Origin of the sequence: Streptomyces sp. TRM70350, from assembly GCF_019219825.1 — a bacterium.
In the GTDB taxonomy this organism is placed as follows: domain Bacteria; phylum Actinomycetota; class Actinomycetes; order Streptomycetales; family Streptomycetaceae; genus Streptomyces.
Window position 1 is genome coordinate 1 of sequence record NZ_JAHUXH010000016.1, and the last position, 56628, is coordinate 56628.

A 56628-nucleotide genomic window follows, 5' to 3' on the forward strand; every position below is an offset into this window, starting at 1 on the left:
ATGATCCGGACGGACCGCAAGTGAAAGCCCGAGGTTAGGGCCACAATCAGTTGCCGGCGCGAGCTGAGGCCTCCTGCTCCCCGCTGCGGTGGCAGTGGCAGTCGCATCGAAGGACCAAGAGCGGGTGCTATCCAGTCAGCGGCGCCCCGGCGTCTGACCTCGCGGTTGCCGTGGCACAACTGGTGCTCTGCGTAGAGGCACTCCGGCGAGGCATCCCCCTGCTGGGTCACCGCTGGGCCTCGGTGATCTGCCTCGGCTGACAGGCAACCTTGAAGATCGCCCACACGGTTTTACCGACAACGTGTCCCGTGGCACCGATGTCGTCAGCCAACGCCCGGACGAGCAGCAGGCCTCGTCCTGAGCAGTCGTCGCCCTCTGCGTTGCGGGAGGCGAGCTCCCACGGGGGAAGGCTCCGATCTCCGCTGTCTCGGACCGCCAGAAAGATCACTGCATCGTCGAGGGAGAGGGTCACGCAGTACTCCCTGCCGGGCGGTACTCCGTGGAGCAAGGCGTTCGTGGCGAGCTCCGAAACGCAGAGCCGTATGAACGTCCAGCCGGTCTGTGCATCCCCAGCTCGTGAGGGTCTCAAGGGCGAAGTCGCGCGCACGGAGGTGCGTGATCGGGGGAAACGACGTTGCCGTGACAGGGCCACAGTGGACTACCGCCTTGTTCTGATGGGTCCGACAAACCCTGGACCTCAACGCTATTCGCGAAAAGTAGTAATGCTGACCTCTGGGGGCCTCTCTGCCAGGGAGTTACGGTGTAGACCTGCAAGGCCGGGAGGGTCGTCGGTCGTACAGGAGGACGCCGTGAGCACGAGTAGCGGGGTCAGTACGTCGTTGCCGTACCTGACACCGCGTGAGCATGGGCAGGGCGATGTCTGGGCCAGTGAGGCGGCAGCCCAGGGGCGACGCGGAACCCAGCGGATTGTCCATGCCGGAGAGGTGCCGGCGCCGATCGACGTGGCGGCTGCTCGGCATTTCGGAGGGGGAATCAGTCGTCGTACGGCGGCGGCTGATTCTTCTGGATGACCAGCCGCACGAGCTGACCGACACCTATTACCCCACAAGCATCGCCCGAGGCGCCGGGCTTGCTGAAACGGCCAAGATCCCTGGTGGAGCCGTCACGCTGCTCGCTCGACTGGGGCATGTCGGTGTTCTCGTCCGTGAGGACGTGACGGCCGGGATGCCCGACGTGGCGGAGCAGAAGACTCTGCGGACCGCCCCGGAAGAGCCGGTGCTGCGACTGACGAGGCTCACGCTGGACCACGATGACCGGCCGATCCAGGTCGACCGTATGGTGATATCCGCCCTATGCAGACACTGCGCTACCAGATCAGGATCGGATAACCGTGCCCAAGGCCGAAAAGGACGCCTCTGGCCGCCGCTCGCTGCACGAGAGGATCGCGGCCGATCTCCGTGACGACATCATGAGCGGAGAACTGCCACCGGGAGCCAACCTGCCCTCCACCGCGCAGCTCACGGCCCGCTTCGACGCCTCGAACGCCACGGTGAAGGCCTGCAGAAGGCCTTGCAGGTCCTGAAGGACGAACGGCTGGTGGTCGGTCGTGCGGGCGCGGCGGTCACGGTCCGCGAGCATCGCATGCGTACCGTGCGTCCTGCTGCCCTCATGGCTCCGGCCGACCCCGGAGAGCCCTACCGGTGGCTCAGCGAAGCGGCCAAACATGGCACGTACGCCAGCAGCAAGATTGTTGATGTGGCGGAGAGCATCCCACCCGCTGACGTTCGCGCGGCCTTCGGGCTTCCAGAGAACGGCACGGCCCTGCTCCGGAGTCAGGTCCTCCTGGTCGATGACGAGCCTGCCGAACTCGTGAGGTCCAACTACCCGTTGGACATCGCTCGCGGCACAGCCCTGATGGACCGCCGCAGGATCAAGGGCGGGACTCCCGCCCTTCTGGCCGAACTCGGATACCCGACCCGCCTGTGCGTGGACCAGATCTCCGCCAGGATCCCCACTCAGGAGCAGTACCGGGTGCTACAGCTCACCAGCAGCATGCCGGTACTTCGAACTCTCCGCGTCGTCCAGAGCGACCAGGAGCGCCCCATCGAGGCAACGGTCATGGTGAAGGCGGGCTCTACGAATTGGAGTACGAGTTCGTGCCCGAGTGACTGCCTTGTGGCGACCTCAGTGCTCGTCGGTCGCCTACGGCCCCTCTCTTCCACGCGCGACGGCCGATAGACCGCCTGCCAGGTCGGGCCGAACACAGGTGGCACTTGCCGCCCGGCGCAAGGTGCAGCCCGAAGTAGCCACAAAAGGCGATCGCTGCCAGCACCTCGCGGTTCCCGGCCCGTCTGCGAGACCCCCGTCCTACCACTGTTTCCATCTTGAGGTGCAATCTCGTTCCGGCAACTTCTCGCCAATCAATCCACCTCTGCCTCGGCTTCGCGGTCGAGTAACTTCACCGCGCCGTGAGCCGATTCCGTCTGGATCTGACCAGCTCAGACGGCGAATGGGAAGTCTTGGTGCTGACCGGCCGTGAGGTGGGGGCCAACCGGGCGTAATGCAATCTAGTGCAACAAGCGGGGCATTAAGCCTTTCGGTCATCGTTACCGTGGCGCTTTACAACGAAAGCTTGGACCGTCGAAGATCTTGCTTGTCGAATCAGCAGAGAATCGGGAAAGGGGGATACACGTCATGAAAACCTTTGGTAGGTCATTCACTTTCGCCAGCGCCGCTGCGGCCCTGGCTGCTGGAGTCCTCGCTCCTGGCGCGTCGGCAAGTGCGGCAACGCCCCAGCCGCAGGAATGGGGCATGGTTGCCATCAAGGTCGATCCGTCCTCGAGGTCAGTCACTCCGGCGACGACCAAGGACGTGGGCGGTGGTACATGGACTTATGGCACCGAACTGGTGAGCGGTGGGAAGCGCTGCTATTCGTACTACTTCCATGGTTCGAAGTTGCACAAGGCGACCGCAAGAATAGCCAATGCCGAGAGAAACGCTGCCGAACCAGGCGGGAGAACGGCTAGGGCCAGCGCAACGGCTGGCGCGGCGTACACGTGCTACGCGTACTGGAGCAATCTCGAATAAAGCTCCTCGGTCGTTGGAGAGGTGGTCCGTGAAGTCACGCCCGGCTCGCGGGTTCCTGCTCTCGCTGCGAGCCTCGCAGCGCGGCGGACAAGGCGACTTTGCGGACACCCCAGACCACATCAGCAAGTCACTCAGCTCCTCACATCAGCCCAGCGATCCCATGAGCTGGCAGCGGCCGTGCCCCCGCGACGACAGGCGCCGTACACTCGGCGCAGGCGGGCCTCGGAAGCCGGATAAAGGAAAAGGACTCTCCCGAACGCCGTGTTTTCTTCACGCTCCTTCATCTTGGCACTCGTGGCCGCGCTGACAGCCGGTACGGCAATCGGAGTCCTCGCCCCTCTTCTTCAGACGCCTGACGTCTTGGCAGCCCATGTGGCGCATCTTGTCTTGGCTGCTGGCTGGTCCTGGGGAGCCTTGGCTTTCTGTGTGGGCCTCGCACGCAAATCCAGGATTGAGTCCGCCGTCCTGGCCCCGGCGTCCCTGATCGCAGGGGTGATCGTTTACTACGTGACGAAGCTGGAGCAAGGCCAGTTCCTGGCGGCGGACTTGGATGACCCTTCCAAGGCCACGCACGTCTACTGGGCCGGATTCTTGTCCAAGACGATTTTCTGGTGTGCGGCGGCATGTGTTCTGGGGTTGATTTTGGGATTGGCCGGGAACCTGGCGCGGAATCGGGGACTTCGCGGCCTCCCCTTTCGAGTGCTGATTCCACTGGTGGTTATCGTGGAGACATCGCAGCGGCTCCGCTTCGAAGCCCCACTACAAGGCGCAGTGGCCAGTACGACGTGGAGCGTGGCCCGCCTCGTAGCAGTGGCTGTCCTCATCGTTCTGATCGCGGATACGGTCATCAACTTGCGGCTTCGGCGCTCCGCCGGGCAGCCCGAAGGCCGCGCATGAGCCTCGCGTGGCCTCCAGCCGACTTGCGGCAGGAGACCCACTTGACCGCGGCCTCGGAACTACTCGCTCAGCTGTCCACCCCCACGGTCGAACGGTGTGCCCCCCGGTCGCCCGCCCCCTCCTTCGCCCACGTCTCCAGTCGGTCCGTGAACTCGGCTGCCCGTTCCGCCCAGTCGAGTTCCGCCAGCGCCGCGGCCCGGCCGCGTTCGGCGGTGGTCAGGCGCAGGTTCGTGTCGGTGCGCAGGCGTCGTACCGCGTCCGCGGCCGCCGCCGGGTTGCCGTAGGGGACGACGAGGCCGCAGCGGTGGTGTGTCACCAGGTCGGCCGCCAGGGGGTTCGGTGTGGTGACGACGGGGACGCCGTGGGCCATGTACTCGACGACCTTGGTGGGCCGTGAGTGGCGGTAGTTGGGCTGGTCGTGCAGGAGGGAGAGGCCGGCCAGGGCGCCGGAGAGGAGGGCGAGCGCGCGGTCGTTGGGGAGGTAGCCGTGCCAGTGCAGGACGCCGTCGCGGTCGGCCTCGGTGAGCGCGCCGCGTACCTCCGGGTCGGCCGCGCCGATCGCCTCGACCCGTACGTCCGGCCCGAGCAGCCGGGCCGTCTCGATGAGGTCGAGCGCCCCGCGCGCCCGGGACAGGTGGCCCAGATAGACGACCCGGTCCGTGCCGGGCGGCTCCGGTGACCCGGGCGGTACGGTCGGCAGGTTCGGTACGACGGGATGGGGTCGGCGGAAACGCGCCCGGTAGGCGTCCTCGGCGAGCAGCAGCCGCACATGCCGCTCCGCCAGCCGTTCCGCCGCCCGTACCGCCAGCCTCAGCGGCGGCCGCAGCGCCGTCGGCACCCAGCGTTTCATCGTCAGCGCCGCCGCCGTGTCCTCGTGCACGTCCCACACGGTCACCGGCGCCCGGCCCGCGCGCCGCCACCGGCGCAGGGTGCCGGGCAGGGCGAGCAGCAGCTCCGGGTCGTGCAGCAGGACCACGTCCGCCTCCGGTCCCCGCTCGGCGAGCAGGGCGCGCGCCGCGCGCAGCGCCGCCCGGCGGTCGCGGCCCGCGGCCCGGGGAAGGTCCACGCCCTCCACACCGGGGCGCGGTGTCACTCCGCGCGCGCTGAACGGAGCGGCGTACACGACCCGGTGGCCGCGCTCCGTCAGGGCGGCGATCTCCCGGTGCAGTATGCGCGCGTCCTCGGGATGGTGGACGACGGTGACCACGAGTATCCGCATCAGAGCAGCACCTTTCGGCTCCGTCCCCGAAGGGGGGCCGTCACAGCACCTCGACCCCGGGCCGGAAGATCCGCCCCCGGGTGTCGAACAGCAGGCGGGCCGCGTCGGCGAGGGCGGGCAGGTCGTAGGAGGAGTGGTCCTGGAGCAGGATCGTCAGGTCGTGGTCGCGGACCGCGTCCGTCGGGTCGTCGACGCGGGGGACCGGCACGTCGTCGACGCACCACTCGGAGACATGCGGGTCGTGGAAGGAGACCTCGGCCTCGCGCTGCCGCAGCAGCCGGGCCACCGGCACGGCCGGGGACTCCCGCTGGTCGGCGACATCGGGCTTGTAGGTGACTCCGAGCAGCAGCACCCGGGAGCCGTGCAGCGGCCGGCCCGCGGTGTTGAGCAGGTCCTGGGCGCGGCGTACGACGTACTCCGGCATCCGCCGGTTGATCTCCTGGGCCAGCTCGACGAACCGGAACTCGTAGCCGAGCGAGGAACGCACCTTGTACGACAGGTAGTTGGGGTCGATGGGTATGCAGTGGCCGCCGACTCCGGCGCCCGGCCGGAACGCCTGGAAGCCGAACGGCTTGGTGCTCGCGCAGCGGATCGCGTCCCACAGGTCGACGCCCAGCTCGTGGCTGATGACGGCGAGTTCGTTGACGAGGGCGATGTTGACGTGCCGGTAGGTGTTCTCCAGCAGCTTGGCCATCTCGGCCTCGCGGGTGCCCTTCGCCTGGACGACCGTGTCGACGAGCTTGCCGTAGAAGGCGACCGCCCGGGCGGCGCACGTGGGGGTGCAGCCGCCGACGACCTTGGGGGTGTCGCGCAGCCCGTGCCCGGTGTTGCCGGGGTCGATGCGCTCCGGTGAGAAGGCGAGGGCGAAGTCCTCCCCGGCCCGCAGCCCGGATTCCAGCTCCAGCAGAGGTCGTACCACCTCTTCGGTGGTGCCCGGATAGGTGGTGGACTCCAGGACGACGAGCTGTCCGCGCCGCAGCCGGCCCGCCACCGCGTGCACGGCGGCGGTGACCGCGCTCAGATCGGGCCCGCCGTCGCCGTTGAGCGGGGTCGGCACGCAGATCACCACGGTCTGCGCGCGGGCGAGGCAGTCGTCGTCGGTGGACGCCATGAAGCCGGCCGCCAGCATCCGGCGGACGTCCTCGTCGGACACGTCGTCGACGTGGGAGTGGCCGGAGTTGAGGCCGTCGACGACCCGTGGGTCCCGGTCGAGACCCACGACTCTCAGGCCGACCGTCGCCGCCTCCCGGACGAGCGGCAGCCCGACGTAGCCGAGCCCGATCACCGCCAGTTCGACGGTGTCGGATATCGCTGATCCCCCGAGTGGTTCAGTCTGCTGGACCTGCATAGGGCTTCACCCCTGCCTCGTCGCGGGACCTGCCGGGCCCGCATCTCAAGCGCAGCCGAGGGCGCGGTACGCCTCGCGGGTGGTCGCGGCGACACGCTTCCAGGTGCGGTCACGTGCCACGAACTCGCGGGCGGCCGCTCCCCATTCGGCCCGACCGTTTCTACTGTAAAGCAGAGATTCGATCGCATCTGCCCAAACTTGTGGCGATGAGGGCGGGATGAGAAGTCCGGTCACTCCCGGCTGGACAAGCTCCCGCAGCGCGGGTACGTCACTGGCGGCCACCGGCAGCCCGCTCGCCATCGCCTCGACCGGCTTCAGCGGCGTCACCAGGCGGCACACCCGCTCGTCGGTGCGCGGCACCGCGAACACGTCCAACACCGCGTGGAAGTCCCGCACTTGGGCGTACGGCACCCGGCCGGTGAACACGGCCGCCCCGTCGGCCAGTCCGAGCCCGCCGGCCAGCCGCAGCAGTGCCGCCCGCTCGGGGCCGTCCCCCACGATCAGCAGCCGCAACGGCACCCCGCGACGCCTCAGCTCGGCACCCGCATGGAGCAATGTGCCGATTCCCTCGTGTGGAGTAAGGCTGCTGACCGTGCCGACGACGAAATCGTCCGGCGCGATACCGAGCCGGGCCCGCAGCGGCGCCCCGTCCGGCAGCGGGGCGAGGAACTCCTCGCCCACCGCGTTCGGCACGATCAGCACCCGCTCCTCGGGCACCCCGCGCGCCACGATCTCCGCCTTCATCGCCGCGCCCAGCGTCAGCACCAGGTCCGCCTCGCGCATGCAGTGCGTCTCCAGCTCGCGCCGCGCCCGGTACGTCGGGTCGGCGCAGGTCCGCCCCGGGGCCTGGGTCAGCCAGGTGTCCTCCAGGAAGCCGCGCACCTCGTAGACCACCGGCAGCCCGTGGGCGGCGCGCAGGGCCAGCGCCACCCGCCCGTTGCCGTGGTCGGTGGCCGGGTGCAGCACGGCGGGCCGCAGCCGCTGAACCAGCAGGCCGGCCAGCTCGGCGTTGCGGGCCAGCACCGCCGCCTGCCCGTACGGCAGCCACCGCGGCAGCAGCCGGTGCTGCGGCACCCCGCCCACCGTCTGCACCGGGCGGGCGTCCAGCACCCCCTGCGCCACCGGGAACCCGATCCGGGTCACCACGTGCGGATCGAGCCCGGCGGCGCGTTGCGCCTCGGCGATCTGCTGGGTGCGCACGGTGTAGCCGGCGTGCTTGAACGGCAGTCCGTTGGTGACCAGATGCAGCACCCGGCCCGGCACCGGGCGGACCCGCCGGGCGGGCGGCGGGGGCACCCGTACCCCGGACGGAGCAGCGGTCGGCCCTGCCGTTGGGGCCCGGTCGGCGAGCCGCCGTTCCAGCGGCCTGACCCGGCGCCGCACGGGCGGCGGCAGCAGCCGTACCCCCAGCAGGGCCGCCCGGAGGGGGTCATGGCGCAGTTCGCCCCACGCCACGGATGCGGCCAGACTGAGCGCACGGGGGATATGACGCGACATGCCGTCACGTTAGGCGGCGAGAGCGGAGAAGGTACGACATGAACGGCCGTGTACTCCACGTCGTCGGCACCCGACCGAACTTCGTCAAGGCCGCCCCGGTCGTGGCCGCGCTGCGCACGGCGGGCTGCGACCAGGTCCTGGTGCACACCGGTCAGCACTACGACGAACGGATGTCGGACATCTTCTTCCGGCAACTGGGCCTGCCCGAGCCGGACACCGATCTGGGCGTCGGCTCCGGCAGCCACGCCCGGCAGACGGCGGACCTCCTCGTCGCCCTGGAGGGTGAGCTGTCCGCCCGCGACCCCGCCCTCGTGATGGTCTACGGGGACGTCAACTCGACGCTGGCGGCCGCCCTGGTCGCCGCCAAGCTGGGCATGCCGCTCGCCCATGTGGAGGCGGGCCTGCGCAGCTTCGACATGGCGATGCCGGAGGAGGTCAACCGGCGCCTGGTCGACCAGCTGGCCGAGCTGCTGTTCGCCACCAGCCCCGAGGCGGTCGGCCATCTCGCCCGGGAGGGGGCCGACCCCGCTCGGGTGCATCTGGTCGGCAACCCCATGATCGACACCCTGCTCACCCACCTGGACCACTTCGACCCGGCCGCCGCCCGCGCCGCGTACGGGCTGCCCGAGCGCTACGGCGTGGTCACCCTGCACCGCCCCGCCAACGTCGACGACCCCGAGGCGGCCGAGGCGGCCGCCCGCGCCCTCACCGAGGCGGCCCGGCTCCTCGACCTCGCCGTACCCCTGCACCCGCGCGGCCGGGCGGCGCTCGGCGCCGCGGGCCTGGACGGCGCGCCGGGCGTCCACATCCTCGACCCGCTGGGCTACGTCGAGTTCATGAGCCTGGTGCGCGGCGCCGCGGCCGTCATCACCGACTCGGGCGGCGTCCAGGAGGAGACCACCGTCCTGGGCGTTCCCTGCCTGACCCTGCGCACCACCACCGAACGCCCGGTCACCGTCACCCACGGCACCAACCGGCTCGTCGGGCACGCCGAACTCGTCCCCGCGCTGCGCAAGGTGCTGGACGGCGGACAGCCACCGCCCGACGAGGGCCCGCCGCTGTGGGACGGACGGGCCGGGGCCCGGATCGCCGCCGAGGTCACCCGCTGGCTGGACCACCATGTCTGAACTCACCCGCGCCTACTGGGACACCCGCCACCGCGTGCACGACGACCTCGCGTCCGGCGGCCACATCGGCCTGGACCGCGCGGGCAACGAGATCTTCTACGCGCTGCGGCTCGGCACCCTGCTCCCGCTGATCGGCGACCTGGCCGACGAGTCGGCCCCGCTGTTCGTGCTCGACGCGGGCTGCGGCAAGGGGCACTTCGCCCGCGCCCTGGCCCGCTGCGGCCACCGCGTCGACGCCTTCGACGCGAGCGAGGAGGCCGTCGCGCACGCCCGCGCCCGGGGCGGCCGCCCGCGCTACGACGTCGCCGCCCTCGACGAGTGGCGCAGCCCCTGGCTGTACGACGTCGTGCTCTGCGTCGACGTCCTCTTCCACGTCCTCGACGACGAGGAGTGGGCGACCGGCCTGCGGAACCTCGCCTCACTCGTGCGGATCACCGGACGGCTGATCCTCACCGACGAGGACATCGGCACCCGCCGGCCGCGCGGCGACTACATCCTGCACCGCCCCACCGCCGAGTACACCGCGCTGCTCGAACCCCTCGGCCTGCGGCACACCCTGTTCACCCCGTACGGCTTCCGCGAGAACGAGGTCGGCTTCCACGTCTTCACGAGGACCCGCTGATGCGCCTGACCGATCTGCTCCACCCCCACCTCGACGGCGTCACCACCGTCGTCGACGCCACCGACGGCGGGCTCGACCTGGAGCCCTATCTGCACCTCCCCGGCGACATCGCCCTGCACCACGGCGAACGGGACATCGGCGAGAACGAGTTGGTGCTCGTCTCGTACGGCCCCGATCCGGCGCTGCACGGCACCGAGACCGACTGTCTCGCCGTGCTGCACCGGATGCGCCCCGGCGGCCGCGGCCTGGTCCTCTTCGGCCACCCCGGGCCCGAACTTCCCTACCACCGGCTCATCGACGCCCTGGTGACCCACCACTGCCAGGTGCTGCGCGCCGCCCCGCTCGACTACGAGCACCTGCACGCGGGCGCGGTGTTCGTCCGCACCGACGAACTCCTGCCGCCCCACGACTGGTCCGGCCGCCCCGTCCCGGCGGAGGGCTTCGCCACCGCGCTGCGGATCGCCGACGAGTACGTCCTCGCCGACCTCGTCTCGCGGTCGCTGCGGGCCCGGCTGCTGGACCTGGAACGCGACGCCGAGGAGGCGGAACGCGCCCGGGGGCCCGTCCACGAGGACGGCCTCGCCGAGCGTCTCGCCGCCGCCGTACGGGAGAAGGACCGGCTGGCGGCCGCCCTGCACAGGGCCCGGGACCGGGTCGGTCTGCTGGAGGCACGCGTGGCCATGCTGGAGGGCTCCACCTCGCTGCGGGTGGGGCGGGCCCTGGTGTCGGCGGCCCGCTCGCCCCGGCACGCGGCACCACGGCTGCCCCGCGAGCTGTACGGGCTGTGGCGGGCGCGGGCGAAGCCGGGGTCCGCGTCGGCGAGCGCGGGGGCGGGAGTGCGGGAGCTGTACGGGCGGTGGCGCGGGCGGGTGACGTCGCGTTCCGCGTCGTCGCGTACGGCGCCGGAGTGGCGGGTGACGTCGCGTTCCACGTCGTCGCGTACGCCATCGCGGCGCACCGCGCCGGAGACGGCCGTGCGGGAGGCCGTGCCGGACGGGCGGATGCACCTCGCCCACCGCGCGTTCGCCTCCCTGCCCCGCGACCGGCTGGTGATCACCGGCGTGCTCACCGAGGCCACCGCCGCGGACCTCGCGGCGGACGCCGTGGTCAACCGGGCGCTGCCGCACGACGGCCGGCTGGTCGTGCAGCGCACCGACCCGGACGCCCTGGTCGTCCAGCTGAGCGCCTGCACGGGCGACGGCCCCTGGTCGCTCACGGGCACCGGACTCGCCCCCGACCTCGACCGGAGGCTGGCCGAACTGATCACCGAGACCCGGGCGGCGGGCCGCTCCTGCCTGCTGTGGCGGGACGGCCCGGCCTCGGCGGCCCCCGGGCTCACCCGGCTCGCCTGGGACGCCGTCCTCGACGCGGACGCCGGTGTGCGGCTGGCGAGCCTGGACCCGGCGGCGGACGGCAGAGAGCGCCTGCGCGAGGTGTTCCGCGCGGACAGCACCCGGGTCCGCCTGTCGCAGCTGGCCCGCCGCGTCGGCGCCCCCGACCCGCTGGACGAACGCCGGGTCTGCGTGCTGGCCGCCCCACAGGACCGGGCCGACATCGCCCGGCTCACCGCCCAGGTGCTGGGCCAGAGACACCGGCCCGCCGAGGTCGTCGTACCCGACCCCACCGGACTCGACGAACTCACCGCCGCCGGCTTGACCGTACGCACCGGCGACCCCCTCGCCCCCTGGGTCGCCGACTGGACCGACCTCACCGAGGACCGCCCGGACACCCTGCTGCTCGACCTGATGTGCGCGCAGGAGTACTCCGGCGCCGACGCGGTGGGCAGCACGCCCGCCGCCGACGACTACACCTTCGTCCCCGAACTGCGCCCCCTCCTGGTGCGCCGTTCGCTGCTGGCGTCCGGCGCGCCGCCCGAGACCTGGGCGCGGCACGGGCACCGCCTGTTCGCCTGGTGCGGGAAGGAGCCGACATGAGCCGGACACTGAACGCGCTCGTCTACGGCGACGTTGACCTCAATCTCATCGACGGCTCCGCGGTCTGGGCCCAGTCCACGGTGCAGGCACTGTCGCGGGCCGGCTGCCGGACCCGGCTCGTCCTCAAGGCCCCCGTGCGCACCGAGCGGCTGATCGAGCCGCTGGCCGGACTGCCCGGGGTCACGGTCGTGCGCCCCTACGAGGAACGGCTGCTGCCCGGACAGGCCGACCGGCCGCTGTCGCCCGTGCAGGCCTCGCAGGTGCTCGCAGGGCTCGACGAGGACGAGCCCTGCGACCTGCTGGTGCTGCGCGGACGGCGACTGGTCGGGCGGGTCGTCGCCGACGGCGGCTTCGAGGGGCGGATCTGGGCCTACCTCACCGACATCCCGCAGTCGGCGGCCGAGATGACCGAGGGGGCCCGCGCGGAACTCACCCGCATCGCCGAGGCCTCCCAGCGGCTGCTGTGCCAGACGGAGGAACTGCGCTGCCTGTTGGAGACCTGGGTGCCCGAGGCCTGCGGCAAGTGCGTGCTCAGCCCGCCCGCCGTCCCCGAACCGGACGTCCCGGTGCCGGAGCACGAGCGCCCCCACGATCCCTTCCGGCTCGTCTACACCGGCAAGTTCGCCCCCCTGTGGAACACCCTGCCCATGACCCGTCTGCCGGCCCTGCTCGCCGGACGGGGCGTCCGGGCGGAACTGCACGCCGTCGGCGACAAGATCCACCACGACCCCTCGCGTCCGGACTTCCAGCCCGCCATGGCCCGGGCGCTGGCCGTCACCCCGGGCGTCGAGCACCACGGCGGGCAGCCCCGCGAGGAGGCCATGCGCATCGCCGCCGACTGCGACCTCGGCCTCGGCTGGCGTGAGCCCGCCCTCGACGCCAGCCTCGAACTGTCCACCAAGGTCCTGGAGTTCGGCGCCCTCGGACTGCCCGTCGTCCTCAACCGCACCCCCGCCCACGAGGCGCTGCTCGGCGCCGACTACCCGCTGTACGTGCCCGGACGCGCCGGACTGGACGACGCCGTCGAGGCGGTCACCCGTGCCGTGCGCGAGCCCGAGGCCCGGCGGCTCGCCGCCGACCGCTGCCGTGCCGCCGCCGCCCGCTACACCCTCCAGGCGGCGGCCGACCGCTGGCGCGCCCAGCTCGAGAAGGCCTTCCCCGAAGCACCGGCCGCCGTCGCCGCCCGGCCGCGGCCGCTGCGGGTCGGTGTCGCGGGCCACGACCTGAAGTTCCTCTCCCGGCTCCTCGACCACTTCCGTACGCTGCCCGGTCTCGACGTACGCGTCGACGCCTGGCAGGCGCTCGCCCGCCACGATCCGGCCGCGAGCCGGGAACTCGCCGACTGGGCCGATGTCGTGGTCGTCGAGTGGTGCGGCCCGGCCGCCGTCTGGTACAGCCGCCACAAGCGGCAGGGCAGCCGGCTGATCATCCGGCTGCACCGCTTCGAACTGGACGCCGAGTGGCCCCGGCAGGTCGACATCGACGCCGTCGACCAGGTGATCTGCGTCAGCTCGTACTACGCCCGCCGCACCCTGGAGCACACCGGCTGGCCGGAGTCCAAGGTCACCGTCATCCCGAACTGGGTGGACACCGACCAGCTCGACCGCCCCAAGGCGCCCGGCGCCCGCTTCCGCCTCGGGATGATCGGCATCGCGCCCAGCCGCAAACGCCTCGACCTGGGCCTGGACGTGCTGGAGGCGCTGCGCGCCCGGGACCGCCGCTGGCATCTCTCGGTGAAGTCCAAGCCGCCCTGGGAGTACTGGTGGATCTGGAACAAGCCCGAGGAGCGCGCGCACTACGACGCCGTACTGCGCCGCATGCAGACCTCGCCGCTGCTCGAAGGTGCCGTCGTCTTCGACGAGTTCGGCGCGGACGTGGCGAGCTGGCTGCGGCGCGTCGGACATGTCCTGTCCACCAGCGACGACGAGAGCTTCCACCTCGCCCCGGCCGAGGGCATGGCCTCCGCCGCCGTCCCCGCGCTGCTGCCGTGGCCCGGGGCGGACGAGATCTACGACCGGCGCTGGATCCACCAGGACCCCGAGACGATGGCGAACGCGGTCGCCGAACTGGACGAGGAGGGCTGGCGGGACACCGGGCGGCTGGCCCGCACCCAGGTGCGGGAACAGTTCTCGCTGCACCGGGTGGCCCGGGACTGGACGGAGCTGCTGGTGTCCGGCTGATTTTCAGGGCTGGGGTTCGGGTTTCACGACCCGGAACGCGAACTGGCCGCAGTACGTGAGCTTGCGCAGGTTCACCAGCGCCGCCCGCCGCCCGGTGTCCTTCGCCCAGCTGTCGATCTCGGCGTTGAGCGGGGACTCCTGGTCCCAGTGGCGCCCGTACCCCGTGTTCCGCCCGCCGTCGTAGGACCGCATGATCAGCGTCACCCCGTCCAGGGACGGCCGGATCTCCTGCAGAGCCAGCCCGGCCTCCTCGACCAGCACCCGGAATCCGTACGGCGTGTAGTTCCACAGGCTGAAGGAGTGGTACGGCTCGAACTGGGACGTACTGCCGATGAGCAGCCCGCCCGGCCGCAGCACCCGGCCGACCTCCGCCAGCAGCTCACGCGGGCGCGAGACGTGCTCGAAGACCTGGTGCGAGTAGATCAGCGGCACGGACTCCGAGCGGAACGGCAGGCGGACACCGTCGAAGTGGACCAGCTGAGCACCGTCGGGCCGGTGCTGCCGGGCCTCCGGAGAGTCCCGGATGTCGACTCCGACCCACCGCACTTTCGGATCGTGTCCGCGGAACAGCGCGACGGAGGTGCCCCGCCCGCACCCGAGGTCGACCACCCGGTCCGGCGCGTCCGGCGAGGTCATGACCTCGTCGAGGTAGTAGCGGGACGTGACCTGGCGGGCGTGGTCGTCGGGGATGCAGTCGCGCATGAGGTCCCACAGGGTCGCCATGTGCCGAGGCTAAGGACGTGCCGCACCCGCGGCCCAGGAGCCGTTCGGCGGTTCGCGACCGCCGCCACCCGGAAGGCGTGACGGCACCGGACCGGACCCGCGGGAAACGTCCTCAGCCCTCCACCCCCACCATCCGCTGCAACAGATCCCGCAGCGTCAGCCGCTCCTGCTCGCTCAGCCCCGCCAGCGGCTCCCGGGCGAAGCGCAGGGACTCGCGCAGGCTGCGGGCCACCCGGCGGCCCTCGTCCGTCGCCGCCGCCAGCTTCACCCGGCGGTCGGCCGGGTCCGGGCGGCGCTCGACCAGGCCCCGGGATTCGAGGCGGTCGACGATGCCCGTGACGTTCGAGGGCTCGCACCTGAGCTTGTGCGCCAGCTTGCGCATCGGAAGGGGTTCCAGGCAGAGCAGGCTGAGCAGCTTCGCCTGGGCGCCGGTCAGCGCGTGCTCGGCGGCCGCCTCCTCGTACTCCTCGTGGTAGCGGGCCACGACCGAGCCGATCAGGTCGACGACTTCCATGGTCAGTGCGTCAGGGCGGGCGGGGTGAGGTGTGGCCATGGTCTCCAGGGTACCCGGTTACTTGACAGCCTGAAATGTTCAAGAGCATGGTTGTTTCAGGTTCTGAAGTATCACTCGCTGAAACGTCAGCAACGTCTCCCGAAGTACGAGGAAAGCGCACCCCATGACCGACATCCCCGCCCTCCCCGCCGTCAACCGCGAATGGCACCTGCTCAGCCGCCCCGTCGGCTGGCCCAAGCCCGAGGACTTCGCCCTGGTCGAGTCCCCGATGCCGACACCCGGTGAGGGCCAGGTGCTGGTGCGGAACCTGTACGTCTCCGTCGACCCCTACATGCGCGGCCGCATGAGCGCCGCCAAGTCCTACGTCGCCCCCTTCGAGCTGGGCAAGGTCATGCAGGGCGGCGCCGTCGGCGAGGTCGTCGTCTCCCATGCCGAGGGCCTCTCCGCCGGCGACCACGTCCTGCACTTCTTCGGCTGGCGGGAGTACGCCGCCGTCGACGCGAAGAACGCCGTCAAGGTCGACCCGCAGGCCGCGCCCCTGTCGACGTACCTCGGCGTCCTCGGCATGACCGGGCTCACCGCGTACGCCGGTCTGCTGCGCACCGCCGCCTTCAGGGAGGGCGACGCGGTGTTCGTGTCCGGGGCCGCCGGTGCGGTCGGCAGCCAGGTGGGGCAGATCGCGAAGCTGAAGGGCGCCTCCCGGGTCATCGGGTCCGCCGGGTCCGACGAGAAGGTGGAGCTGCTCCTTGAGGAGTACGGCTTCGACGCCGCCTTCAACTACAAGAACGGGCCGGTGGGCGAGCAGCTGCGGGCCGCCGCGCCGGACGGGATCGACGTCTACTTCGACAACGTCGGCGGCGATCACCTGGAAGCGGCCGTCGGCTCCCTCAACCGGGGCGGCCGGATCGCCGTCTGCGGCATGATCTCCGTCTACAACAACACCGAGCCCGCCCCCGGCCCGAGGAACCTCGCCCGCCTCATCCAGACCCGCGGCCGCATCGAGGGCTTCCTGGTCGGCGACCACTACGACCTCCAGCCGCAGTTCGTGCAGGAGGTCGGCCCCTGGGTCGCCTCGGGCGCCCTCAAGTACCGGGAGACCGTCGTCGAGGGCATCGAGAACAACCTGGAGGCCTTCCTCGGCGTCCTGCGCGGCGACAACACCGGCAAGATGATCGTCAAGCTCTGAGCCGAGGGGTGGCGGCCTTCCTTGGCTTTCCGGTATGCGGTAACTTCTTTCCGAAATCGTCCGGGATCGTGGGCGCGAGTCCCGGGCGGACCGAGGAGGAAGAGCACCGCATGCCCATCCAGCAGTCAGACGTCCTGTACACGGCAGTGGCGACCGCCGAGAACGGCCGCGACGGCCGGGTCGCCACCGACGACGGCAAGCTCGACGTCGTCGTGAACCCGCCGAAGGAGATGGGCGGCAGCGGCTCCGGCACCAACCCGGAGCAGCTGTTCGCCGCCGGTTACAGCGCCTGCTTCCAGGGCGCCCTCGGCGTCGTCGCCCGGCAGGAGAACGCCGACATCTCCGGCTCCACCGTCACCGCGAAGGTCGGCATCGGCAAGAACGACGACGGCTTCGGGATCATCGTCGAGATCTCGGCGGACATCCCGGGCGTCGACGAGACCACCGCGAAGGCGCTGGTCGAGAAGGCCCACCAGGTCTGCCCGTACTCGAAGGCGACCCGCGGCAACATCACCGTGACACTCGTCTGAGCCGTGACGCACCTCTGACGGCACTCGTTGCGTACGACGAAGGCCGCACCCTTGGACGTGGGGTGCGGCCTTCGCCCTGCGGCACCGAGCTTCGCCCCCGCGTCACCGCACAGCGGCCCGGTGCGCCGCCCGCACGAACCGCTCGTTCTCCGGCGCGGCCCCACCCGGAAACGCACAGCGCCGCCGCGTGTACCCGTACGCCAGCCCGCTGCGCGGATCGGCGAAGGCCTGCGAGCCGCCCGCCCCGCTGTGCCCGAAGGCACCCGCGCCCAGGAAGGGGTACCAGTTGTCGGCCGTCGCCTGGAAGCCGAGCCCGTACGCCTTGTGGGCCCGGGCCACCAGGTCGTAGCCGACGGAGTGGATCTGCCCGACCTCGGCGACCGTGTCCGGCTTCAGCAGCGGCGGCCGCCCCGCCACCTCGCTGATCGCCGCCGCGTACATCCCCGCCAGCCCGCGCGCGGCCGCCACACCGCCCGCCGACGCCGGGCCCTTGGCGCGCACCAGGCGGGAGTTGGCGTGGTCCACCAGCTCACCCGGCCGAGCCACGTGCGCGTTGAACGCGATCGAGGTGAGGGTGTGCGGCCCGGTCGGCTGGGCGTCCAGCACCGCCTGCTGCTCGGGCGTCGGCAGCATCGGCTGCACGGGCCGGAAGCGGACCTCCTCGGCGGCGGGCAGCCCGAGGTAGAAGTCCAGCCCGTACGGGGCGCGTACCCGCTCCTCGTACACCTCCTGCAGGGTGCGGCCCGTGGCCCGCCGTACCACCTCACCGGCGAGCGCGCCGAGCACCAGCGCGTGATAGCCGAACGCCGTGCCGGGCCGCCAGAACGGCCGCTGGTCCGCGAGCCGCTCGGAGATCACCCGGTCGTCCGCCAGCTCCTCCTCGGTGAACCCGGAGTCGAGCCCGATCAGCCCCGCCCGGTGCGTGAGCAGCTCGCGCAGGGTCAGCCCGCCCTTGCCCTCGGCGGCGAACTCCGGCCAGTAGTACGTCACCTTGCGGTCCAGTTCCAGCGTGCCGTCCTGGACGAGGAGCGCGACGACGAGGTGGGCGGCGCCCTTGGTGGACGAGAAGACACCGTACAGCGACTCGGCGGAGACACCGTCCGGCCCCGCCCACAGGTCGACGACCCGCCGCCCGCGCACGTAGGCGCACAACTGCCCCTCGTAGTCCGGCCGCTCCTGCGCCACGAACGCGGCGAACTCCGCGCGCACCTCCTCGTAGCCGTCGGCGACGGTGCCGTGGATCTCCTGCGTCATCCGATCTCCTTTTGCCTCCTCGGCCGTCCGCTGCTCGCGTGTGTGCCGTGGTTTACCTGGTCGCCAAGGTGAACAATGCCCGCCCGACCTGAGCGAACTCCCCCTTGGGGTGATCACGGAAGAGTGGTTCGGTGCCGAAGAGCACCGCGTGCGCGCCGCTGACCACCGACGCGCGCCCCGCCGCGGCGGCGGGCCCGCCGGTGCCGTCCGGCAGCGCCCGCCAGTGCCCGGACACCAGCGGATTTCCCGTCGCGTACGACTGTTCCACCCGCACCCCGCGTCCGAGGTCCGTGAACCACACCGGCGCGTAGACGAAAGAGTGCCCCGGCGCGCCGCCGGTGATCCGGCCGCCGGAATTCACCACCCGCACCACCCCGTTGGCGTCCCCGTTGCCCTCGACGGGCTTGACCGGCAGCAGCCCGGCGTCGGCGTTGAGCGCCGCTCCGGCCGCCCCGCGCCCGACCAGACCGTGACCGTCGAGGAAGCGGCCGAGAGCCTTCCGCGCCGCCGGGTTCAGGTCGTCGTACGCCAGCCCCGCCGACACGAACAGCACATCCACCGCCGACCAGTCGAACCCGGCGTTCAGCACCCCGGCCGACACCGGCGTCACCTCGAAGCCCATCTCCCGCAGCGCGAACAGCTCGCCCGACGTGACGGCCGCGGCCACCCGCACGCGGGTCAGCGGGGTGCCGCCGGTCAGCCGCGTGGCGTCGAAGGCGACGTCGTACGTCCGTGCCGCGGCCGCCGCCTGCCGCCGTGCCGAGCCCGGCACGAGCGCACTGCCGTCGGACGCCTGCCGCACCCGGACGCCTTGGGCGAGCAGGGAGTTGAGGGCCGCCACCTCGCGCGGATCGTGAAGGCGCAGCCGGAGGTCGCCGCGCGGGGCGACGTACCCCACGCCCGCGGCCTCGCGCACCGGGTGCAGCAGGACGCGGGACAGGCCCTGCACCGGCTCGACCGTGGCGCCCCACAGTCGGCCCAGGCTCCAGCCGGAGATGTCGTACATCACCGACACCTTGTCGCTGATGTCCCGGCCGTCGGCCAGCAGCACGTTCGCCAGCCCGCGCTTGGGCTGGCGCATGTCGACGACGTACGAGCCCTTGGCGTACCAGCGGCCGGAGAGCCGGAAGGAATGCACCGCCCGGCTCACGCGGACGTCGTTGGCGAGCAGGTGGCCGACCAGGCGCGCGGCGGCGGTGGGGGAACGCTGGGCGGCGCCTGCCGGGATGACGTAGGCGCGGGGAAAGGTGGTGGTGTAGACGTCCTCCGGGCCGATGCCGGGGACGCCGGGGACGGTCTCCTCGGACACCGGCACCTGCGCGGCCCCCGCGGCACCGCGCCGGAAGACCTCGATCTGGTCGGCGACCAGTGAACGGCGCTTGTCCCGGACGTAGTCCAGGGTCGCGTCGAGCGTGGCCCCCGCGACGGCGACGTTGATCGCGGCCCGGCGGCGCAACTCACGCTGCGGCAGGGTGTCGTAGGCGTCGTTGTTCACGCGGAGCGGGATCTCGATCGTGTGCGCGGCGACCGCGCCGTGGAAGGCCGCGTACTGCGGGGTGAAGATGGGCGGCCAGTCGTCCCAGCCCTCCTCCTGGTCCCGGAACGGGATCTGCGCGGGCGCCACGCCGTCCTTCCCGGGGGTGTAGCCGAGGCCGTTGACGGCGGCCTCCATGCCGAGGGCGTTGGCGTAGGTGTGCTTCAGGAAGAGGTCGTACTCGTAGTTCTCGCCGTGCGGCGGGGTGGTGGGCTCGATGAGGGTGCCGTTGACGTAGCCGTGCAGGTCGAGCAGGACGGCCGGCTGCTTGTCGACCATGATCTGCCGCATCGCCCGCGCCTCGGGCTGGGAGGCGGTGACGAAGTCCCGGTTGAGGTCGAATCCGTTCGCGTTCGCGCGGGTTCCGGCGATACGGCCGTCCGGGTTGGCGGAGATGTTGAAGTACAGGCGGCTGTGCGCGAGCAGGTCCCTGGTCCGCGCGTCGTTCGCGGTCGCGAGCCGCTCGATGAGCTTGAGGGAGGCGTCGGTGCCCTCCCACTCGTTGCCGTGGATGTTGCTGTTGACGAACACCGGGGTCTTGTACGCGGCCTGGATGCGCGGGTCCTTCGCGGCCACCGCCGGCGCGTTCTCGATGAGCTCGCGCATCCGGGTCTGCTCCCGTGTCTGACGGGCCGTCTCCGGGGCGGTGACGGTGACGAGATAGAGCCGGTGGCCGCCGGCCGAACGGCCCGCGACCTCCACGCTCACCCTCTCGCCGAGGCGTTGCAGGGCGTTCAGCTTCGGCGCGATGGCGTGGTACGGGGTGAGGCCCAGCTTCAGGGACGCGTCGGCCGGGTTCACGGGGTCCGCGGGGAGCTGCTGCTCACGCGGGTAACCACGTGACGCGTCCGAGAGGTCGGGAACGGGCGCGGTGAACGCCTGACGGGCCGTGCTCGCCGGGGACTTGGCGGGGCGGAGGTCGAGAGCGGGGCCCTCCGCCTCCTGCCGGGTGACGGGCTCGGTGTCCGCGTCGGCCGGGACGGGGGCGGCCAGCAGGAGTGAACCTGCCGTGGTGAGGGTGAGGGTGGCCATCAGGACGGGTCTCGCAGAGGTCGTTCTCGTGATGCGCACGCGTACCTCCTCCGGGTTCCTGAGATCGGTACGGCGAGGTGTACCTGTTCGACTCAACCGCAACAAGAGGGTCTTGGTGTCGCCGACGCCGGCCGTTGCCCCGGATGGCCCACGGCGGGACTCGGGGGGCGCGGTGGCCGTTACGTCGGCGTGACCGCCTGCGGGGGTCACCCCGATAAGGTTCCCCCATGCGCGATCTTGGGGCGGGTTTCAGCTATCTCCTGAAGGGCCAGCGCTGGGTGGCCCGGCACGGCAAGCAGTACGGCTTCGGGCTGCTCCCGGGCCTGATCACCCTCGTCCTCTACGCCGGGGCCCTGGTGGTACTGGCGCTGTGGGGCGAGGACTTCGTCGCCTGGGCGACCCCCTTCGCCGACGACTGGTCCAGTCCCTGGCTCGGCCTGTTCCGCGGCTTCCTCACGGCCGTCCTCTTCGCCCTCGCCCTGCTGCTGGCCGTCCTCACCTTCACGGCGGTCACGCTGCTGGTCGGCCAGCCCTTCTACGAGGCCCTGTCCGAGTCGGTCGACCGGGACGTCTCCCCGGACGGCACGGCGCCCGTCTCCGACCTGCCCCTGTACAAGGAGCTGTGGATCTCGGCCCGCGACAGCCTCCGGGTGCTGGCCCGTGCCGCCCTGTGGGGCGCGCTGCTCTTCGCCCTCGGCTTCATCCCGGTGGCCGGACAGACGGTCGTACCCCTGATCGGCCTCTTCGTCACCGGCTTCTTCCTCACCGAGGAACTCACCTCCGTCGCCCTCCAGCGCCGGGGTGTCGAACTCCGTGACCGGCTCGCCCTCCTGCGCTCCCGCAAGACCCTGATCTGGGGCTTCGGCACCCCCCTCGCCCTTGCCTTCCTCGTCCCCTTCGTCGCCGTCTTCCTGATGCCGGGCGCGGTCGCGGGCGCGACGCTGCTGGCCCGGGAACTGCGGGGCGAGGAGATCGCCTTGGGTGCCGAGGACCCAATCAGCGCGTCCGGCGTGTGAGCTACGCCCCTGCCGCGACGCTCACGATCGCGCGCACCTGCGCGATGATGTCCAGCCGGTTGCGGACCAACTCCGGGTCCGTGACCTCGGTGGCGTTGCCCGCGCCGAACTGCAGGACGGGCGTGTGGACATGACCGCCCGGCAGGGTGTCGTGCAGCCCCAGCCGGTCCCGCAGCAGCGTCGCCCGGTAGGCGATCTCGTTGGAGAGGTAGTTCCCGCCGCCCCCGGCGCGTGCCGTCGACCCGGGCGTCGGCCCGTCCGGCCGTACGACGGCCTCCGTGCCGCCCGCCGGGATCTCGGTCACGCCGGTGTTGTCGTACACCGGGAAACGCCCGGTGCCGGCGGCCACGATCTCCTCGTACGGCAGTGTCGTCGACGTCCACTGCGGCTGCGAGGCCGGGTCGGTGACCGGAATGGTCTCCGTCCGGCTGACGTTGTCGTTGTCCGGGAAGCCGCCCCGCCAGGCCCCGTTGGTCCGCTCGATGTCGAACCGCCCCACGCGGCCCTGACTGACGGTCGCGAAGAGATCGACCCCCGGCAGATACGGCCGTAGCGTCCGCTCCACCGTGCCGTCCGCGAAGTCCTGCCAGCGCACCGGGAACACGGCCGTCTCCACCCGCGCCGGGCCGTCCGCCGTCCGGATCACCGTGCCGTCGAGCGCGAGCGCGGCGGCACCGGACGGATTGGAGATCCGCACGTCCCGGTCCAGGGTGAACGGGTCGAACCCGGTGACCAGGATCCGCTTCATGCCCTTGCCGTGGCGCGGGACGGGGGTCCCCCCGCCCGAACGGAGCCGAGAGTGGGGGAGGAGGTCGCTCTGCCCGCGCGAGGACCGCTCCAACGCGTCCAGCAGCGCCGCCCGCCCCCGCTCACCGAGCCCGAACTCCGGCTCCCAGCCCCGCACTTCCCGGGTCATCCCCAACCGCGCCCAGTACAAGGGCCGGTCGTCGTCCCGGCTGAGATCCCCCTCGACCGGCCCCCGCCCCTGTGCCCGGTCCACCGCCCGCCGCCACAGCGCCGACCCTTCCCGTACGACGATCCGGTGGGCCTGCGCGTACGAGCGGGCCCCGCCCAGCGCCTCGGCGAACTCCGGCGCCACCGCGTCGAATCCGGACCGCCGGAGAATCTCCTGCGGCACGGCCCGCTCAAGCCGCTGTTCCTCGACGGTGAACGCCGGTTCCGGCGAGGCGGTGGCGGTGGCGGGGGCGGCGAGCCCGGCCACCAGGACGAATCCGACTGCGCTGATGCCAACTCGTATGGAGTTCAAGGGGTTCGGGTCCTTCCGTCGCAGTGGGGCGCGCTCCGAGAACGGCCGCAGTATCCCGTGACGGAAGGGTCCATGCCATGGTCTGTGACGCAGGGGATGCCCGCGCTTCGCGTCTCAACCGGTCATCAACACGGCCAGCGCGAGCAGCGGCACCAGCTGGAACGCCGCGGCCCGCCGCAGTCCGGCCGGCCACAGCGCGGCGCCGATCAGCGCCACCCCGCCGCAGGCCACGCCCAGTTCCGTCATCGGCGGCCGGTACGGTTCCGGGCCGAAGCTCGCCGCCCAGCCCGTCATGCCGGCCGCCAGCCATCCGTAGCCGACCGCCAGGGCGTTGAGGGGCAGCAGCCCGAGCACCGCGAGGGTGTTCCTCCACCTCATACGGGCATCGTCGCCCGCAGCACACGCGGTCGCACGAGTGCCCGTACTCAGACCGGAGTCAGTTCTCGCCCAGCAGTGCCAGGAAGTCCCGGAAGGAGGGCAGGACACCGACGTACCCCTTCGGCCACGGCCTCGGCTGCACCGGCTGGTCGTACGAGTCCATCGAGCGGGACGGTACGACGGTGAAGGTGCGCGTCCGCAACACCGGCGAGCGCCCCGGCCGCGAGGTCGTCCAGCTGTACGTCGCGCCGACCGAGCCCGACCACGAGCGCCCGGCGCGGTGGCTGGCCGGCTTCGCGGGGGTCGAGGCGGGGCCGGGGGAGAGCGTCGAGGCCGTCGTCGCACTCCCGCACCGGGCGTTCGGGATCTGGGACGAGATGACCAACTCGTGGTCGTTCGTGAAGGGTTCGTACGAGATCCCGGCGGGCCGCTCGATCGCGGAACCGCAGGATCACGCTGACGACTACCGTCTGATCCGGGGCGATTCGTCCCACCGAGCAGCCCCGGTCCGGGACCTGACCTCCGGGCCGGGGCTCACCGGATCACCGTGCGGTGAAGCCGTACACCGTCTCGGAGCGGAACACCTCACCCGGCCGCAGTACCGTGCCCGGGAACTGAGGACGGTTCGGCGAGTCGGGGAAGTGCTGCGTCTCCAGCGCGATGCCGTCCCCGGGCGCGAACGGCCCGCTCAGATGGTCCGCCGTGTACAGCTGGAGCCCCGGCTCGGTCGTCGCCACCGTCAGCACCCGCCCGGACGCCGGGTCGGACAGCTCCGCGACCTCGACCGGCGTCTCGGTCACGCCCTTGTCGAGGACAAGGTTGTGGTCGTACCCGGAGCCGGTCTTCCGGGCCGTCCGGAAGTCGAAGCGGGTCCCCTCGACCGGGGCGATCCCGGTCGGGATCAGGTCGTCGTCCACCGGCGTGTACCGCCCGGCGGCGATCCGCAGCTCATGCCCGGCCGCGGTGCCGCAGCCGCTGAGGTTCCAGTACGAGTGGTTCGTCAGGTTCACCACGGTCGGCGCGTCGGTGACCGCCTCGTACGCGATCCGCAGCGCGCCCGTGGGATCGAGGCGGTAGGTCGCCGAGACCTCCAGCCGCCCCGGGAAGCCCTCCTCGCCGTGCGGGCTCACCCGGCTGAGCCGGACGCCGTGCTCGACCGGCGTCATGTCCCACCCCCGCTTGTCGAAGCCGCGCTCACCGCCGTGCAGCGAGTTCGGCCCGTTGTTCCGCGCGAGCGCGTACGTCCGCCCGTCCAGCGGGAAGCGGCCGCCCGCGATCCGGTTGGCGTACCGCCCGACCAGGGCGCCGAAGTAGGGCCCGGGATACTCCAGATAGCCGTCCAGCTCGCCGAACCCCAGCACCACGTCCGCGGTCCGCCCGTCCCGGTCCGGCACCTCCACGGACTGCACGATCCCGCCGTAGGACAGAACCCGCACCCGTACGCCCGCGCGCTCCAGAGTCCAGCGGTGCACGGCCGTGCCGTCGGAAAGTGTGCCGAAATGTTCGCTCATGAGCGAAACCCTAAGGCTTCTCCGCGGTGACCTTCCGATAGGCGATCTCCGCCAGCCGCGCCTGACCGTCCTTGCTCGGGTGGAACAAGTCCCAGTCGCTCAACTGCGCCGTGCCGAACCGGTACTCGAACACCGCCCCACCGTCGTACCGGCACCGCTCGTCCGCCCCGCAGACCTCCTCCAGCACGCCGTTGTAGTCCATCACCCGCTGCTGAACGGTCTCGCGCCGCTGGTCGGCCGCCGCGTCCAGGGCGTCCGCGTCGCCCAGCATCGACGGGCAGACGCCCAGCTTCCACACCAGCTTGCCGAGCGGATGCGTACGGCCCTCGGACCACAGCCGCATCAGATTGGGGATGCTCGCCACATACACCTGAGCCTTGGGCAGAGCACTGCGCAGCGTGTGCAGCGCGTCCTCGAAGTCGGCGCGGAAATCGGCCACCGGAGTCATCGCCGACGCCGAGGCCCGGCAGGCGTCGTTCGTCCCCACCATCACCGTCACAAGCTCCGGCTCGCGCGCCGCCGCACGCGCCATCTGCGCCGGGAGATCCGCCATCGACGCTCCGGTCACGGCGTAGTTCCAACTGTGCGAGGCGGCCCGCGCACTGCCCAGCAGCCGTACGGCGAGACTGTCCACCTCAGGACTGCTGCCGGTCGCCCACGACACCTGCGGACAGTCCGACAGCACCTCGCAGGCGTCGAACCCCCGCGTGATGGAGTCACCGACGGCGGCGATCGACTCCGGGCCGGGGTCCCACACCGGCGCCGGACTCGGCTTCGCCCGCTGCGCCTCGGTCGTGGACGGGGCCGACGCGTCGCCCCCCACCGCATCGCACCCCGCAACACCCAGCACGGCCGCCACGCACACGGCGACCGCGGCCCGCCCCCGCTGTCCGGTCATCCGCATCGTCCGCCAACCCCTCGCTCTCCTCGGCCCCCTCCATGACAACGCGCGAGGGTTCCCGGCGCGCGGCGTGCAACGGGTCACGCCCGTACAAGCGTCCCCCTGGGTGAATGGCGGGAGTTTCCGGGCCCTGGGACCGACGGTACGTCACACTCCTCGCGCCGCCGCACGGTAGCCTCGCCATCAGCGTGGCCGACCGGCCACCACCGCCCAGCCAGCCGCAACACGCCCGCTCAGCCCGGAGGTCCCGGTGACGACACGTGGAGTCCTGTACGTGCACTCCGCGCCGCGCGCGCTGTGCCCGCACGTCGAGTGGGCCGTCGCCGGGGTGCTCGGCACGCGCGTCAACCTCGACTGGATCCGGCAGCCGGCCGCGCCCGGCACCTGGCGCTCGGAGTTCTCCTGGCAGGGCGAGCCCGGTACGGCGTCCAAGCTGGCCTCCGCGCTGCGCGGCTGGCACCTGTTGCGCTTCGAGGTCACCGCCGAACCCTGCCCCACCGCCGAGGGCGAGCGCTACAGCTGCACCCCCGACCTCGGCATCTTCCACGCCGTCACCGGCATCCACGGCGACATCCTCATCCCCGAGGACCGCCTCCGCGCGGCGCTGCTGCGCAGCCGGAGCGGCGAGACGGACCTGGAGGCCGAGATCGCCAAACTCCTGGGCAAGCCGTGGGACGACGAGCTGGAGCCGTTCCGGTACGCGGGTGAGGGAGCACCGGTCCGCTGGCTGCACCAGGTGGTGTGATTTCGGCTCGCTGCTTGCCGCTCAAGCTGCACGAAGGGCCCCCACCAGCTGGTGGGGGCCCTTCACGTCGTACGAGTGGAAGGCGGCCTTCTCAGACCGTCCGGAACGCCAGCACCACGTTGTGCCCACCGAACCCGAACGAGTCGTTCAACGCGGCGATCCGGCCCTCGACGGGCAGCTTCCGCGCCTCACCCCGCACCACATCGGCGTTCGCCTCGGCCTCGGGGTCGATGTTCTCGACGTTGATGGTCGGCGGAGCCACCCGGTGGTACAGCGCGAGCACGGTCGCCACCGTCTCGACACCGCCCGCACCACCCAGCAGATGCCCGGTCATCGACTTCGTCGCGGACACCGCGATGTGGTCGGCGTGGTCACCGAACACCTTCCGCAGCGCCTTCAGTTCGGCGATGTCACCGGCCGGCGTAGACGTGGCGTGCGCGTTGACGTGCACGATCTCCGCCGGATCCAGATCCGTCCGCTCCAGCAGGTTCTGCAGGGCGTGGCTGATGCCCCGTCCTTCCGGCTCCGGCTGCACGATGTCGTGGCTGTCGGCGGAGATGCCCTGCCCGACCGCCTCGGCGTACACCCGCGCCCCGCGCTTCGCGGCGTGCTCGGCGGACTCCAGGACGACGACACCGGCGCCCTCGCCGAGGACGAAGCCGTCGCGGGCCAGGTCGTAGGGACGGGACGCGCCCTGCGGGTCGTCGTTGTTCTTGGACATCGCCATCATGTTGCCGAACGCGGCGATCGGCAGCGGGTGGATCGCCGCCTCCGTACCACCGGCGACGACGACGTCGGCGCGGCCGGTGCGGATCATCTCGATGGCGTAGCCGATGGCCTCGGCGCCCGACGCGCACGCGGAGACCGGGGTGTGCACGCCCGCCCGGGCGCCCACGGCCAGACCCACGTTCGCGGAGGGGCTGTTCGGCATCAGCATGGGGACGGTGTGCGGGGAGACGCGGCGTACGCCCTTCTCCTTCAGCACGTCGTACTGGTCGAGCAGGGTCGTCACACCGCCGATGCCGGAGGCGATGACCGCGCCGAGCCGGTCCGGGTCGACCTCGGTGCCGTCACCGGCCTTGGCGGTGAAACCGGCGTCGGCCCACGCCTCCTGCGCGGCGATCAGCGCGAACTGCGCCGAGCGGTCGAGGCGGCGGGCCTGCGGCCGCGGAATGGTCTCGGTGGGCTCCACCGCGACCGGCGCGGCGATCCGGACCGCCTGCTCGGCGGCCCACTCCTGCTCCAGGGGCTTGACGCCGGAACGTCCGGCGACCAGGCCCTCCCAGGTAGAGGCTGCGTCGCCACCCAGCGGTGTGGTTGCGCCGATACCGGTGACGACCACGGTGCGATTGGTCGGGCTCACGGGAATTCTTTCTCCAACGGATACGAGGATTCAGCGGCGCCACCGCCGGGTGGCGGGGCCGGAGGGACCCGGCCCAGGGAGCCCTTAGGCCTGGTGCTTGAGGATGTACTCGGTCGCGTCGCCCACGGTCTTGAGGTTCTTGACGTCGTCGTCCGGGATCTTCACGTCGAAGCGCTCTTCGGCGGCGACGACGACCTCGACCATGGACAGCGAGTCGACGTCCAGGTCGTCGGTGAAGGACTTGTCCAGCTGGACGTCCTCGGTGGGGATCCCGGCGATCTCGTTCACGATCTCCGCGAGACCGGCGACGATCTCTTCCTGAGTGGCGGCCATGTCAGGCGCTCCTTCGTAGTGTTCCAGAGGGTGTGGCGGTGCTGCTTCCCGCACCGGACCGCATGATCCGGCACGGAGTGCCTAGGGGAGAGTAACGACCGTCGCTGCGTACACGAGACCCGCCCCGAATCCGATGACGAGCGCGGTGTCTCCGCTCTTCGCCTCGCCGGTCGCCAGGAGCCGCTCCATAGCGAGCGGAATCGAGGCGGCCGAGGTGTTGCCGGTGGTGCGAATGTCACGGGCGACCGTGACGGACTCCGGCAGCTTGAGTGTCTTCACCATCGAGTCGATGATCCGCTCGTTGGCCTGGTGCGGAATGAAGACGTCCAGGTCGGCGGGATCAAGTCCGGCGGCGTCCAGCGCCTCCTTGGCGACCTTCGCCATCTCGAACACGGCCCAGCGGAACACCGCCTGGCCCTCCTGCGTGATGGCGGGGAACCGCTCGACCTCGCCGGACCGGTAGTCCGTCCACGGCACGGTCTGCTTGATGGTCTCGGACTTGTCGCCCTCGGAGCCCCACACCGTGGGGCCGATCGCGGGCTCCTTCGACGGGCCGACGACGACCGCGCCGGCCCCGTCACCGAACAGGAAGGCCGTCGCCCGGTCCTCCAGGTCGGTCAGGTCGCTCAGCCGCTCGACGCCGATGACCAGGACGTACTCGGCGCTGCCCTCGACGATCAGGCCCTTGGCGAGAGTGAGGCCGTAGCCGAAGCCCGCGCAGCCGGCCGAGATGTCGAAGGCGGCGGCCCTGGCCGTGCCCAGCTTGTCGGCGATCTCGGTGGCGACGGCCGGGGTCTGCTTGAAGTGCGTGACGGTCGAGACGATCACCGCGCCGATCTGCTGGGCGGAGATCCCGGCGTCGGCGATCGCCTTGCCGGACGCCTCGATCGACATCGCGGCGACCGTCTCCTCGTCGCTCGCCCAGTGCCGGGTCTCGATACCGGAGCGCGAACGGATCCACTCGTCGGACGAGTCGATCTTTTCGAGGATCACCTCGTTCGGCACGACCCGGGTGGGCCGGTAACCGCCCACGCCGAGGATCCGCGCGTACGGGGCGCCCTTGCTGGGCTTGATCTTCGACATGTTGCAGTCGGCTCCTTAGGGCGTCGGCAGCGCGTCAGGCGTGCTCGGCGATGAGCTCGCGGGCCGCGTCGAGGTCGTCGGGGGTCTTCAGGGCCAGCGTCTGCACGCCGGGCAGGGCGCGCTTGGCGAGGCCGGTCAGGGTGCCGCCGGGGCACACCTCCAGCAGCGCGGTGACGCCGAGCTCCTGGAAGGTCTGCATGCACAAGTCCCAGCGGACCGGGTTGGCGACCTGGCCGACCAGCCGCTCGACGATCTCGGCGCCGCCGGTGACCGCCTGACCGTCCCTGTTCGAGACGTAGGTGACGTTCGGGTCGGCGGGCGTCAGCTCCTGGGCCGCCGCGGCCAGCTTGTCGACCGCGGGGGCCATGTGGTGGGTGTGGAAGGCGCCGGCCACCTTCAGCGCGACGACCTTGCGCACGCCCTCCGGCTTGTCCTCGTTCAACGCGGCCAGCTGCTCCAGCGTCCCCGCGGCCACGATCTGCCCGGCCCCGTTGACGTTCGCCGGGGTCAGGCCCAGCTTCTGCAGGTGCGGCACGGTCACCTCGGGGTCGCCGCCGAGCAGCGCCGACATCCCGGTCTCGGTGATCGCGGCGGCCTCGGCCATGGCCAGGCCCCGCTTGCGTACGAGGCTCAGCGCGGCCGTGTCGCCCAGGACGCCGGCGAAGGCGGCGGCGGTGATCTCGCCGACGCTGTGGCCCGCGACGGCACCCGGTGTCATGTCACCGAGTGCCGCGGCCGAGAGGATTCCGGCGGCGACGAGCAGCGGCTGCGCCACGGCCGTGTCGCGGATCTCGTCCGCGTCGGCCTTCGTGCCGTAGTGGGCAAGGTCCAGTCCGATGGCGTCCGACCAGGCGGCGACGCGGTCGGCGGCACCGGGCAGTTCGAGCCAGGGAGTCAGGAAGCCGGGCGTCTGGGCGCCCTGGCCGGGAGCGACGAGTACGAGCACTCTCACACTCTCTCTTGGTTACGGGCACGGCCGCCCGTGAGGACAAGGACGAAGAACCGGAGGGGGTTTTGTGGGTCCCCGACAAAAGACTAGAGGTGAGGATCGCCATCTGCCAGACGCCCCAGGATCAGCGCGATGCGCAACGTGAACGCGGAACGTACATCGGACGGCGACCAACCGGTGACGTCAGTCACACGTCGAAGCCGGTAGCGCACGGTGTTGGGATGGACGAACAGCATTCGTGCGGCGCCTTCCAGACTGCTCGCCTGTTCGAGATAGACGCTGAGCGTCTCCAGGAGCGCGGAGCCGGCTTCCTCCAGCGGTCTGTAGATCTCCTCCACCAACTGCTCGCGCGCGCTTGGGTCTCCGGCGATCGCGCGCTCCGGCAGCAAGTCGTCCGCCAGCACCGGCCGCGGCGCGTCCTGCCAGGCGAAACACGCCTTCAGCCCCGCGGCGGCGGCCTGCGCGGACCGGGTCGCGGCCAGCAGATCGGGCACGATCGGCCCGGCGACGACGGGACCCGCGGCGAAGGGCCCGATCAGCGACTTGGCGACGGCGAGCGGATTGTCGCTGCCGCCCGCGATGACGACGAGCCGATCGCCCAGCACCCCGGTCAGCACCTGGAGCTTGGCATGCCGTGCCGCGCGCCGGATGGCCTCCACGGTCAGCTCGGAGTCACCGTCGGGTGCCGTCCCCAGCACCACGCACACATGCTCCGGCGCGTTCCAGCCCAGCGCCGCCGCCCGCGACACCGCGCCCTCGTCGGCCTCCCCGCTCAGCACGGCGTTCACCACCAGCGACTCCAGCCGCGCGTCCCAGGCACCCCGTGCCTCGGCGGCCTGGGCGTACACCTGGGCGGTGGCGAAGGCGATCTCCCGTGCATACACCAGGAGCGCCTCGCGCAGGATGTTCTCGTCGCCGGGGGCGGCGACCTCGTCGATCGCGCTCTCCATGACCTCGATGGTGGTGCGCACCATCTCCACGGTCTGCCGCAGCGTGATCGCCCTGGTCAGCTCGCGCGGGGCGGTTCCGAACACGTCGGTGGAGATCGCCTGCGGGGCGTCCGGGTGCCGGAACCACTCGGTGAACGCGGCGATACCGGCCTGCGCGACCAGCCCGATCCAGGAACGGTTCTCCGGGGGCATGGCCCGGTACCACGGCAGCGTCTCGTCCATCCGCGCGATGGCCTGGGCGGCGAGACTGCCGGAGGACTTCTCCAGCCGCTTCAGGGTCGCGGAGTGCGGATGCACGCCGTGGGAGGCGGTACGGGCGTTGCTGGTTTCGGGTTCGGGCACGGGACAAGACTGCCTTATCCGGACGTGGACACGTGTCGCCGGGTGGGGGTGAGGTGAGGGGCGGGGGCTTCGGGGGTTTGCGGGTGCGGTGTGCGGTGCGGGGTGTGCGGTGCAGCGCCGTGCAGGGGCGCGGGGAGGTGTTCGACAGCACCGGTGCGGTCGCGGGGCGGGGCTACGGTGGTGTCCGTGATGGACGTACGGCGCGCCGGTGAGCGCTACCCCGGAGGGGACCCCGAGGCCGGGATCGAGTCCCGTCACGCCTTTTCCTTCGGCCCCCACTACGACCCCGACAACCTGCGCTTCGGCGCCCTGATCGCCTGCAACGAGGAACGCCTGGCCCCCGGCGCCGGTTTCGCGGAGCACCCGCACAGCCACACCGAGATCGTCACGTGGGTCGCCGAGGGCCAGCTGACGCACCGTGACTCCACCGGGCACGAGACGGTCGTCCGCGCCGGTGACGTACAGCGCCTGAGCGCCGCGTCCGGCGTGCGGCACGCCGAACGCAACGACGGCGAGCGCCCGTTGACCTTCGTGCAGATGTGGCTGGCCCCGCTCACGCCGGGCGGCGACCCGTCGTACGAGATCGTCCACGGCATCGCGGACGCGACGCCGTACGCGGTCCCGGAGGCCGGCGCGATGCTCCACGTGCGCCGCCTGGCCCCGGGTGAACGCACGGCGGTCCCCGACGCCCCGCACGTCTACGTCCACGTGGTCCACGGCGAAGTCACCGTGGACGCCGAGCACCTGGGCCCCGGTGATGCGGCCCGCATCACGGACGCGAAGGACGTGGAGGCGGTGGGGGTGACGTCGGCCGAGCTGCTGATGTGGGAGATGACGTGATGCGGGAGACGACGTGATGCGGGAGACGACGCAGGCGCCGTCAGGCCGTGCGCGCCTCCGCCAGCACCGCGTCCGTGAACGCCGGCCACGCCTCGATCGCCCAGGGGCCGAACGCCCGGTCCGACAGGGCGACGCAGGCCAGCCCCGCGTCCGGGTCGATCCACAGGAACGTACCGGACTGCCCGAAATGCCCGAACGTGCGCGGTGACGACGAACCGCCCGTCCAGTGCGGCGACTTGGAGTCGCGGATCTCGAAGCCGAGCCCCCAGTCGTTGGGGTTCTGGTGCCCGTACCCGGGAAGCACACCCTTCGTCCCCGGATACTGCACGCTCATCGCCTCGGCGACCGTACGCGGGTCGAGCAGCCGCGGCGCCTGCACCTCGGCGGCGAACCGCAGCAGGTCCTCGACCGTGGAGACCCCGTCCTTCGCCGGGGAACCCTCAAGGCTGGTCGACGTCATCCCCAGCGGCTCCAGCACCGCCTGCCGCAGATACTCCGCGAACGGGATGTCCGTCGCCTTGGCGACATGGTCCCCGAGCTGCTCGAACCCGGCGTTGGAGTACAGCCGTCGCTCCCCGGGCGGTGCCGTCACCCGGTGCTCGTCGAAGGCCAGCCCCGAGGTGTGCGCCAGCAGATGACGCACCGTCGACCCGGGCGGCCCGGCCGGTTCCTCGAACTCGATCGCGCCCTCCTCGTACGCGACCAGCACGGCGTACGCGGCCAGCGGCTTGGTCACCGAGGCCAGCGGAAAACGCTGCCCGACCGGCCCCCGCACCCCCAGCACGGCACCGTCGGCCCGTACGACCCCCGCCGCGGCGGTGGGCACCGGCCAGTTGTCGATCAACGCCAAGCTCTGCAACGACATGCCCCCGAGCCTAGTCCCGTTCAGAGCATCAGACGCGGTCAGGTCGACCTGCCCGACCGCACGCGCACGCCAGCCACGGCACACCCGGCTCGTCCTGCCGATTTCTTACCGTCTCCTTCCGGTCCTTTCGGGCCGTGCTTGCCTGGAGTGCACTCCAAGGTCATAGCGTGGAGCGCATGACGGTGATGCAGACCACGGCAGCAGCCACCGAGGAGTCCCCTGAGGAGGTCCACGCAGAGGCCCCCAACCGCACCGACATCTGCTCCGCCCCGCCCCGTCGGCACCCGCGCCCCGACGGGCAGGACCGCTACACGATCAGTGAAGTCGTCGCCTTCACCGGCCTGTCGGCGCACACCCTGCGCTGGTACGAGCGGATCGGCCTGATGTCCCACATCGACCGCTCGCACACCGGCCAGCGCCGCTACACCAACCGCGACCTGGACTGGCTCGACCTCGTCGGCAAGCTCCGGCTGACCGGTATGCCGGTCGCCGACATGGTGCGGTACGCGGAGCTGGTGCGCGCGGGCGACGGCACCTTCGCGGAGCGCCGCGAGCTGCTGGAGACGACCCGCCAGGACGTCCTGGAGCGGATCGCCGAACTCCGGGACACGCTCGCCGTGCTCGACCGCAAGATCAGTTTCTACGCCGACGCCGGCCACGCGCACGCCTCGCACAAGAAATCGCGCGAGGGATCGCACGAGGGATCGCGCGAGGGATCGTACGAAGGGGAGAGGACCCGATGAAGGACAGCACGATACCGACGGTACGGCTCGGCGACGGCGGACCCGAGGTCGGTGTGCAGGGCCTCGGCTGCATGGGCATGAGCTTCGCCTACGGCCCCTCCGACGCCGACGAGTCCCGGGCGACGCTGGAGCGGGCGCTGGAGCTGGGCGTCACCCTGTACGACACGGCGGACGCGTACGGCGCCGGTGAGAACGAGCGGTTCCTGTCGCCGTTCTTCACGGCGCACCGCGACGACGTCGTGATCGCCACCAAGTTCGCCCTGTCGATCCCGCCGGACGACCCGACCCGGCGGGTCATCCGCAACGACCCGCCCTACATCCGCCAGGCCGTCGAGGCGAGCCTGAGGCGCCTCGACGTCGACGTGATCGACCTCTACTACATGCACCGCCGGGACGTGAACGTGCCGATCGAGGAGACGGTCGGCGTGATGTCCGAGCTGGTCCGCGAGGGCAAGGTCAAGTACCTGGGCCTGAGCGAGGTCACCGCCGACGAACTGCGCGCCGCGCACGCCGTACACCCCATCGCGGCCGTGCAGTCGGAGTGGTCCCTGTTCAGCCGGGACATCGAGGCGAAGGTCGTACCGGCCGCCCGCGAACTGGGCGTCGCCCTGGTCCCGTACTCCCCGCTCGGCCGCGGCTTCCTCACCGGTTCCTTCGTGAACGCCGAACAGGACCTCACCGCCGACGACTTCCGCCGCCATCAGCCCCGCTTCACCGGCGCCAACGCCACGGCGAACGCGGCGCTCCTGGAGCCGATCCGGGCGGTGGCCGAAACCCACGGCGCCTCACTCGGCCAGATCGCCCTGGCCTGGGTCCAGCAGCAGGCGACCGTACACAACCTGCCGGTCGTCCCGATCCCGGGAACGCGCAAGCCCGCGAGGATCGAGGAGAACACGGCGGCGAGCCGGATCACGTTGACGCGGGAGGAACTCGCCCTGCTGGACCCTGTGGCCGCGAAGGTGGCAGGCAACCGCTACGCAGACATGACGTTCACTTCCGCGGGCCGGGAGTAGACGTCCCCAGGGGCGCGGGGCTGTATCGATGTGCGGCTCCGCCGCGTGGGCGCGACCAGCCCCCACGACCGGCACCCGACATCAAAGCTCGGCCAACAACTCGGCCTTCTTCACAGAGAACTCCTCATCAGTGACCAACCCGGCCTGATGCAGCTCCCCGAGATGCCGAATCCGCTCCGCGATGTCCGCAGGATCCCTTCGCGGAGCGGCGGCAACGACAGCCCCCGCCGAACCCGCGGAGCGCACCGCCGCCAACACGGCCGCCGCGAACGGCAACGACTCATGCACGGGCCCGTACCCCAGCCCGAACACCACCGCCGCCGGATCCTGATCGGCCTGCGCCGGCTGCTCCCCGGCATCCCGCCGCAGCAGCCGCAGATGCCCCTCGAACACCTCCGGCGACCGCCACTCCACCCCGTTCAGATCCGCCACGGCGAACTTCTGGTCCCCGGCCTTCCACTTCGCCGACGACGCCCCCGTCCAGAACCACCGGAAGGACACGGACGTACCGTCGAAGGACGCCTTCCCGTCGTACGCCTTGAACGCCAACGGTGTCTCCGGGGCGTTCACCAGAAACCGCTCCGCCGGGCCGGACTCCGTCAGGTGCGCCCGCAGTTCGTCGGCGTAGTACTCCGCGAGAGCGTCCCGCTCGGCGGGCAGCACCAGCCGATAAGGATCGCTGCTCTCCTTCAGCTGCCCGGCCGCCGCCTCGATCAACGGATCCGCCCCCGGCCGCGGCTCCGCACGCAGGACGACGGTCCCGCGCCGCCCGGGGGAGAGCGTCACCCCCTGCAACGCCGCCAGCGGCACCCGCCGCTCACCGAGCGCCTGGAAGAGCTTAGGTGTTCGAATCCCCCGTTCGTAGCGGATGAGCACGGAGTCGGACTCGAACTCCCAGGCGGCATGAAATCCGGCCAGTACGTCACCCATGCGGCTCATCGTATGCGGCACGCGCTCTTTCGTCCCCTCCCTGCGCAGACCGCGGTTTCTGCGGCTCTACGCGCGTCCGGCCGTCGTCGTGCCGGACAAACCCGCCCGGCACATGCCCGCATCGTCGGCGCAGTCCACCGCGCGGTACGCGCCAACCCCGATCTCGGCGAAGTTGGCGAGGCTCTCCGTGCCCGGTTCGAAGTACCCGGCGTGTCCCCGTGCGCCGCGCGCCGACAGTACGCGCGCCCCGAACGCCGCGGACACGGGATCCGCGCCGTGCCCGAGCCCGCCGAACTCCATGTACGGCACGTCCTGGATCCAGTCGTCGGCGTCCCGCATCGCCCACACGCGCGCGGAGGTGCGCAGGTGGGCGGCCTTGGTGACCCGCATCCCGGGACTGCCGGCGACCGCTATGTCGGCCACCCGGCCGGGCAGCGTGTGCGCGGCGACCCCGCAGACGACGGAGCCGTAGCTGTGGCAGAAGAGTGAGACCGGCGCGTCTCCGGGCAGCGCGCGCACCAGCGCGTTCAGCCGCACGGCCCCGTCCTCGGCGCGCATCGCGGTGGCCGACTCCATGCCGAGGCCGTTGGGCGCGGTGTAGTCGGCCCAGGCGATCACGGCCGTGCGCGTCGAGGGGCGGGCGGTGCGCTCGGCGGCGTAGAGGGACTTCGCCATGCCGACCGGGGCGGTGTATCTGCGGTGGGTGCGCTGGAAGGTGAGCACGTCGGTGTCGACGCCGGGGACGACGACGGAGACCCGCTCGGCCCGGTCGAGGTCGCCGAACACCTCGGCGACCCGGCCCGCGCCGTCGGGGTCGAAGGCGAGGATGTGCCGGTCCGCGCGCATCAGCGACTCGAAGCGGTGCATTCGGCGGCCCGCCTCCTGCTGCCCGGTGGGGTTGAGTCGACTGTCGCGCATGCGTTCGAGTTCGACCTTGCGGGCCTGGTCGAGGGCGATGCGGTTGGCCCGGTAGCGCAGCTGGACGGGGGCGCCGTTCATGTTGCCGACCGCGAGCGGATAGCGGCGGGCCAGGTGGTCGCGCTGCCCCTCGGTGAGCGAGGCGAAGAAGGCGGCGAGCCGGGCGGGTGCGGTGTCCGGGTCCGGCAGCCGGTGTCCGTCCAGGCGGCCGTGCTCCCAGGCGGAGAGGGAGGCCTGCAGCGGTGTGTCCGACCGGTGGTTGCGCAGCGCGGTCCAGCCGGTGGTCGCCAGCATCACGAACACCACGGCCAGCGCGAGCAGGGCGCGCCAGACGTTGAGTGAGGGAGAGGTGTCGAAGGAAGTCACTGGGAGGACACACTAGGAGAACGGGAGGGTCTCGCGTGAACCGTGTGTCGCGGATCACGTTTGAGGAAAGTCACCTGATCGCCACGCGGGGTGACCGCCCCCGCCCCCCTTTGTCGCGGCCCGTGCCGCTCGCCGCCGGTGCCCGGCTCAGTGCCTGCGCCAGTCGCCCGCCAGGACCGGGCCCACCTGATCGAGGTACGCGGCCGTCAACGTGCGCATCGCCTCCGCGCTGACATCCGGCCCCGTGCTCCACAGCCGTTCGGTGACCCGGATGACCCCGCCGAAGACCGCCACCGCCACCCGCGGCCGCGGATCGGCGTCCACGTCCAGGCCCTCCCGCTCGGCGATCAGCCGCGCCAGCTCCTCCTCCGTCTCCGCCGACCGGCGCAGATGTGCGGCGAGCAGGACGGGCGTCGACTCGATCACCCGGTACATCCGCAGATACAGCTCGACCGGGACGACCGCCTCGATGACCTCGCTGATCCGGTCCCAGCCGTCCAGCACCGCCCGGCGCAGTGCCTCCATCGGCGGCTCGTGCGCGGGGCGGGCCCGCACCGCCGCCACGAAGCGCGCCACCGTCATCGCCTGCAGGGCGAGGGCGGCCTCCTCCTTGCCGGAGAAGTAGCGGAAGAAGGTGCGCTGCGAGACATCGACGGCCGCGGCGATCTCGTCGACGGTCGTGTGGTCGTAGCCGCGGGTGGTGAACAGCTCCACCGCCGCACGCAGCAGTGCGTCCCGGGTGCGCTGCTTCTTGCGTTCGCGCAGCCCCGGCCGCGGCCCTGTCCGTGTGGTGCCGACCGTTTCCATGGGGGGCCTCTCCTGCGAACTGTTCTACCTGCTCAGGCTATATGCGAGTGTCGTGACAGTTACCGACTTGTGAATTGGTTTGTCAACTGTCAGACGCTGTCATTAGCCTCGAACGCATGACTAGTCAGACCACCATCGACGCGACGGGGCCGGGGGACAAGGCACCAGCCGCCCCGTCGGACCCGACGCCGGTCAAGGGCCTGCGCGGCCATCCCTGGCTCACCCTCATCACCGTCGCCGTGGGCGTCATGATGGTGGCCCTCGACGGCACCATCGTGGCCATCGCCAACCCGGCCATCGCCACCGACCTGAAGGCCAGCTGGGCCGAGGTCCAGTGGATCACCAACGCCTACTTCCTCGCCCTCGCGGTCTGCCTGATCACCGCGGGCAAGCTCGGTGACCGCTTCGGCCACCGGCAGACCTTCCTGATCGGCGTGGTCGGCTTCGCCGCCGCGTCCGGGGCGATCGGCCTGTCCGACTCGATCGCCTCGGTCATCGTGTTCCGGGTCTTCCAGGGCCTGTTCGGCGCCCTGCTGATGCCGGCCGCGCTGGGCCTGCTGCGGGCCACCTTCCCGGCCGAGAAGCTCAACATGGCCATCGGCATCTGGGGCATGGTCATCGGTGCCTCCACCGCCGGTGGCCCGATCCTCGGCGGTGTGCTGGTCGAGCACGTCAACTGGCAGTCGGTGTTCTTCATCAACGTGCCGGTCGGCGTCCTCGCCCTCGTCCTGGGCGGGCTGATCCTCACCGACCACCGCGCGGAGAACGCCCCGCGCTCCTTCGACATCCTCGGCATCGCCCTGCTGTCGGCCGCGATGTTCTGCCTGGTCTGGGCGCTCATCAAGGCGCCCGAGTGGGGCTGGGGCGACGGCCGGACGTGGACCTTCATAGCCGCGTCGGTCGTGGGCTTCGTGCTCTTCGCGCTCTGGGAGAAGCGGGTCCGCGAGCCGCTGATCCCGCTGGCCCTGTTCCGCTCGATCCCGCTCTCGGCCGGTGTCGTCCTCATGGTCCTCATGGCCATCGCGTTCATGGGCGGCCTGTTCTTCGTGACGTTCTACTTGCAGAACGTGCACGGCATGAGCCCCATCGACGCGGGCCTGCATCTCCTGCCCCTCACCGGCATGATGATCGTCGGCTCGCCGCTCGCGGGCGCGATGATCACCAAGTTCGGCCCGCGGCTGCCGCTGGCCCTCGGCATGGGGTGCACCGCGCTCGCCATGTACGGCATGTCCACGCTGGAGAAAGGCACCGGCAGCGGCATCATGTCGCTCTGGTTCGCCCTGCTCGGCCTCGGCCTCGCGCCGGTCATGGTCGGCGCCACCGAGGTCATCGTCGGCAACGCGCCCATGGAGCTGTCCGGTGTGGCCGGTGGCCTGCAGCAGGCCGCCATGCAGATCGGCGGCAGCCTCGGTACGGCCGTGCTGGGCGCCGTGATGGCCTCCAAGGTGGACGGCGACCTGGCGGGCAACTGGGCGGACGCGGGTCTTCCGCCGCTGACCCCGGAGCAGGAGGCGCAGGCCGCCGAGGCGGTGCAGCAGGGCGTCGCTCCGGTGCCGCAGGGCACGCCGGACGCCATCGCCGCGAAGATCACGGATGTCGCCCACGACACCTTCATCTCCGGCATGAGCCTGGCATCGCTGGTCGCGGCCGGGGTCGCGGCGGTGGCGGTGCTGGTCGCCTTCCTGACCAAGCGCGGCGAGAACGCGGAGGCGGGCGCGGGGGCGGCGCACATCTAGCGACGTACCTCTAGTGACGTACATCCAACGGCGTACACCTGACGGGAACTCACCTATCAGGGTGACAGCCCCCAAGATCCCCCACATCCGGCACGCGCCGCAGGTCACAGTGGGTCAAGCCCTCCGCATGTACCTGTGGCAAGTTCGTACGACGACGAGGGCGGCCGGGGCCGCGGCGCGCTGCCGGAGGGGGGCGGCGCGCCGACAGGCCGTCGGGCATGGAACGAGCAGCGGGGGTACCCGTCACATCGACCCGAACCAACCGAGGGGTTCAGGGAGTTGACGAGCTGATGGCGGGCTTCGGACAAGGAACGCGCGGGTACCCCCGCTCACGTGGCCGGACGTGGTCACGGACCGGGCCGGATCGCGCGCAACTCGGGACCATCGGCGCCATCCGTGCGATCGCCGGTTTCCGTCCTGGGCATCATCCTCGGCCCATGGCCCTGACAGCCCTGACCCTCATCCGGCTGACGGGGGCGTCTTCCCCGGGCTACGGGTCGTTCTGAACCGGGGGGAGTGAGAGAGGGGCCTCCGACACCACGCCGGGGGCCCCTTCAGGTGGCTCGGGGCAGCTGACGTGGGCAGTGGTGGTCGTATACCGCGTGGCTGCGACGCGTGGTGCTGCGGTGGGGGCAGCCCGCCGGGTAGTGGTGGCGGTGAAACCCGCGGGGCTGCGGCGCGTGGTGCCGGTAGCCCGCCCGGCAGCGGCCGTAAAGGCCGCGCAGCTGCGGGCAGTCGTGCCGCTGGGGCGGCACGGGTGGGCGCAGCGGCACCCCGCCGGCGCGGGCGAGCGCCCCGACCTCCACGGCGCAACGCCGGTCACCCTTCGGCGCCGGTTGCGCAACTGACTTACAGCGCGACGCCGTCAACCGCTTTACCCGCGCTGCTCCTCACCCGGCCCCGGCACCATCCCCGCCCCCGCCCCCGACAACGCGGCCACCTGCGCCCGCAACGCCCGCACCTCCTCCGTCAGCGCCGCGATGGCCTCCGTCTGTCGCCGCTCCTCCGCGTCGTCCATCTCGAACCGCGCTATGAACCACGCGGCGATATTCGCGGTCACCACACCCAGCAAAGCGATCCCCGACAGCATCAAGCCCACCGCCAGCAACCGCCCCACCCCGGTCGTCGGCGCATGATCCCCGTACCCCACGGTCGTCATCGTCGTGAACGACCACCACACCGCGTCACCCAGCGTCCGAATGTTCCCGCCGGGCGCGTCCCGCTCCACCGACAGCACGGCCAGCGACCCGAACATCAGCAGCCCCACCACCGCACCGGCCACATACGTCGTCAGCCGTATCTGCGAAGCCATCCGGGCCCGTCGCCCGACCAACAGCAGGGTCGACACCAGCCGCAGCAACCGCAGCGGCCGCAGCAACGGCAGCGCCACCGCACACAGGTCCACCCAGTTCCGCCGTACGAAATACCGCCGATCCGGCGCCAACCACAGCCGCACCGCATAGTCGGCCGCGAACGCCCCCCACACCACCCACTCCACGACCACACAGGCCGCCGTCAGATTCCGCCCCGCCGAACTGTCCACTATCGGCACCGCGTAGGCGACGGCGAACACCACGGCCAGCACCAGCAGCGGCCGTTGGGTACGCCGCTCCCACCTCACCTGCGCCGATTGCTCCTTCATGCCCGCATCGTAAGGAACGCGCGAGGGCGGCGAGGCCCAGGCCCCACCGCCCTCGCGTCCACCGGCGTACGGCTACGCGTCGCCGCCCGCGGCCCCCGGATCCGCCGCCGAGACATCAAGGAGCTGGTACCGGTCGATCGCCTGCTTCAGTACCGACCGATCCACCTTCCCCTCCTTCGCCAACTCGGCCAGCACCGCGACCACGATCGACTGCGCGTCGATGTGGAAGAAGCGACGAGCCGCCCCACGGGTGTCCGCGAAGCCGAACCCGTCCGCCCCGAGCGACTGGTACGTCCCCGGCACCCACCGCGCGATCTGGTCCGGAACCGACCGCATCCAGTCGGATACGGCCAGGAACGGGCCCTCCGCGCCATTCAGCTTCCGGGTGACGTACGGCACCCGCTGCTCCTCCTCCGGATGCAGCAGGTTGTGCTCCTCGCACGCCACGGCCTCCCGCCGCAGCTCGTTCCAGGAGGTCGCCGACCACACATCGGCCCGTACGTTCCACTCCTCGGCGAGGATGCGCTGCGCCTCGACCGCCCACGGCACCGCCACACCCGACGCCATGATCTGCGCCGGAATCGACCCCGCCGTGCCCTCGCTGAACCGGTAGACGCCCTTGAGGATGCCCTCGACGTCCACGTTCTCCGGCTCGGCCGGGTGCTGGATCGGCTCGTTGTAGACGGTGAGGTAGTAGAAGACGTCCTCGCCGTGCGGGTGCTCCGGCGTCCCGCCGTACATCCGGCGCAGCCCGTCCTGCACGATGTGCGCGATCTCGTAACCGAACGCCGGGTCGTACGCCACACAGCCCGGGTTCGTCGAGGCGAGCAGCTGCGAGTGCCCGTCCGCGTGCTGCAGGCCCTCGCCGGTCAGCGTCGTACGCCCCGCGGTCGCACCCAGCACGAACCCCCGCGCCAGCTGGTCGGCCATCTGCCAGAACTGGTCGCCGGTGCGCTGGAAACCGAACATCGAGTAGAAGACGTACACCGGGATCAGCGGCTCGCCGTGCGTGGCGTACGCCGAGCCCGCCGCGATCAGCGACGCCGTGCAGCCGGCCTCGGAGATGCCGTCGTGCAGCATCTGCCCGGTCGGCGACTCCTTGTACGCGAGCAGCAGGTCCCGGTCGACCGCCTCGTACTGCTGGCCCAGCGGGTTGTAGATCTTCGCGCTCGGGAAGAAGGAGTCCATACCGAACGTGCGGTACTCGTCCGGCGCGATCAGCACGAACCGCTTGCCGATCTCCTTGTCCCGCATGAGGTCCTTCAGGAGACGGACAAAGGCCATGGTCGTCGCGATGGACTGCTGGCCCGTGCCCTTCTTTACGGTCGCGTACGTCTTGTCGTCCGGCAGTGCGAGCGGCTCGGAGCGCACGACGCGCGTGGGGACGTAACCGCCGAGCGACTTGCGGCGGTCGTGCATGTACTGGATCTCCTCCGAGTCCCGGCCCGGGTGGTAGTACGGCGGCGGGCCGGACTCCAGGTCGCGGTCGGAGATCGGCAGGTGCAGGCGGTCCCGGAAGCGCTTGAGGTCGTCGACCGTCAGCTTCTTCATCTGGTGCGTGGCGTTGCGGCCCTCGAAGTTCGGGCCGAGCGTCCAGCCCTTGATCGTCTTGGCCAGGATCACCGTCGGCTGGCCCTTGTGCTCGACGGCCGCCTTGTACGCCGCGTAGATCTTCCGGTGGTCGTGACCGCCGCGGCCCAGCATCAGGATCTGGTGGTCTGTCATGTTCTCGACCATCGCGCGCAGCCGGTGGTCGTCGCCGAAGAAGTGCTCGCGGATGTAGGCGCCGGTCTCGGTCGCGTACGTCTGGAACTGGCCGTCCGGCGTGGTGTTCATCTTGTTGACCAGCACGCCGTCCCGGTCCTGCGCGAGCAGCGGGTCCCAGGTGCGGTCCCAGATGAGCTTGATCACGTTCCAGCCGGCACCCCGGAAGACCGACTCCAGCTCCTGGATGATCTTGCCGTTGCCGCGCACCGGGCCGTCGAGGCGCTGCAGGTTGCAGTTGACCACGAAGGTGAGGTTGTCCAGGCCTTCGCGGGCGGCGATGGTCAGCTGGCCGAGCGACTCCGGCTCGTCCATCTCGCCGTCGCCGAGGAACGCCCACACGTGGGACTTCGAGGTGTCCGCGATACCGCGCGCGTGCATGTAGCGGTTCATCCGCGCCTGGTAGATCGCGCCGATCGGGCCGAGGCCCATCGACACCGTCGGGAACTCCCAGAACTCGGGCATCAGCCGCGGGTGGGGGTAGCTGGACAGGCCGTACGGCGCCTTGGACTTCTCCTGCCGGAAGCCGTCCAGGTGCTGCTCGGAGAGGCGGTCGAGCAGGTACGCGCGCGCGTAGATGCCGGGTGAGGCGTGCCCCTGGAAGAAGACCTGATCGCCGCCGTCGCCCTCGTCCTTGCCGCGGAAGAAGTGGTTGAAGCCGACGTCGTAGAGGGAGGCCGAGGAGGCGAACGTGGCGATGTGGCCACCGACGCCGATGCCGGGGCGCTGGGCCCGGGAGACCATCACGGCCGCGTTCCAGCGGGTCGCGTTGAGGATCGTGCGCTCGATCTCCTCGTTGCCCGGGAAGAACGGCTCGTTCTTGGTGGGGATGGTGTTGACGTAGTCCGTGCTGCGCATCTCGGGCACGGCCACGCGCTTCTCGCGGGCCCGCTCGATCAGGCGCAGCATCAGATAGCGGGCCCGCTCACGGCCGCGCTCGTCGATGGCGGCGTCGAGGGAGTCCAGCCACTCCTGGGTCTCCTCGGGATCGAAGTCAGGAACCTGACTCGGAAGGCCGCCAATGATGATCGGATTGCGATCGGATCCGGAAGCCACGCTGTTCCTTACCTGTCAGAGGGCCGATTATCGAGGGTTTTCGGTATGCCTGCACCGTTCCCCATCGTCTACCTCGGGGCCCCAAACGTCACCTCTACCGAGAGGTAACGAAGGTCCTTGGTCCGCTCATGGCGTAGAGGCATTCGAATCTCGTACCCACGGATGGTTCCCAAACGTACATACGGGGCAGATAGGTGTGGTGTACGTCACCATCGATCTCGACGGGCATGCCTGGAGTTGCGGCGACACGGCCCGGATCGTCACCGTTTCGGCGGTCTGAATCGCCGGGTACTTGCGCGATCCGCCCCGCCCGTGTGGACTACGGCCAATGCTTCGCGCACGCGCGTGGCTGAGATTTCCCCAAAGCTCCGAGTGAGCAGGGGATACCCCAATCCCAAGACATGATCAGGAGGCAACCCGTGAGCGCGACCGCGGACCACGCGGAGGAGCGGACGAACCCTGCCGCCAGGCTGGGGTTCCAGCCCGGGCAGGTGGTCCAGGAGATCGGCTACGACGACGACGTCGACCAGGAGCTCCGCGAGGCCATTGAGGAAGCCATCGAGGGCGACCTGATGGACGAGGACTACGACGACGTGGCCGACGCCGTTGTGCTGTGGTTCCGTGACGACGACGGCGACCTGACGGATGCGCTGGTGGATGCCACCACGTACATCGAGGAAGGCGGCGCGATCCTGCTCCTCACGCCCAAGACCGGCCGGTCGGGGTACGTCGAGCCGAGCGACATCTCGGAAGCCGCGACCACGGCCGGGCTGACCGCGTCCAAGAGCGTCAGCGTCGGCAAGGACTGGAGCGGCAGCCGTCTGGCGACGCCGAAGGCCGCGAAGTCCAAGCGGTGACCGTTCGTTGAACGTGGGACGGGCTGACCGAGGTCAGCCCGTCCGCCGTCCGCCGGTGCCCGCTGCGTAGGGTGGTGTCCACCCGAACAGCCCCACCGAAGGGACGACGATGGCGATCCAGGTCGGCGACAAGGCCCCCGACTTCGAGCTGAAGGACAATCACGGCCGGGCCGTCCGGCTCGCGGACTTCCGCGGCGAGAAGAACGTCGTGCTGCTCTTCTACCCCTTCGCCTTCACCGGCGTGTGCACCGGCGAGCTGTGCGAGGTCCGGGACAACCTGCCGAAGTTCGAGGGCCGCGACACCCAGGTGCTCGCCGTCTCCAACGACTCCATCCACACCCTGCGCGTCTTCGCCGAGCAGGAGGGCTTCGAATACCCGCTGCTCAGCGACTTCTGGCCGCACGGCGAGGTCAGCCGCGCGTACGGCGTCTTCGACGAGGACAAGGGCTGCGCGGTGCGCGGCACCTTCGTCATCGACAAGGAGGGCGTGGTCCGCTGGACCGTTGTCAACGGCCTGCCGGACGCCCGTGATCTGAACGAGTACGTCAAGGCCCTCGACACCCTGTGATTGGTCGGTCCCAGGGCCTACGACGGCCGGGAACCCGTCACTAGGATCGACTCGTTTCATCCGACAACAACGCACGACGGGGCACCCCGCCCCTGGACACCAATGGAGGACTCGTGGGAGTCAGCCTCAGCAAGGGCGGCAACGTATCGCTGACCAAGGAGGCCCCCGGCCTGACCGCGGTCATCGTCGGTCTGGGGTGGGACGTGCGCACCACGACCGGCACGGACTTCGACCTCGACGCGAGCGCGCTGCTGCTGAACAACTCCGGCAAGGTCGTCAGCGACCAGCACTTCATCTTCTTCAACAACCTCAAGAGCCCGGACGGCTCGGTCGAGCACACCGGCGACAACCTCACCGGTGAGGGCGAGGGCGACGACGAGCAGATCAAGGTCAACCTGGCCGGCGTCCCCGCCGACATCGAGAAGATCGTCTTCCCGGTGTCCATCTACGACGCCGAGAACCGCCAGCAGTCCTTCGGCCAGGTCCGCAACGCGTTCATCCGCGTCGTCAACCAGGCCGGCGGCGCCGAGATCGCGCGCTACGACCTCTCCGAGGACGCCTCCACCGAGACCGCGATGGTCTTCGGCGAGCTGTACCGGCACGGCGCGGAGTGGAAGTTCCGCGCCATCGGCCAGGGGTACGCCTCCGGACTGCGCGGCATCGCGCAGGACTTCGGCGTCAACGTCTGAGCCGTCCCTTTCGCTCCGCCCGTCCGGCGCCGCACGTTTGCGTGCGGCGCCGGACGCGCAGGACAACCACATCAGGCAGCACCCAGGGGAGGACCAGCATCATGGGCGTCACGCTCGCCAAGGGGGGCAACGTCTCCCTGTCCAAGGCCGCGCCGAACCTCACACAGGTGGTGGTCGGGCTCGGCTGGGACGCGCGCTCCACCACCGGAGCCCCGTTCGACCTCGACGCCAGCGCCCTGGTGTGCGGCAGCGGACGGGTGCTGGGCGACGAGTGGTTCATCTTCTACAACCAGCTCAAGAGCCCGGACGGCTCGGTGGAGCACACCGGTGACAACCTCACCGGCGAGGGCGACGGCGACGACGAGTCGATCCTGATCGACCTCTCCAAGGTGCCCGCCCAGTGCGACAAGATCGTCTTCCCGGTCTCGATCCACCTGGCCGACGAGCGCGGCCAGACCTTCGGCCAGGTCAGCAACGCCTTCATCCGCGTGGTGAACCAGGCCGACGGCCAGGAACTCGCACGCTACGACCTCAGCGAGGACGCCTCCACGGAGACCGCCATGATCTTCGGTGAGGTCTATCGCTACCAGGGGGAATGGAAGTTCCGAGCGGTGGGACAGGGGTACGCCTCGGGTCTGCGGGGCATCGCCCTGGACTTCGGCGTCAACGTCTCCTAGCGCGTACGAGCACGCGATATGAGCAAAAACCAGGGCCGGGTGGGGCGCCGGGGGCGGCCGACTAGACTTCGGCTTCAAAAGTTTCGTAAAGCCGAGCGTGGCGCGGGGAAGCCCCGTCCACAGAGGATTGGGTAGCCAGTGGTTCTGAAAACCTTCGGCTGGTCGTTCGCGGTCACCGCGCTCGGCCTGGTCGCGGCGATCTTCTACGGGGGGTGGACCGCCTTCGGCATCGTGGCGATCCTCTCCATCCTCGAGATCTCGCTGTCCTTCGACAACGCAGTGGTCAACGCCGGAATCCTGAAGAAGATGAACGCCTTCTGGCAGCGCATCTTCCTCACCATCGGCATCCTGATCGCCGTCTTCGGCATGCGGCTGGTCTTCCCCGTCGTCATCGTCGCCGTCAGTGCGCAGCTCGGTCCGATCGAGGCCGTCGACCTCGCCCTGACCGACAAGGACCGTTACCAGGAGTACGTCACCGACGCCCACCCGGCGATCGCGGCCTTCGGTGGCATGTTCCTGCTGATGATCTTCCTGGACTTCATCTTCGAGGAGCGGGACATCAAGTGGCTGGGCTGGCTGGAGCGCCCGCTGGCCAAGCTCGGCAGGATCGACATGCTGTCGGTCTGCATCGCCCTGATCATCCTGCTGATCACCGCGATGACCTTCGCGACCCACGCCCACCTGCACGCCGGGCCCGCGAACAAGGCGGAGACGGTTCTGCTCTCCGGTGTCGCCGGCCTCATCACGTACATGATCGTCGGTGGTCTCTCCGGCTTCTTCGAGAACAAGCTGGAGGAAGAGGAGGAGCGCGAGCACGAGCAGGAGGAAGAGGCCAAGCGCACCGGCAAGCCCGTCATGCTGCTGGCCGGCAAGGCCGCGTTCTTCATGTTCCTGTACCTGGAGGTCCTGGACGCGTCCTTCTCCTTCGACGGCGTGATCGGCGCCTTCGCCATCACCAACGACATCGTGATGATGGCCCTCGGCCTCGGCATCGGCGCCATGTACGTCCGGTCGCTGACCGTCTACCTGGTCCGCCAGGGCACCCTCGACGAGTACGTCTACCTGGAACACGGCGCCCACTACGCCATCGGCGCGCTCGCGGTGATCCTGCTCGTCACCATCCGGTACGAGATCTCCGAGATCATCACCGGCCTGATCGGCGTCGTCCTGATCGCCGCCTCCTTCTGGTCCTCCATCCGCCGCAACCGCGCGATGGCGGCCGCCGAGGGAAAGGCCGGTTCGGACGACAAGACTGAGGTCGCGTCCGGGGTGTGACGCCCGTCCGGGTGAGGAACGCTCTGTGCGGGGCGGCCGTCGAGGACGACGAGATGTCCTCGACGGCCGCCCCGTCGGTTCTTGTCGGGCACGGCACGGTGACTGGGGAATGTGGGGGGCGGAATGGGCTTGTTTGACGGGCTCTGGCGCGGGCGCACGGCCGAGTTCGACTCGGGCAGCGCGGCCAGCAACGCGATCGAGCTGACCAAGCGGCACAGCCAGGTGTCGCTCACCAGACAGGGGGCGGCAACCGGGCATCTGCGCATCAACCTGACCTGGCGGATGCGCAGCTCCGACATCGGCGGGCCCCAGCGGGAGAGCCTGCTGCGGCACCCCTTCAAGGCCCTGAAGCCGCCGGAGGTCATGGGCCACAGCCAGAGCATGGTCAACGTCGACCTCGACCTCGGCTGCCTGTACGAGCTCCAGGACGGCACCAAGGGCGTCGTACAGCCCCTCGGCGGCTACCTCGGCGACGTCAACGCACCGCCGTACGTCAAACTCAGCGGCGACGACCGGTTCGGCTCGGCGTCCGGTGAGACGATCTACGTCAATCTCGACCACCACGAGGCGATAAAGCGCCTACTGGTGTTCGTCTACATCTACGACCAGACCCCCGCGTTCGACCGCACCCACGCGATCGTCACGCTCTACCCCAGCAACGGCCCCCGCATCGAGATCGGCCTCGACGAACGCCACCCCCAGGCCCGCTCCTGCGCGGTCGTGATGATCGAGAACGTGAAGAACGAGGTGTGGGTGCGGCGCGAGGTGAAGTTCGTCTACGGCTTCCAGGCGGAGCTGGACCGGTTGTACGGGTGGGGGCTGCAGTGGGGGAGGGGGCACAAGATCAAGTCGCAGCGCTGAGGAGGGCACGCACTGCAGCGGACTCGGCCCGGCCCGTGAAGGGGCGCGGGGCGGTATCGATGTGCGGCTCCGCCGCGCGGGCGTGACCCGCCACGACGGCGCCGCAGACGATGGACGGCACATCGCGGCACTCACGGCGGAGCGCTCAGCGGCCGATGAACTGGGGGCCCTGCGGCGGCAGCCGGAAGTCGGGGTCCGGGGCCGCGGGCACCGGGACCGGCGGCGGATAGCCGTACCCGGACTGGGCGGTCGCCGGTGAGGGCTGCGGGTAGCCGTAGGCGGGCCGGCTGGTCGGATGCGGGTAGCCGTACGCCGGTTGCGTCGCCGCCGGCTGTTGCTGCTGCTGTGGATAGCCGTACGCCGGCTGCGTGGTCTGCTGCGGCACCACCGCCGTCGGCTGCTCCGGCGGCAGCGGCCGCGACATCTCGGGCCCCGCCTGAGCGGCGGCGGACGTACCCTCCCCGCCGGTCGCCGCCCCCTCCTCCGCGGCCTCCGACTCGTCCACGGAGATCCCGAAGTCGGTCGCCAGCCCCTTCAGCCCGTTCGAATACCCCTCACCGAGCGCCCGGAACTTCCAGCGCTCCCCACGCCGGTACAGCTCCCCGCAGATCAGCGCGGTCTCCTGCCCGGTCTCCGGCTTGACGTCGAAGTACGCCAGCGGCTCCGCCTCGGGCGCCGCCGCGTCGTACAGCACGATGCGCAGTGACCGTACGCGATCGAAGGTCACCCCGTCCGCCGAAGCGACCAGAAGAATCTGGCTGACGTCGGACTCGACACCGGACAGATCTGTCTGGATCGTGTCGGTCAGGCCCTCGGCACCCCGTTTCTTGCCGAGCCGCCACACCTTCCCGGAGGGGTGCCGGGGCTGGTTGTAGAAGACGAAGTCCTCGTCGGAGCGCACACGACCGTCGGGGCCGAGGAGCAGCGCCGAGGCGTCGACATCCGGGACCCCCTGCCCGGGCGTCCAGCGCAGCACGGCGCGCACCGTCGTGGCTTCGAGCGGGACGTTCGACCCCTTCAACATCGCGTGCGTCATGCGGTCATCCTGCCCTCTCCGTCCTGCTCACGACAACGCGGGGTCGACAGGTCCCGGGCCGCCCCGCAGCGCTGCCGAAACAGCGTTGCCCGTCCCTGCGTTACTTGAAATTCATGCCCCGCGGGAACCCATGACATGGACTTCTACGTACTATTACCGGCCACCTTCGGCCGGTACCCAGGCCACTCAAGCACCACGGGGGAGTCATATGCGTCATTTCGGGCACATCGCCCCTGAGGTGCGGCAGCGCCTGTTCTACCGGGAGCCGTGCCGGTTCACCGCCGACTCCCCGGCCCGGCTGCTCTCCGCGGCCCTGGGTGCCACGCTGTACAGCCCGGCCACCCGGCCGCGGCTGGCCGAGGACATCGTCAAGCAGACCGACCGTGGCGTGGTCTCGATGGTGCTGTGCCTGGAGGACTCGATCGGCGACGGGGACGTCCTGGTCGGCGAGGAGAACCTCGTACGCCAGTTCGCCGAGCTCGCCGAGCGCACCTCCGGCGCCGAGCTCCCCCTGCTGTTCATCCGCGTCCGCACGCCCGAGCAGATCCCCGACCTGGTCCGCCGCCTCGGCCCCGCCGTCCGGCTGCTGTCCGGCTTCGTACTGCCGAAGTTCACCGAGGAGCGCGGCATCCCCTTCCTGGAGGCCCTCACCACCGCCGAGACGGCCGGCGGACGGCGACTGTTCGCCATGCCGGTCCTGGAGTCCCCCGAGCTGCTGTACCGGGAGTCCCGGGTGGAGACCCTGGAGGGCATCTTCCGGGCCGTCGACAAGTACCGGGACCGGGTGCTGGCGCTGCGGCTGGGCGTCACGGACTTCTGTTCGTCGTACGGGCTGCGCAGAGCCCCCGACATGACCGCGTACGACGTCCAGATCGTCGCCTCCGTGATCGCCGACGTGGTGAACATGCTGGGGCGGGCCGACGGCACCGGTTTCACGGTGACCGGGCCGGTGTGGGAGTACTTCCGGGTGCAGGAACGTATGTTCAAGCCCCAGCTGCGGCGCAGCCCCTTCCTTGAGGGTCAGGCCGAGGAGCTTCGCGAGGCCCTGATCGAGCACGCCATGGACGGGCTGCTGCGGGAGATTACGCTGGACCAGGCCAACGGTCTGCTCGGCAAGACCTGCATCCACCCCTCGCACGTCCTGCCGGTGCACGCGCTGTCGGTCGTCAGTCACGAGGAGTTCAGCGACGCGCAGGACATCCTGCGGCCGGAACGGCTGGGTGGCGGAGTGCTGAGGTCGGCGTACACGAACAAGATGAACGAGGTGAAGCCACACCGCGCCTGGGCCGAGCGGACCCTGCTGCGCGCCGAGGTCTTCGGCGTCGCCAACGAGGAGATCGGCTTCGTGGAACTGCTCGCCGCGGGGATTCCCGGCTGAACGCCGTATGGGTCTTGCCGAGGCTTCGAACGCTCCAAGATCGCTGAAGACCTTCTGAAGCCCTTCTGAAGAACGCTGAGCACGAGCCCGAGACCGCTGAGCACGAGCCCGAGACCGCTGAGCACGAACGTGAAGACCGCTGAGCACGGCTGAACACAAGGAACGCATGGACAAGGCAGTGAACGACGGAGCCAACCGGGTCGAGCAGAGCCGCGGCGTCTGGTCCGGGAGCTGGGTCGCCGAGCGGCTCGGGGTCGAACTCGTGGGCGACGACACCCTCACCGACCTGCTCGGGCTCGCCCTGCGGCGCAACCCCAAGCGCGCCCACCTCCTCGTGTCGAACGTGCTCGGCAAGCACGTCCCGCAGTCCCCGTCCGTCGTGTACGGCTCCGGCTTCGCCCTCGGGCGCAGGGTGCGGGAGCTGCTGGGTACCGCCCGGGCGCGTTCCGCCGTCGTCGTCGGCTACGCCGAGACGGCCACCGGCCTCGGCCACGCCGTCGCCGACGGCCTCGGCCACGCCCCCTACCTCCACTCCACCCGCCGTCCCGTACCCGGCGTCGCCCGGGCCGGCGGCTTCGAGGAGTCCCACTCGCACGCCACGTCCCACCTCCTCCTCCCCGAGGACCCGAAACTCCTCGCCGGGGACGGCCCGCTGGTCCTGGTCGACGACGAGTTCTCCACCGGCAACACCATCCTCAACACCATCCGCGCCCTCCACGAGCGCTACCCCCGCGACCGGTACGCCGTGGTCGCCCTGGTCGACATGCGCTCCACCGCCGACCAGAACCGCCTGACCGACTTCGCCACCGAGATCGGCACCCGCATCGACCTGGTCACGGCGGCACGGGGGAGGGTACGGCTGCCGGACGGGGTGCTGGAGAAGGGGCAGGCGCTGGTCGCGGAGTATGAGCAGGGTGTGGGACAGGTGTCTGGGGTTGGGCAGGCCGCGGCCGGGGTGGCCCAGACCGGGCAGGCCCCGGCCGGGGGCGCCGAGCCTTGGCAGGGCGCGTCCGTTGTGGCGGAGCCCGGTGCTGTGGCGGCCGGGGCCGAGTCGGCCGGTGTCGGCGTGGCCGACGCAGGTCGGGCCGGGCCGGTCGTGGCCGAGCGCGGGCGAGTCGCCCGGGTCGATCTGCGCTGGCCCGCCGGGGTGCCCGACGGCGGTCGGCACGGCTTCACCGCCGCTCATCGCAGACGCCTGGAGAACGCCCTGCCCGCCATGGGCGCCCGTCTCGCCGAGGCGGTGCCGCCCGAGGCCCGGCGTGTCCTGGTCCTCGGCTTCGAGGAGCTGATGTACGCCCCGCTGCGCCTCGCCCGCGAGCTGGAGCAGCTCGTCCCTGCTGCGGACATCCGCTTCTCCACGACCACCCGTTCTCCCGTCCTCGCCGTCGACGACCCCGGCTATGCCATCCGCACCCGCCTCGTCTTCCCGGCCCACGACAACCCCGCCGACGGCCCCGGCGAGCGCTACGCCTACAACGTCGCCGGCGGCGCCTTCGACGCCGTGATCACCGTCGTCGACTCCACCGCCGACACCCCCGCCCTGCACGCCCCCGACGGCCTCCTCGCCCAGCTCGCGCAGCACACCCCGCACGTCCTCCTCGCTGTCGTCCCGTCGTACGTCCCCGCGGCCCCGCCCGCCCCCGAAAGGCCCGCCATGCTGCCCGAGCCCCTTCGCGGCCCCGCCTTCTCCAGCTACGCGCCCGACGAGGTCGGCTGGCTGCTCCAGGACCTGTCGGACGTGACCCTGGAGGCGCCGACCGAGGAGCGCGAGGAGGCGATCCAGAGCGGCGGCGCGCACTACGCCGAGTCGCTGCCGGTCGAGTACCAGCCCAGCGAGCAGTACCAGGCGCTGTTCCACGCGGCCCTGGAGACGTCCGCCACCCGCATCGCCCACGCCGTCGGCGTCGTGACCGAGACCGTCCTCGCTGAACGCTCCCCCCGCCCCGTCCTCGTCTCCCTCGCCCGCGCCGGCACCCCCGTCGGCGTCCTGATGCGCCGCTGGGCGCAGCACCGGCACGGCCTCGACCTGGCGCACTACGCCGTGTCCATCGTCCGCGGCCGCGGCATCGACGCCAACGCGCTGCGCTGGCTGGCCGACCGGCACGACCCGCGCGACGTGGTCTTCGTCGACGGCTGGACCGGCAAGGGCGCCATCACCCGCGAACTCGCCACCGCCCTGCGCGAGTTCGAGGACGCCGAAAGCACCACCGGCTTCGACCCCGAGATCGCCGTCCTCGCCGACCCCGGCTCATGCGTCCGCACCTACGGCACCCGCGAGGACTTCCTCATCCCCTCCGCCTGCCTCAACTCCACGGTGTCCGGCCTGATATCCCGCACCGTCCTGCGCGCCGACCTGGTCGGCCCGCACGACTACCACGGCGCGAAGTTCTACCGCGAACTCGCCGGCGCCGACGTCTCCACCGCCTTCCTCGACGCCATCTCCACCCGCTTCGACGAGGTCACCGACGCGGTGGACGCTGCCACCAAGGAACTGCTGTCCGCCGACCGCACCCCCACCTGGGAGGGCTGGGCCGCCGTCGAGCGCATCAGCGAGGAGTACGGCATCCACGACGTGAACCTCGTCAAGCCCGGCGTCGGCGAGACCACCCGCGTGCTGCTGCGCCGCGTGCCCTGGAAGATCCTGGCCCGGGCCGGGGCGGGACCCGACCTCGACCACGTCCGGCTGCTGGCCGAGCAGCGCGGCGTGCCGGTCGAGGAGGTCGACGAACTCCCGTACACCTGCGTGGGGTTGATCCATCCCAAGTACACACGAGGCGCGACGGGCGCCGACGGAAAGGCGGTGGCTGTCTGATGCCGGTGCTGGTGGCGAGTGACCTCGACCGTACGCTCATCTACTCCTCCGCCGCGTTGTCGCTGACCATGCCGGACGCGCGAGCGCCCAGGCTGCTGTGCGTCGAGGTGCACGAGAGCAAGCCGCTGTCGTACATGACCGAGACGGCGGCGGGGCTGCTCACCGAGCTCGCCGACGCCGCGGTCTTCGTGCCGACCACGACCCGTACCCGCAAGCAGTACCTCCGCATCAACCTCCCTGGCCCCATGCCGAAGTACGCGATCTGCGCCAACGGCGGGCATCTGCTCGTGGACGGTGTCCCCGACCCCGGCTGGCACGCGAGCGTCACGGCACGGCTGGCCGACGAGTGCGCGTCGCTGGCCGAGGTGCAGGAACACCTGCTGAGGGCCGCTGACCCGGTGTGGGTGCGCAAGCACCGGGTCGCCGACGACCTCTTCGCCTACCTCGTCGTCGAGCGCGAACTGCTCCCCGAGGACTGGGTGAAGGAGCTGGCCGTGTGGGCGGAGAACCGCGGCTGGACGGTCTCCCTCCAGGGCCGCAAGATCTACGCCGTGCCGAAGCCGCTCACCAAGAGCGCCGCCGTGCACGAGGTCGCCCGCCGCACCGGCGCCGACCTCACCCTCGCCGCGGGCGACTCCCTCCTCGACGCCGACCTCCTCCTCGCCGCGGACAAGGGCTGGCGCCCGAGCCACGGCGAACTGGCCGACAGCGGCTGGACCGCCCCCGACATCACGTCTCTTCCGGAGCGGGGCGTCCTGGCGGGCGAACGCATCCTGCGCGAGTTCCTACGAGCGTCGGGGGACCGCGCGTAGCGACGGAACCCGCACTTTCCCTTCGCCCGTCGACGCGCCGCTGGCGACGGGGCGCCGTCGGCGCGGAGGCGGCGTGGACCGCGCTTACATCCCCGCGCACGGCCCGGCCTGCGCCGACGTGGGCGGGGCTGCGCCCGCGCCGCGCCGCTGGGGGCTGCGCGGGCTTGGGCCCGGTCGGTCTGTGTGGTGGTGCGGGGCTTGGGCTTTGGGTCGGTCTGTGTGGTGGTGCGGGGCTTGGGCTTTGGGTCGGTCTGTGTGGTGGTGCGGGGCTTGGGCTTTGGGTCGGTCTGTGTGGTGGTGCGGGGCTTGGGCTTTGGGTCGGTCTGCGTGGTGGTGCGGGGCTTGCGCTCGGGTCCGTCCGTGTGGCGGCGCCATGCCGACGCTCGCGACCGCACCAGCGCATACGCGGCACGCTGCGCTCGCCCTGGTGCCTGCGCTCGCCTCCCTCGCGCTGCGCTCGCCTTCGTGCCTGCGCTCGCCCTCCTGCCTGCCTTGGCGGCCGTCCAAGCGGTCGCTGCCCCGGCTGCCTCGCGACCCCACCCGTGCTTGCGTCGCGCCCGTGCTTGCGTCGGCACCCGTGCTTGCGTTGCGCCCATGCTTGCGTCGGCACCCGTGCTTGCGTCGCGCCCATGCTTGTGTGGACACCGTGCTTGCGTCGCACCCCATGCTTGCGTGGACACCGTGCTTGCGTCGGCATCCGTGCATGCGTCGCACCCGCGCTTGTGTCGGCACCCGTGCTTGCGCCCCCACCCCGCTCGTGCCCGCAGTTGCGCTGCCCGTTCACCGCACGCCCGGCCGTGAGGCCGCTTCCGCGTTCGGGTGCGTGCCTGGGGTCAAGCCCCCCGGCGTGCGTCTCCGCCCGCGCCGCCTGGTTGCGGGCCGCGTCGGCGCGCTCGGTGCGGGGTCGTCCGAGGGCAGCGGTGATCGTTCCATGCGGCTCATCTGTCCCCGCCCGCGGTCAACGCCCGCATCCGGGCTGACGACGACGCCACTACCTACGAATCGCGCCCCCGCCTGCACTCATGTCCGATCCTGCTGTACCCGTCGAGTTCCGCTCCGCACCCGCTCTCCCGCCGATGCCCCCATCCACAGTCGCACCTACCGCCGATGCAGCCGCCGACCCACCGCCGCGCCCCCGCCTCCTCGTGCCGCCGCCCGGGCGCAGGAGCCGTATGCCGATGAAGGCCACGACCGCCACCGCGGACGCGGCGAGGACGGCCTTCGAGTACGTGGAGACCACGGCCGTCACCTCGGTCCACTTCTCGCCCAGGGCGTAGCCCGCGAGGACGAACGCGGTGTTCCAGATCGCGCTGCCCAGTGCCGTCAGGCCCAGGAACACCGGCAGGCGCATGCGCTCAACCCCGGCCGGGACCGATATCAGGCTGCGGAAGATGGGGATCATCCGTCCGAAGAACACGGCCTTGGTCCCGTGCCGGGCGAACCAGGCCTCTGTCCTCTCTATGTCCGCGACCTTCACCAGCGGCAGCCGCGCCGCCATCG

General features: G+C 70.9%; 48 protein-coding genes and 4 pseudogenes (1 of these 52 only partly in view). 27 read left to right on the forward strand and 25 right to left on the reverse strand.

What is annotated here, in order from left to right; genetic code table 11:
* Positions 1-226: 226 nt before the first annotated feature.
* Complete coding sequence (locus tag KWI83_RS22875) at positions 227-652, reverse strand: ATP-binding protein (protein WP_218516254.1); 426 nt, start codon at positions 650-652, stop codon at positions 227-229.
* 157 nt (positions 653-809) lie between these two features.
* On the opposite strand from KWI83_RS22875, the pseudogene KWI83_RS22880 reads away from it, so the two are divergent.
* The 4 genes and pseudogenes from KWI83_RS22880 to KWI83_RS22895 all read left to right on the forward strand — a co-directional run bounded on the left by KWI83_RS22880 (position 810) and on the right by KWI83_RS22895 (position 3945).
* Positions 810-1349: pseudogene (locus KWI83_RS22880) on the forward strand (GntR family transcriptional regulator).
* Positions 1346-2129, forward strand: a pseudogene (locus KWI83_RS22885) (GntR family transcriptional regulator). The pseudogenes KWI83_RS22880 and KWI83_RS22885 overlap by 4 nt, the downstream one beginning before the upstream one ends.
* 643 nt (positions 2130-2772) lie before the next feature.
* Positions 2773-3048, forward strand: coding sequence for a lactococcin 972 family bacteriocin (locus KWI83_RS40365; protein ID WP_218516255.1), 276 nt, complete (start codon positions 2773-2775; stop codon positions 3046-3048).
* A gap of 261 nt (positions 3049-3309) precedes the next feature.
* Positions 3310-3945 (forward strand): DUF6518 family protein, encoded by a 636-nt coding sequence (locus KWI83_RS22895; protein WP_218516256.1) that lies wholly within the window; start codon positions 3310-3312, stop codon positions 3943-3945.
* A gap of 67 nt (positions 3946-4012) precedes the next feature.
* Here the strand turns inward: KWI83_RS22895 and KWI83_RS22900 are convergent, their stop codons facing one another.
* Genes KWI83_RS22900 through KWI83_RS22910 form a run of 3 tightly spaced genes read right to left on the reverse strand, consistent with a single transcriptional unit; the run spans position 4013 to position 8009 of the window.
* Positions 4013-5164 carry a glycosyltransferase gene (locus KWI83_RS22900; RefSeq protein ID WP_218516257.1) on the reverse strand — a complete coding sequence of 384 codons (1152 nt, stop codon included), beginning with the start codon at positions 5162-5164 and terminating at the stop codon, positions 4013-4015.
* A gap of 40 nt (positions 5165-5204) precedes the next feature.
* Positions 5205-6512, reverse strand: coding sequence for a nucleotide sugar dehydrogenase (locus KWI83_RS22905; RefSeq protein WP_218516258.1), 1308 nt, complete (start codon positions 6510-6512; stop codon positions 5205-5207).
* Positions 6513-6557: 45 nt separating this feature from the next.
* Positions 6558-8009 (reverse strand): glycosyltransferase family 4 protein, encoded by a 1452-nt coding sequence (locus KWI83_RS22910; protein WP_256362684.1) that lies wholly within the window; start codon positions 8007-8009, stop codon positions 6558-6560.
* A 38-nt stretch (positions 8010-8047) separates the two neighbouring features.
* On the opposite strand from KWI83_RS22910, the gene wecB reads away from it, so the two are divergent.
* The 4 genes from wecB to KWI83_RS22930 are packed head-to-tail and all read left to right on the forward strand — an operon-like array spanning position 8048 to position 13872.
* On the forward strand, positions 8048-9136 hold the full coding sequence (gene wecB, locus KWI83_RS22915; protein WP_218516259.1) for a non-hydrolyzing UDP-N-acetylglucosamine 2-epimerase: 1089 nt from the start codon (positions 8048-8050) through the stop codon (positions 9134-9136).
* Positions 9129-9758, forward strand: a complete 630-nt coding sequence (locus tag KWI83_RS22920; protein ID WP_218516260.1) for a bifunctional 2-polyprenyl-6-hydroxyphenol methylase/3-demethylubiquinol 3-O-methyltransferase UbiG — start codon at positions 9129-9131, stop codon at positions 9756-9758. The genes wecB and KWI83_RS22920 overlap by 8 nt, the downstream gene beginning before the upstream one ends.
* A complete protein-coding gene (locus KWI83_RS22925; protein ID WP_218516261.1) occupies positions 9758-11692 on the forward strand; it encodes a hypothetical protein in 1935 nt (644 codons plus the stop codon). The genes KWI83_RS22920 and KWI83_RS22925 overlap by 1 nt, the downstream gene beginning before the upstream one ends.
* Positions 11689-13872, forward strand: coding sequence for a glycosyltransferase (locus tag KWI83_RS22930; RefSeq protein ID WP_218516262.1), 2184 nt, complete (start codon positions 11689-11691; stop codon positions 13870-13872). Before KWI83_RS22925 ends, KWI83_RS22930 begins: the two co-directional genes overlap by 4 nt.
* 3 nt (positions 13873-13875) lie before the next feature.
* Here the strand turns inward: KWI83_RS22930 and KWI83_RS22935 are convergent, their stop codons facing one another.
* Both KWI83_RS22935 and KWI83_RS22940 read right to left on the reverse strand, forming a co-directional pair.
* Positions 13876-14595, reverse strand: coding sequence for a class I SAM-dependent methyltransferase (locus tag KWI83_RS22935; protein ID WP_218516263.1), 720 nt, complete (start codon positions 14593-14595; stop codon positions 13876-13878).
* Between the two features lie 112 nt (positions 14596-14707).
* Positions 14708-15148, reverse strand: coding sequence for a MarR family winged helix-turn-helix transcriptional regulator (locus KWI83_RS22940; protein WP_218516264.1), 441 nt, complete (start codon positions 15146-15148; stop codon positions 14708-14710).
* Between the two features lie 124 nt (positions 15149-15272).
* Between KWI83_RS22940 and KWI83_RS22945 the strand changes: the two genes are divergently transcribed.
* Both KWI83_RS22945 and KWI83_RS22950 read left to right on the forward strand, forming a co-directional pair.
* Entirely contained in the window at positions 15273-16295 is a 1023-nt protein-coding gene (locus KWI83_RS22945; protein ID WP_218516265.1) for an NADP-dependent oxidoreductase, read from the forward strand.
* 110 nt (positions 16296-16405) lie between these two features.
* Positions 16406-16825, forward strand: a complete 420-nt coding sequence (locus KWI83_RS22950) for an organic hydroperoxide resistance protein (protein WP_141312249.1) — start codon at positions 16406-16408, stop codon at positions 16823-16825.
* A 102-nt stretch (positions 16826-16927) separates the two neighbouring features.
* Here KWI83_RS22950 and KWI83_RS22955 read toward each other — a convergent pair whose 3' ends face one another.
* Positions 16928-18079 carry a serine hydrolase domain-containing protein gene (locus tag KWI83_RS22955; RefSeq protein WP_218516266.1) on the reverse strand — a complete coding sequence of 384 codons (1152 nt, stop codon included), beginning with the start codon at positions 18077-18079 and terminating at the stop codon, positions 16928-16930.
* A gap of 52 nt (positions 18080-18131) precedes the next feature.
* Positions 18132-20645 (reverse strand): M14 family zinc carboxypeptidase, encoded by a 2514-nt coding sequence (locus tag KWI83_RS22960; RefSeq protein WP_218516385.1) that lies wholly within the window; start codon positions 20643-20645, stop codon positions 18132-18134.
* Between the two features lie 227 nt (positions 20646-20872).
* Here KWI83_RS22960 and KWI83_RS22965 point away from each other — a divergent pair, with 227 nt between their 5' ends.
* Positions 20873-21661 carry an EI24 domain-containing protein gene (locus KWI83_RS22965; protein ID WP_218516267.1) on the forward strand — a complete coding sequence of 263 codons (789 nt, stop codon included), beginning with the start codon at positions 20873-20875 and terminating at the stop codon, positions 21659-21661.
* A gap of 1 nt (position 21662) precedes the next feature.
* On the opposite strand, the gene KWI83_RS22970 is transcribed toward KWI83_RS22965, so the two are convergent.
* Positions 21663-22928 (reverse strand): pyroglutamyl peptidase, encoded by a 1266-nt coding sequence (locus KWI83_RS22970; RefSeq protein WP_218516268.1) that lies wholly within the window; start codon positions 22926-22928, stop codon positions 21663-21665.
* 114 nt (positions 22929-23042) lie between these two features.
* A complete protein-coding gene (locus tag KWI83_RS22975) occupies positions 23043-23306 on the reverse strand; it encodes a hypothetical protein (RefSeq protein ID WP_218516269.1) in 264 nt (87 codons plus the stop codon).
* 80 nt (positions 23307-23386) lie between these two features.
* Between KWI83_RS22975 and KWI83_RS22980 the strand changes: the two are divergent.
* Positions 23387-23780, forward strand: a pseudogene (locus KWI83_RS22980) (fibronectin type III-like domain-contianing protein); the annotation flags it as partial.
* Positions 23781-23848: 68 nt separating this feature from the next.
* On the opposite strand, the gene KWI83_RS22985 reads toward KWI83_RS22980, so the two are convergent.
* Complete coding sequence (locus KWI83_RS22985; RefSeq protein ID WP_218516270.1) at positions 23849-24817, reverse strand: aldose epimerase family protein; 969 nt, start codon at positions 24815-24817, stop codon at positions 23849-23851.
* Between the two features lie 10 nt (positions 24818-24827).
* Positions 24828-25721: an SGNH/GDSL hydrolase family protein gene (locus KWI83_RS22990; protein ID WP_218516271.1), complete on the reverse strand. Its 894-nt coding sequence runs from the start codon at positions 25719-25721 to the stop codon at positions 24828-24830.
* Positions 25722-25968: 247 nt separating this feature from the next.
* On the opposite strand from KWI83_RS22990, the gene KWI83_RS22995 reads away from it, so the two are divergent.
* The gene (locus KWI83_RS22995) at positions 25969-26463 is read left to right on the forward strand and encodes a DUF3145 domain-containing protein (protein WP_218516272.1); all 495 of its coding nucleotides are present in this window, start codon (positions 25969-25971) and stop codon (positions 26461-26463) included.
* A gap of 91 nt (positions 26464-26554) precedes the next feature.
* Here KWI83_RS22995 and fabF read toward each other — a convergent pair whose 3' ends face one another.
* The 5 genes from fabF to KWI83_RS23020 form a co-directional block, all read right to left on the reverse strand.
* Positions 26555-27826 carry a beta-ketoacyl-ACP synthase II gene (gene fabF / locus KWI83_RS23000; RefSeq protein ID WP_218516273.1) on the reverse strand — a complete coding sequence of 424 codons (1272 nt, stop codon included), beginning with the start codon at positions 27824-27826 and terminating at the stop codon, positions 26555-26557.
* 84 nt (positions 27827-27910) lie between these two features.
* A complete protein-coding gene (locus tag KWI83_RS23005; protein ID WP_181659766.1) occupies positions 27911-28159 on the reverse strand; it encodes an acyl carrier protein in 249 nt (82 codons plus the stop codon).
* An 81-nt stretch (positions 28160-28240) separates the two neighbouring features.
* Positions 28241-29242 (reverse strand): ketoacyl-ACP synthase III, encoded by a 1002-nt coding sequence (locus tag KWI83_RS23010; protein WP_218516274.1) that lies wholly within the window; start codon positions 29240-29242, stop codon positions 28241-28243.
* A 34-nt stretch (positions 29243-29276) separates the two neighbouring features.
* Positions 29277-30188 carry an ACP S-malonyltransferase gene (locus tag KWI83_RS23015; RefSeq protein ID WP_218516275.1) on the reverse strand — a complete coding sequence of 304 codons (912 nt, stop codon included), beginning with the start codon at positions 30186-30188 and terminating at the stop codon, positions 29277-29279.
* Positions 30189-30277: 89 nt separating this feature from the next.
* Complete coding sequence (locus KWI83_RS23020; protein WP_218516276.1) at positions 30278-31483, reverse strand: CdaR family transcriptional regulator; 1206 nt, start codon at positions 31481-31483, stop codon at positions 30278-30280.
* A gap of 189 nt (positions 31484-31672) precedes the next feature.
* Between KWI83_RS23020 and KWI83_RS23025 the strand changes: the two genes are divergently transcribed.
* On the forward strand, positions 31673-32323 hold the full coding sequence (locus tag KWI83_RS23025) for a pirin family protein (protein WP_218516386.1): 651 nt from the start codon (positions 31673-31675) through the stop codon (positions 32321-32323).
* 40 nt (positions 32324-32363) lie between these two features.
* Here KWI83_RS23025 and KWI83_RS23030 read toward each other — a convergent pair whose 3' ends face one another.
* The gene (locus KWI83_RS23030; protein ID WP_218516277.1) at positions 32364-33188 is read right to left on the reverse strand and encodes a serine hydrolase; all 825 of its coding nucleotides are present in this window, start codon (positions 33186-33188) and stop codon (positions 32364-32366) included.
* A gap of 176 nt (positions 33189-33364) precedes the next feature.
* Between KWI83_RS23030 and KWI83_RS23035 the strand changes: the two genes are divergently transcribed.
* Together KWI83_RS23035 and KWI83_RS23040 are read left to right on the forward strand one after the other, a co-directional pair.
* Positions 33365-33931, forward strand: a complete 567-nt coding sequence (locus tag KWI83_RS23035; protein WP_218516278.1) for a MerR family transcriptional regulator — start codon at positions 33365-33367, stop codon at positions 33929-33931.
* Complete coding sequence (locus tag KWI83_RS23040; RefSeq protein ID WP_218516279.1) at positions 33928-34944, forward strand: aldo/keto reductase; 1017 nt, start codon at positions 33928-33930, stop codon at positions 34942-34944. The genes KWI83_RS23035 and KWI83_RS23040 overlap by 4 nt, the downstream gene beginning before the upstream one ends.
* A gap of 81 nt (positions 34945-35025) precedes the next feature.
* On the opposite strand, the gene KWI83_RS23045 is transcribed toward KWI83_RS23040, so the two are convergent.
* The 3 genes from KWI83_RS23045 to KWI83_RS23055 form a co-directional block, all read right to left on the reverse strand.
* Positions 35026-35883, reverse strand: a complete 858-nt coding sequence (locus KWI83_RS23045) for a DUF4429 domain-containing protein (RefSeq protein ID WP_218516387.1) — start codon at positions 35881-35883, stop codon at positions 35026-35028.
* 57 nt (positions 35884-35940) lie between these two features.
* Entirely contained in the window at positions 35941-37158 is a 1218-nt protein-coding gene (locus KWI83_RS23050) for an alpha/beta hydrolase (protein WP_218516280.1), read from the reverse strand.
* 147 nt (positions 37159-37305) lie between these two features.
* Positions 37306-37965 (reverse strand): TetR family transcriptional regulator, encoded by a 660-nt coding sequence (locus KWI83_RS23055; protein WP_218516281.1) that lies wholly within the window; start codon positions 37963-37965, stop codon positions 37306-37308.
* A 116-nt stretch (positions 37966-38081) separates the two neighbouring features.
* On the opposite strand from KWI83_RS23055, the gene KWI83_RS23060 reads away from it, so the two are divergent.
* Both KWI83_RS23060 and KWI83_RS38910 read left to right on the forward strand, forming a co-directional pair.
* A complete protein-coding gene (locus KWI83_RS23060) occupies positions 38082-39701 on the forward strand; it encodes an MFS transporter (RefSeq protein WP_218516282.1) in 1620 nt (539 codons plus the stop codon).
* Positions 39702-39991: 290 nt separating this feature from the next.
* Positions 39992-40139: pseudogene (locus KWI83_RS38910) on the forward strand (small hydrophobic protein); the annotation flags it as partial.
* 436 nt (positions 40140-40575) lie between these two features.
* Here the strand turns inward: KWI83_RS38910 and KWI83_RS23065 are convergent.
* Positions 40576-41343, reverse strand: a complete 768-nt coding sequence (locus tag KWI83_RS23065; RefSeq protein ID WP_218516283.1) for a potassium channel family protein — start codon at positions 41341-41343, stop codon at positions 40576-40578.
* A gap of 72 nt (positions 41344-41415) precedes the next feature.
* Entirely contained in the window at positions 41416-44163 is a 2748-nt protein-coding gene (gene aceE / locus KWI83_RS23070; RefSeq protein WP_218516284.1) for a pyruvate dehydrogenase (acetyl-transferring), homodimeric type, read from the reverse strand.
* 419 nt (positions 44164-44582) lie between these two features.
* Here aceE and KWI83_RS23075 point away from each other — a divergent pair, with 419 nt between their 5' ends.
* From KWI83_RS23075 to KWI83_RS23100, 6 genes are all read left to right on the forward strand, one after another.
* Positions 44583-45020, forward strand: coding sequence for a DUF3052 domain-containing protein (locus tag KWI83_RS23075; protein WP_167529716.1), 438 nt, complete (start codon positions 44583-44585; stop codon positions 45018-45020).
* A gap of 109 nt (positions 45021-45129) precedes the next feature.
* Positions 45130-45588 carry a peroxiredoxin gene (locus KWI83_RS23080; protein WP_218516285.1) on the forward strand — a complete coding sequence of 153 codons (459 nt, stop codon included), beginning with the start codon at positions 45130-45132 and terminating at the stop codon, positions 45586-45588.
* A gap of 113 nt (positions 45589-45701) precedes the next feature.
* Positions 45702-46277: a calcium homeostasis/redox stress adaptation protein gene (locus KWI83_RS23085; RefSeq protein ID WP_218516286.1), complete on the forward strand. Its 576-nt coding sequence runs from the start codon at positions 45702-45704 to the stop codon at positions 46275-46277.
* A gap of 101 nt (positions 46278-46378) precedes the next feature.
* Positions 46379-46954 carry a TerD family protein gene (locus KWI83_RS23090; protein WP_218516287.1) on the forward strand — a complete coding sequence of 192 codons (576 nt, stop codon included), beginning with the start codon at positions 46379-46381 and terminating at the stop codon, positions 46952-46954.
* Between the two features lie 138 nt (positions 46955-47092).
* Entirely contained in the window at positions 47093-48229 is a 1137-nt protein-coding gene (locus tag KWI83_RS23095) for a DUF475 domain-containing protein (protein WP_218516288.1), read from the forward strand.
* A gap of 123 nt (positions 48230-48352) precedes the next feature.
* Positions 48353-49090: a Tellurium resistance gene (locus tag KWI83_RS23100; RefSeq protein ID WP_218516289.1), complete on the forward strand. Its 738-nt coding sequence runs from the start codon at positions 48353-48355 to the stop codon at positions 49088-49090.
* Positions 49091-49235: 145 nt separating this feature from the next.
* Here KWI83_RS23100 and KWI83_RS23105 read toward each other — a convergent pair whose 3' ends face one another.
* The gene (locus tag KWI83_RS23105) at positions 49236-50126 is read right to left on the reverse strand and encodes a TerD family protein (RefSeq protein WP_218516290.1); all 891 of its coding nucleotides are present in this window, start codon (positions 50124-50126) and stop codon (positions 49236-49238) included.
* A gap of 208 nt (positions 50127-50334) precedes the next feature.
* On the opposite strand from KWI83_RS23105, the gene KWI83_RS23110 reads away from it, so the two are divergent.
* The 3 genes from KWI83_RS23110 to KWI83_RS23120 all read left to right on the forward strand — a co-directional run bounded on the left by KWI83_RS23110 (position 50335) and on the right by KWI83_RS23120 (position 55128).
* The gene (locus KWI83_RS23110; protein WP_218516291.1) at positions 50335-51504 is read left to right on the forward strand and encodes an HpcH/HpaI aldolase/citrate lyase family protein; all 1170 of its coding nucleotides are present in this window, start codon (positions 50335-50337) and stop codon (positions 51502-51504) included.
* Positions 51505-51670: 166 nt separating this feature from the next.
* Positions 51671-54316 carry a phosphoribosyltransferase gene (locus KWI83_RS23115; RefSeq protein ID WP_218516292.1) on the forward strand — a complete coding sequence of 882 codons (2646 nt, stop codon included), beginning with the start codon at positions 51671-51673 and terminating at the stop codon, positions 54314-54316.
* Positions 54316-55128, forward strand: a complete 813-nt coding sequence (locus KWI83_RS23120; RefSeq protein ID WP_218516293.1) for an HAD family hydrolase — start codon at positions 54316-54318, stop codon at positions 55126-55128. The genes KWI83_RS23115 and KWI83_RS23120 overlap by 1 nt, the downstream gene beginning before the upstream one ends.
* 991 nt (positions 55129-56119) lie before the next feature.
* Here KWI83_RS23120 and KWI83_RS23125 read toward each other — a convergent pair.
* Positions 56120-56628: the 3' portion of a DedA family protein gene (locus KWI83_RS23125; RefSeq protein WP_218516294.1), read on the reverse strand. It continues 268 nt past the right edge of the window; 509 of the gene's 777 nt are visible here — the last part of the coding sequence; the start codon falls outside the window, past its right edge; the stop codon is at positions 56120-56122.

What these genes read in the sequence shown, in the direction of transcription:
- KWI83_RS22935 (WP_218516263.1), bottom strand. Translation starts at nt 14,595, where the DNA reads ATGGCGACCCTGTGGGACCTCATGCGCGACTGCATCCCCGACGACCAC.
- KWI83_RS22975 (WP_218516269.1), bottom strand. Translation starts at nt 23,306, where the DNA reads ATGAGGTGGAGGAACACCCTCGCGGTGCTCGGGCTGCTGCCCCTCAAC.
- KWI83_RS40365 (WP_218516255.1), top strand. Translation starts at nt 2,773, where the DNA reads ATGGTTGCCATCAAGGTCGATCCGTCCTCGAGGTCAGTCACTCCGGCG.
- KWI83_RS23005 (WP_181659766.1), bottom strand. Translation starts at nt 28,159, where the DNA reads ATGGCCGCCACTCAGGAAGAGATCGTCGCCGGTCTCGCGGAGATCGTG.
- KWI83_RS23010 (WP_218516274.1), bottom strand. Translation starts at nt 29,242, where the DNA reads ATGTCGAAGATCAAGCCCAGCAAGGGCGCCCCGTACGCGCGGATCCTC.
- KWI83_RS22930 (WP_218516262.1), top strand. Translation starts at nt 11,689, where the DNA reads ATGAGCCGGACACTGAACGCGCTCGTCTACGGCGACGTTGACCTCAAT.
- KWI83_RS22945 (WP_218516265.1), top strand. Translation starts at nt 15,273, where the DNA reads ATGACCGACATCCCCGCCCTCCCCGCCGTCAACCGCGAATGGCACCTG.
- KWI83_RS22920 (WP_218516260.1), top strand. Translation starts at nt 9,129, where the DNA reads ATGTCTGAACTCACCCGCGCCTACTGGGACACCCGCCACCGCGTGCAC.
- KWI83_RS23025 (WP_218516386.1), top strand. Translation starts at nt 31,673, where the DNA reads ATGGACGTACGGCGCGCCGGTGAGCGCTACCCCGGAGGGGACCCCGAG.
- KWI83_RS23035 (WP_218516278.1), top strand. Translation starts at nt 33,365, where the DNA reads ATGACGGTGATGCAGACCACGGCAGCAGCCACCGAGGAGTCCCCTGAG.
- KWI83_RS22960 (WP_218516385.1), bottom strand. Translation starts at nt 20,645, where the DNA reads ATGGCCACCCTCACCCTCACCACGGCAGGTTCACTCCTGCTGGCCGCC.
- KWI83_RS23120 (WP_218516293.1), top strand. Translation starts at nt 54,316, where the DNA reads ATGCCGGTGCTGGTGGCGAGTGACCTCGACCGTACGCTCATCTACTCC.
- KWI83_RS22950 (WP_141312249.1), top strand. Translation starts at nt 16,406, where the DNA reads ATGCCCATCCAGCAGTCAGACGTCCTGTACACGGCAGTGGCGACCGCC.
- KWI83_RS22990 (WP_218516271.1), bottom strand. Translation starts at nt 25,721, where the DNA reads ATGCGGATGACCGGACAGCGGGGGCGGGCCGCGGTCGCCGTGTGCGTG.
- KWI83_RS22985 (WP_218516270.1), bottom strand. Translation starts at nt 24,817, where the DNA reads ATGAGCGAACATTTCGGCACACTTTCCGACGGCACGGCCGTGCACCGC.
- KWI83_RS22925 (WP_218516261.1), top strand. Translation starts at nt 9,758, where the DNA reads ATGCGCCTGACCGATCTGCTCCACCCCCACCTCGACGGCGTCACCACC.
- KWI83_RS22900 (WP_218516257.1), bottom strand. Translation starts at nt 5,164, where the DNA reads ATGCGGATACTCGTGGTCACCGTCGTCCACCATCCCGAGGACGCGCGC.
- KWI83_RS22905 (WP_218516258.1), bottom strand. Translation starts at nt 6,512, where the DNA reads ATGCAGGTCCAGCAGACTGAACCACTCGGGGGATCAGCGATATCCGAC.
- KWI83_RS23065 (WP_218516283.1), bottom strand. Translation starts at nt 41,343, where the DNA reads ATGAAGGAGCAATCGGCGCAGGTGAGGTGGGAGCGGCGTACCCAACGG.
- KWI83_RS22910 (WP_256362684.1), bottom strand. Translation starts at nt 8,009, where the DNA reads ATGTCGCGTCATATCCCCCGTGCGCTCAGTCTGGCCGCATCCGTGGCG.
- KWI83_RS23110 (WP_218516291.1), top strand. Translation starts at nt 50,335, where the DNA reads ATGCGTCATTTCGGGCACATCGCCCCTGAGGTGCGGCAGCGCCTGTTC.
- KWI83_RS23080 (WP_218516285.1), top strand. Translation starts at nt 45,130, where the DNA reads ATGGCGATCCAGGTCGGCGACAAGGCCCCCGACTTCGAGCTGAAGGAC.
- KWI83_RS22940 (WP_218516264.1), bottom strand. Translation starts at nt 15,148, where the DNA reads ATGGCCACACCTCACCCCGCCCGCCCTGACGCACTGACCATGGAAGTC.
- KWI83_RS23055 (WP_218516281.1), bottom strand. Translation starts at nt 37,965, where the DNA reads ATGGAAACGGTCGGCACCACACGGACAGGGCCGCGGCCGGGGCTGCGC.
- KWI83_RS23060 (WP_218516282.1), top strand. Translation starts at nt 38,082, where the DNA reads ATGACTAGTCAGACCACCATCGACGCGACGGGGCCGGGGGACAAGGCA.
- KWI83_RS23100 (WP_218516289.1), top strand. Translation starts at nt 48,353, where the DNA reads ATGGGCTTGTTTGACGGGCTCTGGCGCGGGCGCACGGCCGAGTTCGAC.
- KWI83_RS23030 (WP_218516277.1), bottom strand. Translation starts at nt 33,188, where the DNA reads ATGTCGTTGCAGAGCTTGGCGTTGATCGACAACTGGCCGGTGCCCACC.
- KWI83_RS22955 (WP_218516266.1), bottom strand. Translation starts at nt 18,079, where the DNA reads ATGACGCAGGAGATCCACGGCACCGTCGCCGACGGCTACGAGGAGGTG.
- KWI83_RS22965 (WP_218516267.1), top strand. Translation starts at nt 20,873, where the DNA reads ATGCGCGATCTTGGGGCGGGTTTCAGCTATCTCCTGAAGGGCCAGCGC.
- KWI83_RS23090 (WP_218516287.1), top strand. Translation starts at nt 46,379, where the DNA reads ATGGGCGTCACGCTCGCCAAGGGGGGCAACGTCTCCCTGTCCAAGGCC.
- KWI83_RS23105 (WP_218516290.1), bottom strand. Translation starts at nt 50,126, where the DNA reads ATGACGCACGCGATGTTGAAGGGGTCGAACGTCCCGCTCGAAGCCACG.
- wecB (WP_218516259.1), top strand. Translation starts at nt 8,048, where the DNA reads ATGAACGGCCGTGTACTCCACGTCGTCGGCACCCGACCGAACTTCGTC.
- KWI83_RS23045 (WP_218516387.1), bottom strand. Translation starts at nt 35,883, where the DNA reads ATGAGCCGCATGGGTGACGTACTGGCCGGATTTCATGCCGCCTGGGAG.
- KWI83_RS23115 (WP_218516292.1), top strand. Translation starts at nt 51,671, where the DNA reads ATGGACAAGGCAGTGAACGACGGAGCCAACCGGGTCGAGCAGAGCCGC.
- KWI83_RS23040 (WP_218516279.1), top strand. Translation starts at nt 33,928, where the DNA reads ATGAAGGACAGCACGATACCGACGGTACGGCTCGGCGACGGCGGACCC.